Source organism: Saccharopolyspora endophytica, from assembly GCF_018070075.1.
Classification (GTDB): domain Bacteria; phylum Actinomycetota; class Actinomycetes; order Mycobacteriales; family Pseudonocardiaceae; genus Saccharopolyspora; species Saccharopolyspora endophytica.
In genome coordinates this window covers 1-55,969 of the sequence record NZ_JAGPXE010000019.1, presented here as the reverse complement: position 1 = coordinate 55,969, position 55,969 = coordinate 1, and the positions used below count along the sequence as shown (strand labels likewise).

Sequence of the window (55,969 nt, the reverse complement as noted above, 5' to 3'; positions counted from 1 at the left end):
AACTCGCCAGGCCGCACCATGCGAAGAGTCCTGACCGAGATCCGAACGACGACACGGCTACCCACCCGGCTGCCCAGAAATCCGCGCCTGCACTGACCGGGCGCAACGGTCATCGATCATGGGCGGCTCGGGCAGAGCGGGCTGATTTCCGGAGAGCATAGGGCATGCCTATGGCCTCTGCTGCATTTTCGTCTTTGATTCCACCGCTTTTCCGGACGTAGCGTGACATCACTCGACGCGGTGTTCCCGATGAAATCCACGCGAACCCGGATTCGTCGAGTCAATTTCACTCATGAGAGGTCCGTCGGCATGACTGCGTTCGACAGTGGAATTCAGGAGTTCAAGGGCAAGCGGGCTCTGGTCACGGGTGGTTCTCGCGGGATCGGGGAAGCCGTCGTGCGCGGTCTCCTCGACGCCGGAGCGCAGGTGGTCACGACCGCACGGACGGCCACCAGAGGACCGGACGGGGCCACGCTCATCACCGCCGACCTGCGCACCCGCGCGGGCGCGCAGCAGCTCGCGGACGCGGCGCTGGACGTGCTGGGCGGAGTGGACGTGCTGGTCGACAACGTCGGCGGGGCGCAGCCGCACGAGGACGCCACGGCCATCCCCGACGAGGAGTGGCAGGACGCGCTGGACCTGAACTTCCTCGCCGCGGTGCGCCTGGACGCCCTGCTCGTGCCGGGGATGCGGGAGCGGCGTTCGGGGTCGATCGTGCACATCTCCTCGGCGGCGATCTACAGCCCGCCACCGCAGTTCCTGCACTACGCGGCCGCGAAGATGGCGTTGGAGACCTACAGCCGCGGGCTCGCCTCGGACCTGGCTCCGCACGGGGTCCGCGTCAACACCGTCACTCCCGGGCGAGTCGCCACTCCCGGTGGCGAGCAGACGCGGCAGCAGTGGGCGCGGCTGGAGCCGGGGCAGGACGGTGCGGCGGTTCCGCTGGGTCGCGACGGAAAGCCCGAGGACATCGCGAACGCGGTTCTCTTCTTCGCCTCGGACCGCGCGAATTGGGTCACCGGGAGCAAGTTGATCGCCGACGGCGGCGAATTCCACCGCGGCTGAGAACGGAGGGGAAGAACGTGGTCGACTACTCGAGAGCCAGGAGGAAGCCGACCGGATCAAGACCCAGGTGATGGCCGACAACCCGATGGCTCGGTTCGGCAGGCCCGAGGAGATCGCCAGGGCCGCCGCGTTCCTGGCCTTCGACGCCACGTTCACCACCGGCGTGGAGCTCCCGGTCGACGGCGGGCTCACCCAGCTCTGAGCAGCGGGGTCGCGGAGTGCCAGGTCTCCTGGCGGAGGAGGTCGAGCAGGGCCGACTCCGCCGGGCCCGGGGTGGGGCGCAGCACCGCGATGACGGGCTGCGCGACCACCGGCGAGGCCGGGCGGATCAGGTGCTCGTATCCGTCGGGCACCGCCGAGGCGGGCACGAGCGCGACGCCCAGGCCGTGGGCGGCCCAGCGGACGGCCGTCGCGGTCTGGCTCACGCGGGCCGCTGTGGTCGGGGTCAGGTCGTTGTCGCGCAGGACGCCGTGCAGGACGCCGTCGAGAGCGCTGTCGCGGTCGAACCGCAGCCACGGATCGCCCGCCAGGTCCTGGAGATCGACCTCGTCTGCGGCGAGCAGCGGATGCTCTTCACCGAGCACCACCACGAACTCCTCGTCACCGAGGTGGTGCGCGCGCTCGGGGCTCCGCTCGCACGCCGCCATCAGCGAGAGGTCCAGGGAACCGCGCCGGCACAACCGCTCCAGCTCGGCGGAATTCGGTTCCTCGAAGACCGTGACCTCCACGCGCGGGAACCGCCGCGCCAGCGCTCCCAGCGCGCTGGGCAGCTGCCGCGTGCCGAAGCCCAGTTGCGCGGCGACCACCAGCTCGCCCACGAGCTCCTCGCCACCTGCTCGCGCCGTGGCCCTCGCGCGCCGCGCTGCGACCACGGCGACCTCGGCCTCCCGCAGGAACGCCCGACCGGCCGTGGTCGGCACCAGGCCGCTCGGGGTGCGGGCGAACAGCGTCACGCCGAGCTCGCGCTCCAACCCCCGGATCTGCTGCGACACCGATGGCTGGGCGACGCGCAACGACTCGGCGGCAGCCGTCACCGACCCCTCCTCGGCAACGGCCAAGGCGTACTCGAACTGACGAAGACTCATCGACTTCCCCTCACACGACCCCCACCAGACCTGAACACCCCGCACCCACCCCCTGTTCCCGGAAAACCGCCGCAATCGGAGGACGGATTACTGCCGTATTCGGGAACCGGATTACGGCCGTAATCGGTGTCCGGAGTGCTGTAGAGGCCGGTGGACGGGTCGCGGCCGGGGTGGGTGGACGGATTACGGCGGTAATCGGGTGCCGGATTGCGGCGGTATTCCGGGTTGGGGTGTCTCCGGGTGGGGCGGAGGTGGGGTTCTTCGGTGGGGACTTCTTCGGTTGTGGGTGGAGGGGAGTGGTAGGGGGTGACCGACTTTTGACGTACGGGACGGCCCCTAGGGGTGCTCGGGGACTGTTTCCGGGGTGAGACCTGAGGTTTCGGTTCCGCTTCCTCCGTAGCGTCCTCAGTGGAAATGATCATGCCGTCCTCCCTGGCGGACCGGTGTGGTCGGTCTACTGGAGGGAGTTCCATGCACGCCAAGGCGGATGAGTACCGGGGTGGCCTCGCGGCGTTGTCGGTGAACGCGTCGCTGGACGAGGTGCTCGAACAGGCCGAACGGCACGACGCGGCGGCGACCACGCCGGGTGAACGCGCGGGTGCGCTGCTGGCCATCGCCGAGGCGTGCAGGCGGCTGGGCAGGGTGGAGCGCGCTGAACGCGCCTGGCGCGCCAGCTACCGCACCGCGCGGGACGCCGTCGACCAGGACGCGATGGCCTGGGCGCTGTGGAGCGGTGGCACCCTCGCCCGGCAGCGGGGTCGCTACGTGCTGGCGCACCGCCTGCTGACCCGCGCGGTCGAGGCCGCCGAGCGCGGCACCGATCCCATGGCGCGGGGGTACGCGCTGGCCGGGCTCGCCGAAACCGGCCGCGTGCAGGGGGATTTCGCCGGAACGTTGCGGCTCCACGAGCAGCTGCTGGCTGAAGCTAGGGAGGTCGGTCAGCCGAGGCACGTCGTGTGGGCGCTGGAGGGGATCGCGCAGATCCACCGGCACGGGGGCGACCACGACACCGCCCTGGCCCTGTTCACCGAGGCCTGCCAGATCGCCACCGACGGCGACGACCAGCGGGGACGCGCCTGGGCGCTGCGCGGCATCGCCGACCTCACGTCGCTGCGCGGCGAACCCGCCGAGGCCCTGGACCTGCTGGCCGACGCCGAACGCACGTGCCGGGACATGCGCTTGGAAGCGGCCCTGGCCTACAACCACAAGATGCGCGGCAACGTTCTCTACCGCGCGGGCCGCTACGCCGAGGCCGAGCGCGTCTACCGCGACACCGTCGAGGAGTTCACCCGCATCTCCGAGCCACGAGGCGAAGCCCTGGCGCGGCTCGGACTGGTGAAGAGCCAAGCCCGCCAAGGTGCCTCGCCGGAGAAGGTCGACGCCGACCTGCGCGATCTGCAGGCCCGGTTCACCGAGAGCGGTCTGCGCCACGCGGCCGACATGGCCCGGGCCGCCCGCGAGGAACTGCTCGGTTAGGGACGCGACGGGCACCGCCGGGCCGTAAGGTCGCCGGGTGGGTTCTGGGACGATTCCGGTGACGCCGGTGCTCGGTGCCGTGGTCGTGCTGCTGCTGGTCGCGGCCGCCGCGGTGGTGCGCCTGGGCGGGTTCGCCCGGCACTGGGCCGTGATCACCGCAGGGCTGCGCGGTGCGGCGCAGCTGCTGCTGGTGTCGCTGATCATCACCTCCGTGGTGCGCTGGTCGTGGCTGGTGGTGGCGTTCATCGTGGTGATGTTCGCGATCGCGGCGCGCACGGCGGGACGGCGCATCACCGGCAACCGGACGTGGTGGTGGGCGGCCGTGCCCATCGCCGCCGGTGTCGCGCCGGTCGCCGGACTGCTGCTGGTGTCTCGGGCGGTGCCGCTGACCGGGTTGGTGCTGATCCCGCTGATCGGCCAGCTGATCGGGGGAGCGCTGACCGCCACGGCGCTGGCCGGTCGTCGACTTCTCGACGAGCTGGCGCAGCGCCGCGGGGAGGTGGAGGCGGCGTTGTCGCTGGGTCTGTCCGAACGCGACGCGCGGCTCGAAATCGCCCGTCCCGTGGCCGGAACCGCGCTGGTTCCCGCGCTCGACCAGACCCGCACCGTGGGCATGGTGACCCTGCCGGGCGCGTTCGTCGGCATGCTGCTGGGCGGTGCCGGCCCGCTCCAGGCCGGGGCCGTGCAGCTGTTCGTGCTGGTCGGGCTGCTGGCGGTGGAGGCGGTGGCGATCGCGGCCGTGCTGGAGATCGTCGCGCGCGGTCTGGTCACCCGCCCGGCCGCGCACCAGGCGTGACCTGGTCAGCGCCTGGGAGCGGGCAGGACCAACGCCGAGTGCTCCGGCCTTCCGGTCGCGGGTGGCATCTCGGCGAGCGCGCGCAGGCCCGCGTTGCGCTTCTCCAGCGCTTCCCGGGTGGTGGGGAACAGGGCTGCGTCGCCTTCGCCGACGAGGGCTTGGTTGAGCTCGACGAACTCGCGGGTGCCGGCCTCGTAGGCGGCGAAGGCCTCGGTGTGGTCGGTGTGGGCGGCCAGCGCGTCGGCGAGCATGTAGGCGCTGACCAGCGCGATGCTGGAACCCTGGCCGGTCAGGAAGGACGGGGCGTGGGCCGCGTCGCCGACCAGGGCGACCCGGCCGCGCGACCACGCGGGCAGGTGGATCTGGCTGACCGTGTCGAAGAACAGGTCGTCGGCTTCGCGCATCGCCTTGACCAGGTTCGGGATCTCCCAGCCCTCCCCGGCGAACGCGTCGGCCACCAGCTCTCGCTGCGCGTCGGGATCGCGCAGCAGCTCCAGCGGGGGCTGCGGGCGGGCGATGTTGAGGAAGCCGTGCAGCTCGTCGCTGTCCCGGACGCCGTAGAGCGCCGCCGCCTTGCCTGGCGTGTTCCACATGATGCCCTCGTGGGAGAGCCCGAAGGTGTTGGGCGTGGTGAACCCGGCGAAGCAGAACCCCAGGTAGCGGTGGAACTGGAGCTCGGGCCCGAAGATGAGCTCGCGGGTCCGGGAGTGCAGCCCGTCGGCGCCCACCACGAGGTCGAACTCCCGCTGCGCACCGCTGCGGAAGGTGACGCGCACGCCGTCCCCATGCTCGTCGAGCACGTCGATGGAGTCGTGGAACACGAACTCCACGTCGTCGCGAACGGCTTCGTAGAGCACCTGGGTCAGGTCGCCGCGGCGGACCTCCAGGTCCTGCCCGTCGACGCCGCCCACGACGTGCTGGGGGTGCACGGAGGCCGCGACGGATCCGTCGGCGTCGAGGAACGTCAGCCGCTGCGTCTTGATGTCGGCCTGCCGCAGCTGCGGCAGGATTCCCATCCGGCGGGCGACTTCCAGGGCGGTTCCGCGCACGTCGATCGGATACCCGCCGTTGCGCACCGATGCGGCCTTCTCGACGACGGTCACGTCGAACCCGTTGCGGTGCAACCAGAACGCGACCGCCGGGCCCGCGATGCTCGCACCTGAAACCAGAACTCGCACGTCTTCCTCCTTCACTTGATGGATTTCTGCCGACGGGTCAGGACGACGGCGGTCACCGTGGACAGCCCGAACGCGACGGCGGCGATCGTGAGGTAGCTGAAGACCCCCAGTCCCGAGTTGACGGTTCCGCCACCTGCGGGCAGGGCCGTGGAGTGCAGGACCGCCGATCCCACGAAGTTGAGCACCACCGAGCCGACCGCGACCATGACCATGACCAGGCTCGACACCGTTGCCTGCTGGCTCGCGGGAGCGAGGCTTCCCGCCACGTTGAACCCCGAGGTGCCGAGCGCGCCGACGGTGAACCCGAGCAGCAGCGCGAACACGAGGGCGGCCGGGAAGGACGCGACACCGGCGAACATGCCGAGGGTGCCGACGGTTCCGAGACCCACGGCCCCGGCCAGCGTCACCACCGGGCCGAAGCGCCCGGCCAGCGCCCCCGCGAGCGGGCCGCCGATCATGACGCCGATGGCGGGCGCGGCCAGCAGCATCGCCAGCGACCCCTGCCCGCCGAGGCCGTAGCCGAGCCCCTGGCTCAGCGGGACCTCGCCGACGAGCGGCAGCAGCTGCAGCATGCTCTGGTACGAGCCGGTGGACAGCACGATGATGAGCAGCGTGAGCAGCAGCGGACCGCCCAGCCGGCGCACGTCGATCAGCGGTTCCGGGGTGCGGCCGGAGGCGATCCACCACCGGGCCAGTGCCGCTGCGCCGGCGATCAACAGGGCGATCGGCCCGATCTCCAGCCAGCCGATCTCGGACCCGAGGCTGATGTAGCTGAGCACGCCGATCAGTCCGCCGCCGAGCAGCGCGGCTCCGCCGAAGTCGATCCGGCCGGGCGTGGTGACCGGGGATTCGGACACGACTCCGCGCACCATCAGCGCCATCGCCGCCGCCACCGCGGCCGAGATGACGAAGATGATCTGAAAGCCGTTCTCAGCGGCCAGTTTCTCGGCCGCGAAGCGCGAACCGATGTTGAGCACGGCCGATCCCGAGGTCACGATGCCGACCACGACCATGGACAGGCGCGGTGCGCAGACGTCGCGCACGATCGCGACGGTCAGGAACAGCGCGGCCACGGCCGAGCCCTGCATGAGCCTGCCGATCACGAAGATCCACACGTTGGGCGCCACCGCGCACACCAGCGCGCCCGCGCAGCTGATCAGCAGCGTCAGCACCAGGATCCGACGCTTGCCGTGCACGTCGGCGCTCTTGCCGAGCAGGGGAGCCCACATCGCTCCGGCCAGCATCGCGCTGGCGTTGAGCCACGCGGCCTGGTCGGTGCCGAAGTGGTCGAGCATCTCCGGCAGCACGATCAGGGGTGCTGAGATGGCCGTGTCGACCATGAAGTTGACCAGGACCAGCACCGCCACCAGGCCTATGAGTCGCCCGTTCCACCTGGTGTGCAGTGCGGCTTCGGCGCCGTCTACGGCTTGCATGAACCGCTCCTCGCGTTCGGTGTGCGCTTGCCCCGGTGAAAACTACACTACACGGTGTAGTGTGAATTGGCTGAGAATAGGATGTGAACCATGGCGACACCCAGGACGGCCCCGCAGTCACCCGGCCGGCGCAAGCGGACCGAGATGAAGCGCGCGGCCATCCTGGACGCGGCCGAGGAGCTGTTCGTCTCCGAAGGCTTCGAGGTCACCAGCGTCGACGCGATCGCGACCCGCGCCGAGGTCTCCAAGCGCACGGTCTACGACCACTTCGGCGACAAGCGCGCCCTGTTCCAAGGGGTCCTGGAGCGCTCCGGCGACGTCCTGCTGACCACCATCCGCGCGGCCATCGACGAGGAGCTCACCGAAGACCGGGACCTGCGCGAAGCACTGCACGCCTTCGCGCAGCGGGTCACCACCGAGACCTTCCCGTCCTCGGTCTACGTCAACTTCCGCCGCCTCAACGCCCAGGCGCCACCGGCTCCGCGACTGCCCGACGGGCTCGACGACGAGCCGGAACGCTCCCTGGAGCAGCGCTTCACCCGCTACGCCGACAGGGGAGACCTGCACGTCCCCGACCCGCGCCGCGCGGTCCAGCACTTCATCGCCCTGACCATGCGCCTGGCCCTCGACGTCATCGACGAGGACCCGGATCTGGCCCGCAACACCGGAGAGCTCCACGCCCTCATCGCCGACGGGGTCGACGCCTTCCTCCGCGCCTACCGCTGATCGTTCCGGGAATGTCCCGGTGGTGGGGCGGTGTTATCCCGGCAACGGCTTGAGGCGGGGAGGTCGAGATGGCTGAGCACGGAGCTCCCGAATCGTCCGACGCGGGGGCGATGGATGCCTATTCGCGCACCGTGAGCTCGGTGGCCGCGGAGATCACGCCCAGCGTGGCCAGCCTGCGCACCCGCGGAGCGTGGGGCGAGGCCAAGGGGTCGGCGGTGGTGTTCACCGCGGACGGTTTCATGCTGACCAACGCGCACGTCCTCGGCGGTTCGCGCGGCGGGACCGCTTACTTCGCCGACGGCACCAGCGCCGAGATGTCCTTGGTGGGCGCCGATCCGCTGTCGGACCTGGCGGTCGTCCGCGCGGACGGGCAGACGCCGAAACCGGTGGAGCTCGGCGACAGCGACGAGCTCGTCGTGGGCCAGCTGGTGGTGGCGGTGGGCAATCCGCTCGGCCTGACCGGCTCGGTCACGGCAGGCGTCGTCAGCGGCCTCGGACGGTCGATGCCCTCGGGTGGCGGTCACGCCGCTCGCATGATCGAGGACGTCATCCAGACCGACGCCGCGCTCAACCCCGGCAACTCGGGCGGTGCCCTCGCCGACGCACGAGGCGTCGTGGTCGGGATCAACACGGCCGTGGCCGGGATCGGCGTGGGGCTGGCGATTCCGATCAACTCGACGACCCGCCGGATCATCTACTCGCTGATGCGCACCGGGCGGGTTCGCCGCGCCTACCTCGGCCTGGTCACCACGCCCGCGCCGCTGCCGGAGGAGCTGGCGCGGCGGATCGACCAGCGCACCGGTCTGCGGGTCGTCGACGTCGTGCGCCGCAGCCCGGCCGACCGCGCCGGCCTCCACCCCGGCGACCTCGTGCTGACCGCCGCGGGCGAGCCGGTCCGCAACGCCCAGGGGCTGCAACGGCTCATGTTCGCCGAAGCCATCGGCAAGCCGCTGCAGATCACCGTCACCCGCAACGGCGCGATGGTCGACGTCATCGCAGAACCCACCGAGCTCCAGGACGCGGCGGCCTGACCGGAGGATAGGTTCGCCGGATCGGTCCGAGCTGTGGAGGTGAGGCGTCGATGGGGACTGCCGTTCCGGAGGAGCACCGCGCCGACGCGGAGCTGTTGTGGGACTACCACGACATGGGTCACGAGCTGCGGCGTTGCGACGTCGGAGTCGGGCTGGGCAGCCACGATCTCGGCGTCGCCGACCACATCGTCGAGCTCTACGGAAGCGGGTGGTTCCCGCTGGTCGTGTTCACCGGCGCCAACGCCCCGACGACCGTCGAGCGCTTCCCGCGCGGCGAGGCCGTGCACTACCGCGAGCACGCGATCGGGCGCGGCGTTCCGGGCGCGGCGATCGTCGTCGAGCCGAAAGCCACCAACACCGCCGAGAACATCGAGTTCACCCGCCAGGCCCTCGCCGGCCGGGAGACCGAGTCCCTGCTGCTGGTGTCCAAGCCGTACCAGCAGCGACGCGCCTTCGCCACGGCGAAGAAGGTCTGGCCCGAGGCGGACATCGTCTGCAGCTCGCAGCGCACCCCGCTGGACGACTACGTCCGCGCCATCGGTGACGCCGACCGCGTCATCGACATGCTCGTCGGCGACACCCAGCGCATCACCCTCTACGCCGAGCGCGGCTTCGCCGTTCCGCAAGACGTGCCCGCCGAGGTCGAAGCGGCCTATCAGCGCCTGCTGGCCGCCGGGTACACCCGCCGCCTCGTCCGGGACTGATCGCGCGAACCTCCGGTGGTGGAGTTCGTGCCGCAGTCGACCGGGCGCGGCCCATCCGCAACCGACAGGCCACCTCGGCGTCCGCTAGCGCTGCTCGGATAGCGCGCATGCGTGCATCTCGGACATTCTTCCTGACCGCCCAGACCGCTCTCGCGCTCTTCGTGCCGATCAGCGCCCACGCGGAACCGGTGGCGGGCCCCACCGACGGGGTGCAGCCGTTGGAGAGAGCCCACGCTCACAACGACTACGAGCACCCGCGGCCGCTGTTCGACGCGCTCGCGCACGGTTTCCGGAGCGTCGAGGCCGATGTCTGGCTGGTGAACGGCGAGCTGTGCATCGGCCACGACGCGCCCGACTGCAGCCGCACCCTGGAGTCGCTCTACCTCGAACCCCTGGCCGAGATCGCCGGTGCCAACGGCGGCGAGATCTACGACGGTGCCACCGAGCCGCTGCGCCTCTACGTCGACGTCAAGGACGGCGGCCAGGCGGTGTGGGACGTGCTCGCCGACCAGCTCGACGACCGCCCCCAGCTGGTCAGCTCGTGGGCGAACGACCGCGAGACCACCCGCGCCGTCGAGGTCGTCGTCTCCGGCCAGCTGGCCAACCAGACCTTCGACGACCCGGTCCGCTGGGCGTCCGGAGACGGCCGCATCGCCACTCCGCCGCCGGCCGATGCCACCAGCGCCGACCTCGTGGTCCTCTCCGAGAACTGGACCCGCCTGTTCACCTGGCAGGGCATCGGACCCATGCCGGAGCACGAGCGGCAGAAGCTGCACGAGCTCGTCGATCGCGCCCACGCCGAGGGCCACGAGGTGCGCTTCTGGGCCACCCCGGACATCGAACCCGGCGCCCGGGAAGCGGTCTGGCGCGAACTCGTCGACGCCGACGTCGACCAGATCAACACCGATCACCTCACCGCGCTCGAGGAGTTCCTGAAGTCCTACGACCCCGCCGAGCAGAACTCGTGACCCCACCGCCATGATCCAGCAGGACTTGGCGGCGGGTTGATCGGTTCCGCCGTCAGCGGAACGGGCTTCCCGGGTGGCTGGACGGTGTCAGGATTGGCGCATGGCGGACGTCGTTGAGTTCAGGCCCAGGCGCGAGACCGAGCCCGAGCCGCTGTGGCGCGAGGAGCTCGGCCGCAGCCTGCGCGCCATCAGGGAAGACCGGGGTGACCGGCTCGTCGACGTCGCCGAGCGAGCCGGTGTCTCACCCCAGTACCTCTCCGAGATCGAGCGGGGCCGCAAGGAACCCTCCAGCGAGATGATCGCCGCGGTCACCGGAGCGCTCGGCATCGACCTCGCCGATCTGCTCGGCAGCATCGCCGGGCAGGTCCGGCGCAGCCGGCCCGCGGCTCCCGCTCCCGTCGGTCGCCCGGCCGGCCCGCTGCTGATCGCGGCCTAACCCCGCTCCTCCAGGACGTGGTCGGCGAGGCCGTAGGCGACCGCCTCCGGCGCGTCGAAGACCCGGTCGCGGTCGGTGTCGTGGCGCAGCGTCGGCACCTCCTGGCCGGTGTGCCGAGACAGGATCTCCTCCAGCTGGGTGCGGACCCGGATCACCTCGTCCGCCTGCAGGATCAGGTCCGGGATGGTGCCGCGGCCCTGCGCGGCCGGCTGGTGCAGCACCACCCGCGTGTGCGGCAGCACGGCGCGACGGCCGGGTGCTCCTGCCGCGAGCAGCACCGCACTGGCCGCGACAGCTTGGCCCACGCAGGTCGTGGCGACCGGAGCCTTGATGTAGCGGACGGTGTCGTAGAGCGCGAGCATCGCGGACGGGTCACCGCCCTCGGAGTTGATGTAGAGGTTGATCTCCCGATCCGGGCTGTCGGCCTCCAGGTGCAGCAGCTGGGCGATCAGCGCGTTGGCGACACCGGAGTCGATGGGCGTGCCGAGGTAGACGATGCGTTCGGCGAGCAGGTGCGAGTAGACGTCCATGATCCGCTCGCCGTGGGAGCTGCGGGTGATGACGTTGGGGATGGTGTAGCTGGTCATGCCCGAACTCCCGTCTCCGCGCTGAGGCCCATGGGCGTCCGCATCGGCATCACCTGACCCAGACCGTCGACGATGTGGTCGACGAACCCGTACTCGCGGGCCTGCTCGCTGCTGAACCAGCGGTCGTGCAGCGAGTCGGCGAAGACCCGCTCGACGGGCTGCCCGGTGTCCTCGGCGATCAGGCCGAGCACCGTGTCCCGCGTGTAGCGCAGGTCATCGGCCTGCACCTCCACCTCGACGGCCGAACCGCTGATCCCGGCCGAACCCTGGTGCATCAGGATTCGCGCGTGCGGCAGAGCGAAGCGCTTGCCGGGAGTGCCCGCCGACAGCAGGAACTGGCCCGCGCTGCACGCGAGTCCGAGCGCGAGCGTGGACACGTCGCACGGCACGAGCCGCATCACGTCGCGGATCGCGAGCATCGCCGGCACCGAGCCGCCGGGGGAGTGGATCCACAGCGCGATGTCCTTGCCGGGATCGGAGTGGGCGAGGGACAGCATCTGCGTGATCAGCACCGTCCCGTTGTCGTCTTCGAGCGGACCGTCGAGCACCAGAACCCGCTGGTCGTAGAACCTCTCGCGAAGCCGGTGGTCGAACATCGGCTGCTTCTCATCGTTGGCCATGACCCGACCATGCCCCCGCCACCCCGCTCGCGAAGCCCCGCGCTGCCCTGAGCAGATCCGCCCTCAGCGGCGTGGTGAGCCGGGTTCCGGTGGTAGCAGCGCTGCGCGAGCGTGGGTGATGAAGGCGCTCTCCCAGCGGTGCAGGTCTTCCGCTGCGAAGCGGTCGTACCGGAGCTCGGCCGTCGGGCGGTGGTAGACGGTGTCGTCGGTGCGCCAGGCCGCGTGGCGCAAGGGGGTTTTGGTCGTCTTGTTGCTGGCGGTGAGGGGGATCTCGCCGGTGATGCGGACGAAGCGGGGGAGCCACTTGGTGCCCAGATCGGGCTGAGCGGCGAGGAAATCCGCGAAGGCCACCGGATCGAACTCGCCCCGGAGTTGGAGGGCGCACATGACCTGGTCGCCGGTGCGGGGGTCCGGCACCGGGTAGACCGCCACCGCTTCGACCGGCTCCCAGCGCTGGAGGATTCGTTCCACCGACGCCGCGGCGAAGTTCTCGCCGTCGACGCGGAGCCGGTCGGCGGTGCGCCCGGCGAAGTAGAAGAACCCGTCGGCGTCGCGGTAGGCGAGGTCGCCGGTCCAGAAGTCCTCGCCGCGCACGCGCTCGGCCTGGGCCTCGGGGTTGTTGTAGTAGCCCTCGAACGCGGCAGCCTGCCCGAGGGCGACGATCTGCCCGATGGCCTCCTCGGCGTTGCTCAACCGCCCGTGCTCGTCGAACACCCCGGGCGGGCATTCGGTTCCGGTGTCCTCCCGCAGCACCCGGACGTCGAGCCCGCCCACCGGCAGACCGAGCGAGTCCGGTGGGCTGTCGGCGGTCCGGTTGATCCGCAGCACGCCCTCGCTCATCCCGTACCCCTCGGAGACCCGGCAGCCGAAGCGCTCCGCGAACCGTTCGGCGTCGGCCGGTGAGGCTTCGGTACCGACGGCGAGCCGCAGCGTGCTGCGCCGGTCGGCATCGGTCTCCGGCCGCGCGAGGACGTAGGCGAGCGTGCGTCCCACGTAGTTGACGAAGGTGACGCCGTAGCGGTGGATGTCGCGCGCGAAGCCGGACGCGGAGAACTTCCGGGCCAGGCACACAGTCGACCCGACGTGCATCGCCGGTGCAAGGTTCATCATCGCCGAGTTGCCGTGGAACAACGGCATGCACAGGTACGACACCGAGTCCCGCGTGAGCTCGGTGCGCACGGCCAGCGACTCCGCGAGCGCACCCAACCGGCCCTGCGAGCAGATCACCGCCTTCGGCGCCCCGGTCGACCCGGAGCTGAACAGCAGCAACAACGTCCGGTCCGGTTCCGGTGAAACCGATGGCAGGTCAGCGCGTTCGGGAAGCAGGTTGAGGTCGCTGTCGACGTTGAAAACCGATGCTCCGTGGTCGATCCCGTCGAGCAGTCCCGCCAAGCGCGTCTCGGTGACGACGACCTCGCACTCGGTGTGCCGGATGTCGCGGGCGAGACCGGCGCCCCGCCGGGTCGGGTTGATGCCCACCACGACCACGCCCTCCAGCGCGGCGGCGACGATCCAGAACACGTGGTCGGGCACGTTCTCCAGCAGCAACCCGACGTGCCGAACACGTGCGTTGCGAAGCCATGCCGCGCGCCGCGCCCCTTCGGCGACGACCTGCGCCCACGTCCACGACCGCTCCTCGAAGCGCAGCCCGACCCGCTCGTCGCCGGCCCGCGAGCGCACGACCTCGGCGAACGTGCTCACCGCTCCTCACCGAGATCCCGGCCCCGGGTCTCGGAGATCAGCAGGACCGAGACGATCGAAATACCGACCGCACCCACGATGATGCAGCTCAACGGGAGGCTCGACCCGCCCGTGCCGGCCACCAGCGTCGCCGCGATCATCGGGGTGAAGCCTGCGCCGAGCAGGCTCGCCATCTGGTACCCCAGCGACACCCCGGTGTAGCGCACGCGGGTCCCGAACATCTCCGACAGCATCGGTGCCAGCGGCGCGTACATGAGGTTCTGGAAGATCTGCGCGACCACCAGCGCCGCGATCATCGCCGGCACGGTCCGCGCTTCCAGCAGGGCGTACATCGGGAACGCGAACAGCACCGCCCCGGACGCGCCGATCAGCAGCACCCGGCGTCGGCCGATGCGGTCGGAGAGGGCGGAGAAGATCGGGATCCCGATCAGGCCGGTCAGGCTGATCAGCAGGTGTGCGCGCATGATGTCCGGCAGGTCGTAGCCGAGCCCCTTGGCGTAGGCGACGCTGTGCGAGCCGATCAGCGCCGTCATCGCGAACGGCCCGATCCCCGCAGCGCACGCCAGCAGCACCGCGCGCGGACGCCGCAGCACCCGCAGCAGCGGCAACGACTCCCGCTCACCCGCCTTCGCCATCGCCTGCCGGAACAGCGGGCTCTCCACCACGCTCAACCGGACGTACAGGCCGATGATCAGCAGGATCGCGCTGGCCAGGAACGGGATCCGCCATCCCCAGGACACGAAGTCCTCCCGTGGCAGCAACGTCACCAGCGCGACGGCCCCGTTCGACAGCAGCGACCCCAGCGGCGAACCCGCCTGCATGACGCCGACCCACGCTCCGCGGCGACGCGCATCGGCGTGCTCGATGACCATCAGCGCCGCACCGCCGTACTCACCGCCCACCGCGATCCCCTGAACGCAGCGCAGCAGCACCAGCAGGACCGGGGCGGTCAACCCGATCGACGAGTACGTGGGCAGCACGCCGATGAGCACGCTCGCCACACCCATCAGCACCATGCTCATGACCAGCGCGGACTTGCGCCCGAGCTTGTCGCCGAAGTGCCCGAAGATCAACCCGCCGAGCGGCCGCGCGACGTACCCCGCGGCCAGCGTCCCGAACGCGGCGATGGTGGACACGGCGGGGTTGGACCCGGGGAAGTACAACGTCCCGAACACCAGCGCGGCCATCGTCGAGTAGAGCAGGAAGTCGTAGTACTCGATGACCGTGCCCAGCAGCCCGGACAACGCCACCTTCCGCACCTGGCGGCCGTCCACCGCCTCCGCAACAGGAACCGACCCCGGCATCGCCACTGACACCACTTCCTCCGCCGAACCAAGCGCTTGCTAGGCAAGCTACGACCCCGATCCCCCCAGGTCAAGAACGGCCCACCCCGCCCCGAGCTCCAAGCTCCGAACTCCAGTGGAAACCCGCCCCCCGAACTCCAGTGGAAACCCGCCCCCCGATTTCAGTGGAAGTCCGGCACCGGATTCCCCAGAGCCTCCGGGCCGTGGTTCCGACGTGCGCCCTGGTGCTGCCGTAGTGGGCAGGATTCGAATTTCGCGCGAAATTCGACCGGCAAAGTTTCGACTCGAATTTCGCGCGAAATTCGAAATTTCACGCCGTGAGCGAACGTTCGTCGGGGCGTGTTAGTCGGAGGTCCAGAGCTCGTCGAGCGGGAGTCGGCCGGTGGGGATCGCCGATCGGCCTGCCGGGGTCGGGGCGGGGTGCCCGAGCGCGATCCCGGTGCGGACCTGCCACGGGGCGGAGAAGCCCGCGAGGGCGGTGACCCGCTCGACGTTGTCCTCCGGGAAGAACGTCACCGGGCACGAGCCGAGCCCGAGCGCGTGCGCGGCCAGCATGATGTTCTGCGCCACCCGTCCGCAGTCGAACGCGGCGTCGCTCCAGCTGAGGTCGAGGGCGAGCAGCAGCACCACGGGCGCCGCCCGCAGGTGCGCCGCGTAAGCGCCGCAGCGACTCAGCTCCGCGCGCGTGTCCGGACTCCGCACGGTGTGGAACCGCCAGGGCTGGCGATTGCGCGCGGACCCCGTCCACCGCCCGGCCTCCAACACCGGCCGCAGCACGTCGTCGCCGACCGCGGCATCGGTGAACCACCGGGTGGCCCGCAACGACGCCAGCGCTCCGAGTGGATCTGCCATGCGGCCGACACTATCGGCCTGCGTCGCGGCTGGTGAGGCGAGTCGTCAGCACCCGCGCCCGGGCCTTTCGCCCCTGCCTGCTGGGAAGACCCACCGGCACCCTTCCGTACTGCAGCCGGACAACAGCCTGAGGGGGATTCGAACATGACCGCCGAACAGCCGTACTACCCGCGACCCGTGCCACCCGCGATGACGTCCCCAGCGCCCACCAACGGCATGTCGGTGGCCGCGCTGGTCCTGGGCATTCTCGGGATCGCGCCGCTGGCAGTGATCTTCGGTCACCTCGCCGCGCGCGACATCAGGAACAACCCGCCGCAGTCCGGGTACGGCATGGCGATCGCCGGGCTGGTGCTGGGGTACGTGGTCCTGGCGGTGTGGGCGATGGTCTTCCTCTTCTTCCTCGTCGTCATGATCGGAGCCTCGACCACCACCGCGTTGGGGGCGTAGCCGCGCGTTCTGGATCGGGGGATGGCCGGCCGGTGCTGGGGGAGGGGAAGGAGCACCGGCCGACCTGGAACCGGTCTCGGTGTGGGGTCCGGCCGAGCGGTTCCTGATTCAGGGGCGTTTCGTCATCCGTCTGCTGCCCTCGCTATCCGCAACGCCACTCGATAGCACTCCGGGCACGTCGCCCACAGCCATGCGAGCTCGGAGTTGTCCGCGACCAGGTCGACCTCGCCGCACAACGTTGTGACCGCGGTCCCGCTCGGATAGACCAACGCGCCTTCCGGCCGTCGGTCGGTGCTCGCATGTCGCGCTGAGTTCGCCGGAACCCAGTAGAACTTGTACATCGCAACCCCCAGGAAATTCGATGTCGATGCTGTCAAATCCAGAATCGACGTCTAGTAGCCACTGATCAATTACCTAATCGTGGGATGGATATACCAGGTAGACGGCCATACGATCTGTCTCGTGCCTGTAGACGTTAGTGCCGTGACGCCGCGAGCGCGGGCGCTCGCGGCAGCAATCCGAACGGTTCGGGAAGAATCCGGGATCAGCGGAAGAGAGCTGAGCAAGCGGCTCGGAATGAGCCACGGAACGATCTCGCACTGGGAGACCGGCCGAAGAGTGCCGGCGCCGGAGGACGTGGCATCGCTGCTGGCGGTCGCCGGGGTGACAGGGGAGGAGAGGCGGCGACTCGTCGACCTCGCCCGGCATGCCAGCGAGCCCAACTGGCTCGCTGTCGGCATTCCCGGTATTCCGCAGCAGCTCGCGGGAGTGGTGGAATGCGAACGAGCTGCTTCAACGGCTATTGAATGGTCGCCAATGGTGGTTCCCGGGCTGCTGCAGATTTCTGAATATGCTCGCGCAGCCTCGGTCGCAGCGGATCTGCCGGCGAACGAGGTCGAAACCCGAGCCATGGTGAGGGCGTCACGACGTGAGCTGCTCACCCGCAGGTCTCCGTTGCGGTTCCACGCTTTGATCGGTGAATACGCACTCCGCGACCAGATCGGCACCGCCGAAGTCATGGCCGATCAACTCGTGCACCTCCGAGATCTGGCCGGTCGTGAGAACGTGACGATTCAGGTGGTTCCATCCTTCGTCGGCTGGCATCCAGGGCTGGTCGGGCCGTTCATCCTGTACGAGTTCCCCGACTCCCCGGCGACGGTGCACTTCGAGCACTACAGCTCTGGTGCCTTCGTCGTCGATGTCGTTGATGTGCAGGAGTATCGACAAGCGATCGACGCGATCGGCAAGCTGGCTCTGAGCCCTGAAGCTAGTGCGGAGCTCATACGAAGTATCGCGGAGGAGAAGGGGAACGAGGGATGAGTGAGATCCAGGGTTGGCGGAAGTCCTCGCACAGCCACCCAAATGGGAACTGCGTGGAGGTTGGTCGCGTGGTCGGCTGGCGGAAGTCCAGCTTCAGTCACCCCAACGGCGACTGCGTCGAGGTGGGGGAGTTATCCGGTCACGCCGCGGTGCGTGATTCGAAGGCGCCGGGCGCGGGGTACTTCACCGCGACGCCGTTGCAGTGGGAGACGTTCCTCGATGCGGTGAAGGGCGACCGGTTCTCGCTCTGAGGGCGCCGCAGGCACGGTGGGCCGCAGTGCTACGGAGAGTATGGAAGTGAACACGGAAAGCCATTTCGCCTGAATCGGATCTTCCGGGCTGTGGGTGCCGGCCGGATTCGCCGTGAATCGTTGTGCGTGAGCACTCGACCTGGCGCGTCGTCCCGACTAGACAGACACCCAACACAAGGACGACGGAACAACGAGGTTCAGCCATGTCGGACTCCGTGCAGCACGCTGCGGGCGCTGGTCGCACCCGGGATGAGAAGCGGTTGCTCGCCAGCACGCTCGTCGGGACGACCATCGAGTGGTACGACTTCTTCATCTACGCGCAGGCGGCGAGCCTGGTGTTCGCGCCGCACTTCTTCAAGCCCCTGAGCGCCGACGCACCGGGGGTCGCCAGCCTGCTGTCGCTGGCGACCATCGGCATCAGCTTCCTGTTCCGGCCGCTCGGAGCGGTCGTCGCCGGGCGGTTCGGTGACCGGCTCGGGCGCAAGGCGATGCTGGTCATGACGCTGATCATGATGGGTGCGGCGACCGCGCTGATCGGGCTGCTGCCCACCTACGCCCAGATCGGGGTCGCGGCGCCGATCCTGCTCATCGTGCTGCGCGTCGTGCAGGGCTTCTCCGCAGGCGGGGAATGGGGTGGTGCGGCGCTGATGGCGGTCGAGCACGCCCCGCTCGGCAAGCGCGGCTACTTCGGCTCCTACCCGCAGACCGGCGTGCCGCTCGGGTTGATCCTGGCCACCGGGGTGCTGTGGGTGATCAGCTCGTCGACCAGCGAGGAGCAGTTCCTCGCCTGGGGCTGGCGGATTCCGTTCCTGGTGTCGGTCGTGCTCATCGTGTTCGGCTACCTGGTGCGCCGCCTGGTCGAGGAGAGCCCGGTGTTCCAGGAGATGCTGGATCGCAAGGCCCACTCCTCGGCGCCGCTGCAGGAGCTGTTCCGCAGCAACACCCGCAACGTCGTGCTGGCCGCGCTGATCTTCGTCGCCAACAACGCCGCCGGTTACCTGGTCATCGCCTACTTCCTCAGCTACGGCAAGACCCTTGGGCTGTCCCGGCCGACCGTGCTGCTGGCGACGATCGTCGGCGCCGTCGGGTGGCTGGTGTTCACCGTCTACTCCGGTGCTCTGTCCGACCGGATCGGGCGGGTGCGCACGTTCCAGATCGGCTACGCGGCCGTGTTCGTGTGGATGCTGCCGATGTTCCTCATGATGGGAACGGGCAGCGGCGTGCTGTTCGCGCTGGCCATCGTCGTGCTGTCGTTCGGCATCGGGCTGTCCTACGGGCCGATGTCGGCGATGTACGCCGAGATGTTCCCGGCCAAGGTGCGCTACTCCGGCGTGTCCATCGGCTACGCCTTCGGCGCCATCCTCGGCGGAGCGTTCGCGCCCACCATCGCCGAAGCGCTGACCCAGGCCACCGGCAGCGCCTACTCCGTCGGCGCGTACATCATGGTGCTCAGCGTCATCTCGATCATCGCCGTCACCATGGTCCGCGAACCCCGCGGAGCCGACCTGAACGCCTAGTCCCGTCCTCGGCGGTGCCGGGGGTGTCGAATTTCGCGCGAAATTCGAGCCCGAACTTCGGCACTCGAATTTCGCGCGAAATTCGACACCCCCGCACCCCGGGCTGTTCCTCGCCGTATCGTCGCCGTGCGGTGGTGATCGAGAACGGGGTGTGAACGTGAGCGCTGTGGCCGACGATGAGCGGGACATCGGCGAGGCCGCGCTGGAGGTTCTGCGTGCGGAGCTGGCGAGGGCGGATGCCGCGATCGCCCGCACCGACACGAAGGCGAGCGTGCTGCTCGCGGTCTTCGGGCCGATCGTGACGGTGGGTGCGGCGGCGGTCCAGCGGATCCCGCTGCCCGCGCCCGGGCGGATGGCGCTGTGGGGCGCGCTGGTGCTGATGCTGCTGGCCGTCCTGCTCCTGCTCGCCGTGGTGCGACCGCAGCTGCGCGGCAGCGGGTTCCACGACAGCAGGCGGATGACCGACGAGGAGATGACGGGCTTCGTCGAGCGCATCGTCGAGGACCCGCAGCGCTGGTACCGCCAGCAGCTGCTCACCATCTCCCGACTCGGCGCGACGAAGTTCCGCAGAGTCCGACTGGCAACCGCCCTCATCGGCACAGGCATGATCACAGCAGTCCTCGCCGTGGCCTCATCGCAGTGGTGACGCCACAGCGAGAGTCGGTCGCTCAGCTCACCGGGGTCTCGGTGTTGAGCGGAGGTGTCGACCTCGTTCGGCGGGTGAAGACCCAGAGGCGCAGCGCCAGGAATCTGCTGGTGCCGCCGAAGAGGGCCATCGCGACGACGGCCGTGGCCTCGGCCGTGCTCGACGGGGCTTCGACGGCGAGACCGAGCAGCCACAACGCGATCTGGTTCGACCCGCAGTAGTAGAGCATCACCGCGAAGGTCTGCAGGTGCATCCGCATCGGGTGCTCGTCGCGGTCGGAGAACACCCACCGCCGGTGCGCGATGCTGCTGGCGACCGTTGTGATCAGCACCGACAGGACGTTGGAGATCTCGGCGCTGAACGTGCCGCGCATCAGCACGTAGAGCACGACGTTGGCCAGCGTGGTCACGGCACCGACCGCGGTGAACATCGCGGCCTGGCCGACGACGTGGCCGCGGAACCCCCTCAGCGGCTCCGCGGCTCGCCTGCGGTGACCGCCCATGACCCGCCCTCCCTCGCCGCGCACCGTTCCGATCACCACGATAGGTGCGGGATGCGGGCGTTCCCGGTGAACGACCTGGGAACGAGCTGGGAACGTTGGGTCAGCGGTCGCCGTGCAGCCACTCGTCGTAGAAGGCGGGGAGGTCCGAGGCCTGGCCGCGGAACTGCGGGTCGCGCTTCTCGGTGAAGGCCGCGACGCCTTCCGCGCCGTCGCCGATGCTCGTGTAGAACATCGCCAGCGAATCGATCCGGTGCGCGTCGCGGGGGTGGTCGAGGGCGCTGTTGCGGCGCATCATCTGGCGGGTGAGCGCCGTGGCGACCGGCGACTTGCCCTTGGTCCAGGCGTCGGCGAGCTCCAGCGCGGCCTCCAGCAGGGATTCGGGCGCGTGGACGGCGTCGGCGAGCCCGGCCTCCGCAGCGGCCGCCGAGTCGAGGATCTCGGCGCGGTAGGCGAGGTCGAGCGCCTTCGGCATGCCGACGATGCGCGGCAGGAACCACGTCGACGCGGCCTCGGGCACGATGCCCAGCCGGCCGAAGACCAGGCCGAACCGCGCCTTGCTCGACATCAGGCGCGCGTCCATGGCCAGCGTCATCGTCGCGCCGATGCCCACGGCGGCGCCGTTGATGGCGGCGATGACCGGCTTGCGGCAGTCGTGGACGGCCAGCGTGACCCGGCCGCCGGTGTCGCGGATGCGGCGGAGCTCAGGGGCGGAGAGGTCCTGCATGTCGGCGAGCGCGGGCGACTGCGACTCGTCGAGGCCGAAGACGTTGCCCTCGCTGCTGAGGTCCATCCCCGCGCAGAACGCCCGCCCCGCGCCGGTCACGACGACCGCCCGGATGGAGTCATCGTCGTTGACCTGGACGAACGTCTCCTCCAGCTCGTCGGCCATGGTGGGGGTGAAGGCGTTGAGCTGGTCGGGGCGGTTGAGCGTGACGACGAGGACGCCGTCGGTGACGTCGTGGCTGATGGTGCTCAGTTGCACACTCGTCTCCTCGTGGTCGGGTCGTGGACCCTGCGCAGGCGGGATGGTTCACCGATGTTGACACAGCCGTGCGCGGAATCGACGTGGTCCTGATCACGAGAAGCGGTTCACTTGGACCGCGAGGCCTGAGCGGGTACCCGCTCCTCCTCGTCTTCCTCCTCGTCTTCCTCATCGGTCTCGTCTTCGGTCTCGTCTTCGTCTTCGAAGTCCTCGTCCGTCTCTTCGTCCTGGTCCGCCTTCTCCTCCTCGTCGAGCGCTTCCTCGTGGGTCTTGACGACCTCCTCGTCCCGGATCTCGCCGCGCCAGCCCTCGGCCTCGTCCTGGTCGAGGATCGTGCGGGTCATCATGTGCCGCTTGATGTGCTTGAAATCCGACCGCACGCGTCGACCTTGGGCGCGCCAGAGGTTGGCGGTCTTCTCGAAGAACCCCTGCGGGTAGTACTCGAGGACGAGCAGGATGCGCGTCATCGTCGGGGCGAGCTCGTGGAAGGTCACGGCGCCGTCGACGTAGCCCTTGGCCCCGGTCGACTTCCACACGATCCGCTCGTCCGGGACCTGCTCGATGATGGTGGATTCCCAGTCGCGGTGGGAGAAGAAGATCTGGGCCCGCCAGCTGATCTTCTCGTCGGACTCCTGCTCGACCTTCTCGACCTTCCTGGTGAAGCTGGGGAAGTCCTCGAACGTGGTCCACTGGTTGTAGGCGACGCGGAGCGGGATGCCGACGTCGAACTCCTCGATGATGTTGACGACCTTCGCGTCGCTGCTGCCGCCACCGCCACTGCCGCCTCCGCCGACGGCTTGCTTGACCTTGTCCTTCGCCCCGGCCACTCCGGCACCGAGCGCGGACTTCAGCGGAGACTTGCCCTCGGCGAGGTCCTTGGCGCCGGTGAGCGCTGCGGTCAGGCCGGAACCGCCGTTGTCGGCGACGCCGGTCAGCCTGTCGGTGAGGCCGGTGACCTTGCCGGTGACCGAGCCGACCGCCCGGGAGACCACCGCTTCGAGGAGTTCCTGCCCGGCGTCCTTGAGGCGGTCGAGCGGGAGCTCGTCCGCCAGGCTCTTGTCGCGCTGATCGGTCTCAGCCATCGTTCCCACCTGACCTGCGGTTCGATCCGCTGGACGACGCCGCCGAGGTCTTCTTCCTCGGGGTGGCCGCACGCGGGGCGGAGGGCTTGCGCGGTGCGCGAGTGCGCTGGTTCGACTCGCTCACCTGGTCGTCCTCGGTCTCCGAAGACGCCGATTCCTGCTCGTCCTCGGACTTCGACGAGGTCGATTCCTGGTCGTCCTCGGTCGAGGAGCGCTGTTGCGGAGCCTTCGGTTCCTCCGAGGAGGCCGATTCCTGTTCGTCTTCTTCGGATTCCGAGGATTCCGAGGAATCCGACTGCGGGGAGCGGAGTTTCGCGGCTCGTTCGGAGAGGTTGTCGCTCATGGACTCGATCTCGTTGCTCGCCGCGGCGATGGCCGCCGTCCTGGCCGCTTCGACGAGCCGGTCGCGGAGCGCGCCGCCGACTTCGCCGGAGGGGTCCACCGCTCCGCCGGCCTTCGCGAGCAGCTCCTTGGGATCGCCCATGCGGCGTCCGAGAACGACCCCGCCGACCATGAGCGCCAGTTTCATCCGGCGGCTGCGACCGAGGGCGTAGCCGAGCGCCACAGCCGTCGCCATCTGAGGTCCCTGCTTCATCCCGACCTCCTGCTGGAGCGATGAGATCCTCGGGCTGCGAAGTGCAGTCCGAGTCAGACGTACCCCCGGACGAATACGCGCACACATCGGCACCGCTGATCGTCCAGGTGCGAGCAGCCACGACGTTGGCGCTGGTCAACCCCATGATCGCGTGATGCGGCCAAGTCAGGTGCTCCCAACCGAACCTAGGAGCGCGCTGCCGCGGTTCGTAGAGTCGAAGTCCTCTTCTCCGCCGAGCCCCCCACGACCAAGGCTGGACGAGCGTGGACCGCGCCTGCCCACCACGCAGGAGTGAGGGGATTCGACGATGGCCGACAGGGACGAGCAGCAGGGCGAGGGCCAGTACGACGCCGAGCTGGTGGAAGCCGGCACCGAGGGCGAACGGGTGTCCGCGTCCGCTGGCGGGCGCAAGGACGAGTACCCGGACGTCTACCTCGACATCCCGATGGTCAAGGTCGACGAGATCAGCTTGGAGGTGGAGAACCTCCGCGCGCGGGTCTCCCTGCAAGCCGAGGTCCTCGACCTGCTCAAGCTCAACGTCGGTGTCGACGCCGAGCTCGGCCGCGTCGCGCTGCAGATCAAGGGTGTGGAAGCGCAGGCCCACCTCAACGTCCGCCTGGACAACGTCGCCAACGTCCTCGACCGGGTCCTGACGACGATCGACCGCAACCCCCAGATCCTGGAGAACCTCACCAAGAGCCTCGGACGCGCCGTGGAGGACGTCGGTGAAGGTGCCGGGTCCGCGGTGAAGGACGTCGGCGCGGGTGCCGGCGAGGCCGTCGAGGACGTGGGTGAAGGTGCGCGGTCGGCGGTCAAGGACGTCGGCTCCGGTGCCGGTAGTGCCGTGGAGAGCGTCGGCGAGGGCGCCGGGTCCGCGGTCGAGGAGGTCGGCGCTGGTGCTGGTGGTGCGGTGGAGAACGTGGGTGAGGGCGCGGGGTCCGCGGTGAAGGACGTCGGCTCCGGTGCCGGTGGTGCGGTTCAGAGCGTGGGTGAGGGCGCGGGCTCGGCGGCCGAGGAGGTCGGGTCGGGCGCCGGAAGCGCGGTCGAGAGCGTCGGCGAAGGCGCAGGTGAGGCTGCTGAGCAGGTCGGCAGTGGTGCTGGCGAAGCTGCTGAGCAGGTGGGGAGCGGAGCCGGTGAGGCTGCCGAGCAGGTCGGGAGCGGAGCCGGTGAGGCCGTCGAGGACGTCGGGAGCACCGCTGAAGAAGCCGGCAAGGGAGCGCGCGAGGTCGTCGGCGGCGGGAGTTCCGACGAGGAGGGCGAATCCGAGAAGCCACCGCCTCGAAAGCGCCGCGCGACAGGGGAATCCGAGCGCAGGACCCGTCGCACCAACCGAGACACCACATCGCGTCCGTCCAGAAGGGAACGACGCCGATGACCACCGAGGACGAACCGGACGTGACCTTCACGAGCACCGTGCGAGCCGACGAGATCACCTTCAGCGAGGTGCCCGACACCAGCGTCGACTTCCCCGGGGACGCCGATGACCGCTCCACCTCCGGAAGCGACCGCACCCACCTCCCGAGCCCGGTCCGACCGCACGTGACCTACCACGACATCCAGGTCGACTACCGCATCAAGGCATACCTGGACGAAGCGGACCGCACTGACCCCTGACCACTGCCCCGGGGGCCGTCCAGACGCGCGGTGGTCACCCACCTTCCCGGATCTCAGTGGAAATCCAGGTTCCGATTTCCACTGAAATTCGACGGAGGATCTCCACTGAAATCGGGAAACCCGGGTGGAGACGCGACCACTTGCACGGACACTCGATACCCCCTGCCCCGCACCGCCGGGTGTGGTTGCGGGGTTGTGGGGTGCTGCGTTGGTAGGGTCGCTGCCCGGTTGAGGTGGTCTTGCGGTTCTGGTGGGAGGCGGTTCGGTGGACGCGTCGGAGATCGGGATCGGGGAGGTCGGGTCGTTCGGGTGGCGGGTGTTCCACGAGCGGCATCCGGTGATGATCGAGCGGTTGTGCGCCGCGACCCCGTTCGGGCCGGACGTGCGGGAGGCGTTGTCCGCGTTGTTGCGGGAGTCGACCGGGGGCGTGGTCGAGCCGTTGGAGGACGACGCGCCGGATCACGGGGTGTGGGCGGGCTGGATCGCCGGCCAGGTCGGCCGGCCGTGGGCGGAGACCTCGTTCCTGTGGGCTGAGAGCTACTTCTTCCGGAAGCTGCTGGCCGCGACCGGGTTCTTCGCTCCGGGGCCTTGGCGGGGTGTGGACCCGTTCGCGCCGATGAAGCGGGCCGAGCTGCACAACGCGGCCACCGCCGAGACGCTCAAGGCCCTCGACGAGCTCCCGCACCTCGGCGACGCCGACCGGGACGCCGCCGTGGTCCAGGCCGCGGTGTGGGGCAACCAGGCCGACCTGGCGTTCCAGCTGTCCACCGACGCGAGCGGTGCCACCTCGGGACTGGTCGCGGGTTCGCCCGAGGAGTTCTGGTCGTTGTTCGGCGAGCCCGGGGTCGTCCACCTCGTCGCCGACAACTCGGCGGGTGAGCTCGCCGCCGACCTCGTGCTCATCGACCGGCTGCTCACCACCGGGCGTGCCGACCGGGTCGTCCTGCACGTCAAGCCCGGCCCCTACTACGTCTCCGACGCCACCCCGACCGATGTGCTGGAAGTCCTGCACCACCTGCGCGATCTGCCCGGTGAAGCGGGAGCGGTGGGCGAACGCGTCCAGAACGCGTTGCGCGAGGGCCGGATCGGGGTGCGGGCGCACCCGTTCTTCTGCGGGCCGAAGGAATTCGGTGCCATGCCGGAGGACCTGCGCGCCGAGCTCGCCTCGGCCGCGGTCACGATCTTCAAGGGCGACCTCAACTACCGACGACTCGTCGGAGACCGCCACTGGCAGCCGACCACGGCGTTCGACGACGTCGCGGTGCGACTGCCGGGTCCGGTGGTGAGCCTGCGGGTGCTGAAGTCCGAAGTCGTCGTGGGACTTCCCGCCGACGTCGTGGCTTCGCTGGACGCCTCAGGTGAGGCGTGGCGGACGCAGGGCTCCCACGCCCTCATCCAGAGCACACCGGTTACGTGATCTAGGTCACGTCGAAGCAACCTCCGTTCGTGTGAGCGCGAACCGATGTGCGCCGGGACCTCCGTTTTCCCTTCCGAAACCGGTGAGTCGCAGTAGCGTCGATCACGTGGCCGATGGGGGAAGTCGGTCAGATGCGTGCGACGACGAGGGGAATGCGCATGTCCGATTCCGCGACCGGCCCGTCTTTGAACCGGCGGTCCATGCTGCTCGGGACCGCCGGTGCACTGGGGATGGCGACCTTCCTGCCCGCGACCGGATGGGGCCGGGAACGGGCGTCTCAGCGGGAACACCCGCCGAACTGGCCTCCGATGGAGCCCTACGGAACCGCCGACACCCGCCTGGACCTGGAGCCCAGGGACGACAACTCCCGGATCCTCGACCTCGAACTCCGCCCTCGGGACGAGGAGCTGGGCCGGGTCTGGATTCGCGACACCTACGTCAACTGCTTCGTCGTCGACGGCCGGCCCGTCTACGTCGCCACCGGCACCACCCGGGTCCCCGGCCTGCCTGCCGCGTCGCCGTGGAACGACGGCATCTTCGTGTGGACCGCGGAATCCCTGGACGGGCCGTGGAAGCTGGTGGACACCACCGGAATCCGGCCCGACGCGGAGAAGGGCAAGGTGTGGTCGCCGGAGTTCGTCGGCGAGAACGAACCCGGGCGGACCGTGGTCGCGCCGTGGCAGCGCTACGCGGGCGAGGGCGCCGACAAGCGCGGCGACGTGTGGGCGCCGGAGGTGCACCACTTCCGCGGGTCCTGGTACGTCGTGGCGTGCATGGGCGACCACTCGCGCAAGGTCGGCTCGTTCATGCTCGTCAGCGACGGCGGCGTCGAAGGCCCGTACCGGGTCGTGGAGGGCAACCTCGACAAGCCCTTCGGCGAGCTCAACCCCGGTGCGCCCGACGGCGTCGACCCGAACGTCTACTACCACATCGACGGCGGCCTCTACGCCGAAGACGGCAAGGCCTGGCTGGTGCTGCACAACGACCTCTACGCCGAGTTCCAGGACGACATGGAGGACATCGTCCAGAAGACGAACCTCCCGAAGTTCCAGCAGACGCGCTACGAACCCGAGCCCTACCTCGAAGGCGCGCACGTGATCAAGCACGGCGGGAAGTACTTCCTCGTGCACGCGGCCTGGAACAAGACCACGGGAAGCGGCGACACCCTGCGGCACGCCTACACGCCCGACGGCGAGCGGGACCAGTACGACGCGATCATCGCGGTCTCGGACCACTTCGAAGGGCCCTACTCGAAGCGCTGGACCGGCGGCATCGGCGCGGGCCACAACAACCTGTTCGTCGACGCCGACGGGCAGCTGTGGGCCACGTTCTTCCGGAACCCGGTCGCGGGTCACTGGCACGAACCCGACAAGCTCCCGCACGCCGCCGTGGCGGGTGTGGTCCGCATGGAGTGGACCGGTCCCGAGGGCAACCGCGTCTACGTCCAGCGCCGGGACGCGTGACAGCTACGGCACCGAGACCTGACCTGCTTGGTCCACGTGCAGGGTCCAGACCGTCTTGTCCTTCGGGACGCGGTTGTTGGTGTCGCTGCCGAAGTCGATCTGGCCCGTCACCAGCCCGTACTTCGACGGCAGGTCTTCGTCGGTCTGGTGCTGGTTGGCGTTGATCTGACGCCACACGGTGCCGGCGGTGATCGGGATCGGGCCACCTCGGTCGAGCTGGTTGGCGGCCCTGAGCAGGACGCTCGCGGCGTCGTGGGCGAGCGCGGCGTGCCCGTCCAGGGACAGGTTCCCCTCCCTGGGCGGGCATTCGTCGGGAGGCATCGCCGGATCGTCCCCGGCGATGATGATGTTGAGCGTGCAGTAGAAGTCCAGCGCCGGGCCGACCACGGTGCGCCCGGAGTCGTTCGGGTCCGGCGTGCTCGGGGCCACCGCGAACGACTGGTAGTAGTACGGGATGCCGATCTTGGCGAAGCGCGCCGCCCGGTTGGCGACGTGGCTGGCCACGTCATCGCTGCCCAGGATCATGGGCGGGACGTCGGTCGGGCAGCCGCTGCCCACGCCGTCCAGGAACTCCCGGAACTCGGTGCCGCGCCCGGCGTAGTACACCAGCTCGTCCTGCGACGCCTTGCAGGTCTCCCGGCCGGCGGTGTGCGGGTCCTCGTTGAGCCACTGGACCGTCGCCCCGGGGTGGACGCGGCGGAACTCGTTCTCGACGTCGGTCCCGAGGTTGCGGCTGTAGGGGTCGACGCCGTCGCTGTAGATCTTGACCCCGGCGGTGCGGCCCTGCTCGCCCGCGAACTCGACGGCTCGCCGGGCCTGCGTGACGTTCTGCGGCGAGACCTGGAAGTACAGCGGTGAGCGGTCGGGGATGTGGTCGTAGGACAGCGTCGACGCGACCGTCGGAAGCCCTGCGGCACCGAGCCTTTCGATGACCTCGAAGGTCTCCTCGCGGCTGTAGTTGAGGCCGATCACGCCGATGATGCCGGGATCCCGCTTGGCGAGCTCGGCGATCTGCCGGTCGACGACCTCCACGCCGTGACCCATGTCCTTGCCGCCGTTGGCGATGAGCACCCGGGCCAGCGGCGTGTTGGGCTCGAAGTTCTGGTCGTACTGGGCCACCGCGATGCCGGCGAGCGTCTCGTGCTGGGCCGAGAGGTTGAACGCGCCCGCTCCCGGGGACAGATCGCCCAGGTAGACCAGCGTGAGGACCGGTCGGCCCGTTTCCGCGGCCTTGTCCAGCGCCAACTGGTTCTGCTGCGCGATCGTGTCACCGATGGCGCGCAGGCCGGTCAGGATCGGATCGGCCTCCTGCGCGGCCTGCTGGGTCTGGCCGGGTGGTGCGTCGTCGATGAACTCCGCGAGGAAGGTGCCGTCGGTGACGCCGACGCACTCGCCCGCCTCGTTCTCCATGCTGGTCAGCCCGGGTGCGGTGCCGAGCCAGTACCAGGGCGGCTGGAACAGGATGCCGCAGTGCGCGGTGCTGAACGCGGAGTACGCGTAGACCCCCACGCCCGCCAGCCCCAGCAGCAGTGCGACCGGCAGGGTTCGCCGCGACCACCACGGCGGGGGAGGCAGCGTGTACTTGTCGGCTGCGGCCAGATGTCGCCGGATCTCGCTCTTGCGGGAATCCCCGGTCGCCGCCGGGGGAATCTCGACCGGCAGGTACCAGGTCATGTCGGTGCGCGCCCGCCGCGCCTCGTCGAGCTTGTGCCGCCACGCGCGGTAACCCTGCTCGTCGGCCTCGTGCGCTTGCGACACGACGTCCTGGACGTTGTCCACCGTCGGCTCGACGGCGTGCGGCGGGACCAGCGAGCTCGTGGTGATCAGCAGCAGCGGATCGACCAGGCCGGTCTCGTTGCGGATGTCGTTGACCAGCTTGAGCAGCGCGTAGCCGCCGTTGGAGCGGGTGACGTTGTCCAGCAGCACCGTCGTGTAGGTCGTGCGCCACTTGCCGCGCAACCGCCAGGGGAAGCGGCGGTAGGAACGGCGCAGGTCCTCCAGCAGCGTGTTGATCAGGAACTTCGCGACCTGCTCGGGAACCTCCTTGTTCCACTCGTTCTCGGTGAGCCGCTCGGCGAACCCGAGGAAGTTCCCGGGTACTTCGGGTGCCAGGTAGCTCTGCCGCCGGAACCACCGGTAGCCGCCGATCAGCGGCAGCCGCCAGTGCATCTTGAGCTGGAACCACAGCCACGGCACCAGGGCGAGCACCTTGAGTACCGACCAGACCGTCCGGTCCGGGGCGTCGGCGGTGTTGGTGTTGATCAGCTCCGCGATCCGCTGCGCGGGGTCGCGCCGCCACAGCCGCTTGCGCAGCTCGGCTTCCCGCCTCGGGATCTCGGTTCCGGACAGGTCCTGCCGCATCAACCACAGCGCCAGGCTGAACCGGGGGAAGCGCATCCGACCGGCTTGGGCGTTGAGCGGGCCGTTGAGCTGCTCGGCGATGTCGGCGAGCAGGCCCCGGACGGTGTCGACCTCGGGCGGTGGCAGCGGTGTCTGCGCGGTGTGGTCGGCGTCCCTGGGATCGGCCGCGGCGGGCGCCAGGCGGATGTAGGCGTGCGGAACCCGGTGCGGTTCGGCGCTCTTGAGCCGTTCGCCGATCGCCGGCAGCAGGCCCTCCAGCTCCCGCGGCCTGACCAGGCACAGCATCGGCAGACCGCCGCCGCTGTCGCTGGTCCGCTCGTGCCGTCGCCCGTAGAGCGCGCGGATGAGTTCCAGGACCTGCACGACCCCGTGGAACAGCGGTAACGACGGCGGACCGTCGTCCTTCACCGAAGCGAGAGTTCTGCTCATAAAGCCCAATCCCCACATTGCGCACTAAGGCAGACGAAGAAGCGACGAGCGTAGCCGCGGTGGGGTGAGCGTGACAATGCGCCGATCCGGTCACGCCCGATCGCTCCCCGGGCGCGGTGCCCGGGGAGCGCGCGGGTCAGGAGTCCTTGCGGAAGTCCGCCGCCGTGGTCGCGTCGGTCAGGTGTGGCCAGCGCGGTTCTTCGCCCTTCGGCACGTCGCCGAGGATGGTGACCCGGCGGCCGACGCGGCGCTCGGTGTAGTCGTTGACCGCGTAGTGCTGCGTCGCCCTGTTGTCCCACATGGCGATCGCGCCGGGCTTCCAGCTGAACCGGCAGACGTTTTCCGGGCGTTCCGAGGAGCTGAACAGGTGGCCCAGCAGCGCGTCGCTCTCGGCGCGGCGCAGCTGCGGGATGCGCAGGGTGAACATGCGGTTGACGTACAGGGAGCGCCTGCCGGTGACCGGGTGAGCGCGGACCACCGGGTGCTCGGCCTCGAAGACGGTGCCGTTGGGGTGGGTGAAGGCGTGCACGGCCGTGAGCCCTTCGAGGAAGTCCCGCAGCGGTGCCGAGAGGTTCTCGTAGGCGAGGTGCTGGTTGCTCCACATCGTGTCGCCGCCGCGCGGCGGGCACTGCACGATCTGCAGGATGGAGGCGATCGGCGGGCTCGCCTGGAAGGTCACGTCGGTGTGCCAGACGTCGGCCTTCGCGCCCTGATCGGAGTCGAGGACGACGATCTCGTCGTGACCGTCCAGCTTGGGCAGGAACGGGTGCACCTCCAGCTCGCCGAGGAACCGGCCGAACGCCTTGTGCGCCTCGGGGGAGAGCTGTTCGGCCTCGGGGAAGAACAGCACGAGGTTCTCCACCAGCAGCGCGTGCAGCTGCGCGAAGGAGTCCTCGGTCAGCGACTCCAGGTCAAGTCCGCGCACCTCGGCGCCCAGCGCGCCGGAGGCGGGACGTACGTCGATGCTCGTCATGGGACGGTCACCTCAACTTCCGTTCGTGCTCAAGGGTTTTCGTGCAGGCTCGCGCCAACGCGTGCCGGTTTCCCCGGCGTGCGGACGTGTTCTCGCCGCTGTCGTTGACGCGGTGTTCGGCGGTCGGTAAGGATGAAAAGCACGGAGGCGGACGGGTCTTCAATCCGGAAGAAAGCAGAGATCCATGGATTCCGAGGAATCGCGCGAAACGAGTCTCGAACTCGCCAAGCTCATCGACCTGGCAACACCTTTCGCCATCCGCGTCGCGGTGACGCTGCGGCTGCCGGAGCTGATCGCCGGCGGCACGACCGAGATCGGCCCGCTCGCGACCGAATCCGGCGCGCACCGCGAATCCCTCGAACGGCTGCTGCGCCACCTCGTGAGCATCGGCCTGTTCGCCGAGACCGGCGAGGGCTCCTACGGGCTGACGCCGCTGTCGCGCCGGCTGCTGGCCGAGGACGGCACGTGGCTCAAGGACTGGCTGGTCCTGGACGGCCCGGGCGCCCGGATGGACATGGCCTTCAGCGGGATGCTGCACTCCGTCCGCACCGGCAACTCGGCCTACGGAACGGTTCACGGCACCCCGTTCTGGGACGATTACCAGCGCAACGACGACCTGCGGCGCTTCTTCGGCGACGTCATGGTCGCCTACGCGTGGCAGACCGGGCCGGTGCTGGCCGCGGAGTTCGACTGGGCGCCGGTGCGCAGCGTCATCGACGTCGGCGGCGGGCAGGGTGCGCTGCTGTCCGAGATCGTCCGCGCCAACCCGCACCTGGACGGCGAGGTCCTCGACCTGCCCGCGGTCGCCGCGGAGGCCGACGTGTTCCTGGCCGAGGCCGGGGTCGCGGAGCGGGCCAGGTTCGTCCCGGGCAGCTTCTTCGACGCGCTGCCGGAGGGCCGGGACGTCTACCTCGTCTCCCGCGTGCTGACGGACTGGAACGACGAGAACGCGGCCGCGATCCTGCGGCGCTGCGCCGAGGCCGCCGGTGACGGTCGCGTCGTCATCGTGGAGGTCCTCGCGGGCGACGCCCACGCCCAGCAGAACACCTCCTTCGACCTGCAGTCGCTGGTGCTGCTGGGAGGTCAGGAGCGCACGGTCGCCGACTTCGAGGTGCTGGCCGGCGAGGCGGGCCTGAAGGTGATCGAGACCCGGACCTGGCCGGGTGGCCTCGTCGTCGTGGAGTGCGGCAGGCCCTGAGGCCTGCGCGGCGCCGGTCCTCATGCCCATCGGGGCCGGCGCCGCGACCGCGGGTCGGGCAGCAGTCCGAGCTGGCAGAGCCGATCGAACGGCGACAGCGGGTGCAGGCCCAGACCGGACAGGTTGTGCATGACGGTGAAGCTGAGCCGCTGGTTGGCGCCGGTGTTGCGCAGCGCCCGACGTCCGATCGTGCGACCCACCCACGACAGGTCGGTGAGCATCCGCGCCGCGTTGTGGCTGATGGTGCCGATCTGGTTGATCTCGGGCAGGCGTCGGGACTCGTACTCGCGCAACGCGGTGTCCACATCGGACTCCGCAGCGAGGCAGGCGCTCAGGGCGCGCGCGTCGTAGATGGCGCTGTTCATGCCCTGCGCGGCCATCGGGTGCACCGAGTGCGCCGATTCGCCGACCAGCGCGATGCCCGGCGCCGACAGCCCGGAGGCCTCGAAGTGCGACACCGGGAGCGTCTGCCGGTCCGCCACGCACGTCCTCAGCTGGTCCCCGAAGTCCGCCAGGTCGGGCAGTTCGGCGATCAGCTCGTCGGTCCAGCGCAGCACCGCGTCGTGGCCCACGCCCCGGAACTCGTCCGGTTCGATCTGGACGTAGAGCCGGACCCGGTCGCCCGGCAGCGGGTAGCGCATCCGCAGCCCGCGCGAGGTGGTGTAGGCGACGACCTCGCGGGCGGCGTCGGGGACGTCGGGGATCTCCAGCGCGACGAGCCGGTGCGGGTAGTCCTGGCGGTCGGCCTCGATGCCCGCGGCCCGGCGCAACCGCGAGGACACCCCGTCGGCCGCCACCACCAGCGGTGCCCAGACCTCGCCCGAGCCCTTCAGCGCCACTCCCGCGATGCGCCCGGCGTCGTCGCGGACCACGTCCTGCACCGGGGTTGCCCGGCGGAGGTCGACGGTGTCGGGCAGGTGGTCGGCCAGAGCCATCAGGATCGACTCGTGGTCGGCCGACAGCAGCCAGTTCGAACCCTCCGGCAGCTGCGCGTAGTCCAGCGCCATCCGGCCCTTGGCCTCCACGGCGACCAGCGACGAGAGGCGCACCGCGCCGCGGTCTTCCAGGACCTCGCTGATGCCCCAGTCATCCAGGATCCGCAGCGCGCCGGGCTGCAGGACCTCGCCCTTCGGGATCCTGGGCACCGTCGGGCGCTTCTCGGCGACCACGACCCGCAGGCCCAGCGATCCGAGCGCGTGCGCGGCGGCCAGGCCGCCCACACCCGCCCCGCACACCACGACGTCCGCGCGCTCCGCGGCAGGGGAACTCATGTCGGCAGGGCCTCCTTCTCGGCGATCTCGTGGCGCGAGCGCATCGCCGCCTGCGTCCAGACGCTGAACACCAGCACCGGCAGCAGCAGCGCGACCACGGGGACAACGGGAACGGTGACGGCGAGGACCGCTGCGGCGAGCACCAGGCGTTCGGCGACCAGCACCTCGTGGGCCCGCAGAGCGCGGGCCTGGCTCAGCGTCGGCGCGAGCCGCAGCAGCGGCAGCACCGCGATCAGCCCGGCGCAGCCCGCCACCGCCAGCAGCACCGGGTACCCGGTCCGGTGCGGCAGCGCGAGAGCCAGCGCGGCGATGCCGATCGCCGAGACGTAGAGCAGCACCGACAGCCGGGCGGCGTAGCGCTGGCCGCGTTGGACCGGCACCGACCGGTACCCGGCCGCGCGGTCGCCGTCGACGTCGCGCATCGTGCCGACCAGGTTCGACGCCGTGTCGTGCAGCAGGAAGACCAGCGACAGCCCGAGCGCGGTCCACCCGGGCAGGGGAGCGGCCACCATCGCGCCGATGAGGAACGCCGTGGCCGTGATCAGACCGCGCACCAGGTTCCCCGACAGCCCCCGAGCCTTGCAGAACCGGCTGTAGGCGATCACGCCCGACAGCGCGACCGCGACCAGCGGCAGCGCCCGGAAGTTCGCCCAGGTCAGCAGGGCGGTCGCGGCGACGGCGAGACCGATCCCGCAGGCGAGAGCGGTGCCCGGTGCCAGCCGGCCCGACGGGATCGGCCGCTGCGGCTTGGCGACCCGGTCCAGCTCGCGGTCGAAGTAGTCGCCGAGGTAGTGCGCGGCGAGCCAGCCGAACGCCGTGCCGAACCCGGCGATGACGAACTCCGCGAGCCCGGCCTCACCGGTCACGCCCGCGCCCGCCACGCCCACCAGCACCGGGTAGCACAGCGTGTACGGGCGGAAGGTCTGCACGTGCGCCCAGAGGGTTCGGCGCGTGCGCGCCCAGCGGTCGCGCATGGCCTACCGGCTCCGGTCGATGGCCAGCTCGGCGATCCCGCGCATCTGCTCGACCGCCGCCGCACCCGGCAGACCGTCCAGGCTGTCCCGCGCCGCCGCGATCTCCTCGGCCGCGCGCCGCCTGCTCCGCTCCAACGCCCCGGTGGCGATCAGCAGCTCGCGCATCAGCGCGTGGGACTCCTCGGCGGGCAAGCGGCCCGACAGCGCCTCGGCGAACCGCTCCCTGCCCTCGTCGTCGGCGACCTCGTGGCCGACGAGCACCGGATGGGTGGGACGCAGGTTGGCGACATCGCTGGTGGCCGGCTTCCCGGTCGAATCACCCAGGTAGGGAAGGAGATCGTCGAAGATCTGGAACCCCACGCCCAGGTGCTCGGCGTAGCGCGTGACGGCGTCGGCGTGCTCGCCGGTGGCTCCGGCCAGCACCGCCCCGGCCCGGCAGGCGCCCCGGAACAGCGCGCCCGTCTTCAGCGCCGCCATCTCCAGGTAGTCGCTCACCGGACAGCTCAGGTCACCGGCCATCTCGGCCTCCCGGACCTGGCCGCGGCACACGTCGGAACCCGCCCCGGCCAGCACCCGCGCCGCTTCGAGCACCGCCGCGGGCGGTACGGCCGTGCACTCCGAGAGGGAGGTGACCATGTTCAGGATCAGGAAGTCACCGGTGACCAGCGCGTCGGCCATGCCGTACTCGGCGTGCACGGTGGGACGGCCACGGCGCAGCCGGTCGTCGTCGATGATGTCGTCGTGCACCAGGGTGGCCACGTGCAGGTACTCCACGGCCAGCGCGGCCGGGAGCAGCTGGGCGCTGTCACCGCCCGTGGCCTCGGCGGAGGTGAGCAGCAGCACGGGCCGCAGCATCTTGCCCGGCGCCAGCAGCGCGTGCCCGGCCATCTGCTCGGTGCGATCGGCGACCGCCGACCACCGCTTGCCCATCTCGCGGCTGAGCAGCTCCACCCATTCCGGCGAGCCGATTCCGGTGTCGTCGGTCATCTCACGCGCTACCCGTTTGCGGGGCGCCGGCCCTGTCACCGGCGAGGAAGCGCCGGGTCAGGTCCAGCACCAGATCGTTGGCCTCGGCGGTGCCGACGGTCACCCGGACGCCGGCGCCGTCGGCGAGAGTGCGCACCTGCACGCCGAACTCGTCGCAGAACCGCACGAACTCGTCGTTGGCCTCGCCGAAGCGCAGCCAGTGGAAGTTGCCGTGGCTTCGCGGGACGTCCAGGCCCAGCCCGGTGAACCCGGTGTGCACCCGGTCGCGCTGCGCGGCGACCTCCGCGCACTGCTCGCGCATGACGTCCTCGGCCCGCAGCGCGGCCAGCGCGGCGTCCTGCGCCACGGTGCTGACCCGGAAGAAGTACGAGCCCGGCGTGAGCGCGCTGACCACCGCCTCGTTGGCGACGAGGTAGCCGACCCGCAGCCCCAGCAGCCCGTGGGACTTGGAGAACGTGCGCACCACCGACACCCGGGGGTCCTCGGCGGCCAGATCGATGCCGCGGGCGATCGCGGACCGATCGGCGAAGTCCGCGTAGGCCTCGTCGATGAGAACCCGCACGCCCGAGGGGATCCGGTCGAGGAACGCGCGCACCTCGTCGTCCCCGAACACCGTGCCCGTCGGGTTGTTCGGGTTGCACAGCAGCACGATCTTGGTGCGGTCGGTGACGGCGTCGGCCATCGCGGCCAGGTCGTGGGCGTCATCGCGCAGCGGCACCGCGACCGGCGTCGCGCCTGCGCAGCGCACCAGCAGCGGGTACATCTCGAACGAGGGCCAGGCGTGGACGATCTCGCCGCCACCGGCGAAGGTCGTGAGGAACTGCTGGAGCAGCGCCCCCGAACCCGGGCCGACGAACACCTCGGTGGAGTCCAGCCCGACGTGCTCGGCGATGGTGCGCGTCAGCCCCGCCGACATCGCGTCGAGCGTCAGGTTGGCCCGGTCGGAGCTGTGCACGATGGCCTCGCGCACGCCGGGCAGGGGTGCCGCGAAGTTCTCGTTGAGGGACAACTGGTGCCGAATGGTGGGCACAGGCTGATCTCCGTTCCTGACGTGCGCACGCATTGTTCCGGCGAGCGCGCGGGCTCGACGCGGAAGTTGGAAGACCGGAATCAGGCGGAACGGACCGGCGGGTCCGAGTGCGTCCTTCTCTCGCCGATGGCCTGACGAGGACGATCTTCATTCCTCGTCCTCGCGCTTGTCAACGAATCGTCGCTGAGAAAAGGCTTATCAGAAACCCGTTCTCGGGAATACCGGGAAAATCCGAAGATCACGTCCGCGGGGTCGAGAACGGTTCACCGTGGGCGGGGCGAGAATTTACCGGCTATCCGGGAAATTGCCGGAATCTCGTGGAAATTCGTCGTGGCAGGTCTGCGGATATGGTCGAAACGCGATCTGCTCGCGTAGAGTCCGGCCAGCCGAAACGGTCCAGCGGGCAACGAATCTCATCAAGCGATCCGCAGCCGCGCATTCGGCGACATCCTTGAGGAGGAGGCCGTGCCCGGTTCGTGCGCGGTCGGACTGGAGGAATCCGCATGACGACGGTGCAGCCCGAGCCCGACGTCCTCGACCAGGCGATCAGCGAGGGCGCGGAGGCGCTGTTCCTCGCCCAGCGCGCCGACGGCGTGTTCGACTACTGCGAGGACAACCTGACCTCCACGCTGGGCACGGTCGGCGCGCTGTCCGCGCTGCACCACGCCGACCCGCGGGACAGCGCCGACCTGATCGAGGCCGGTGCCGGATGGCTGCGGCGCACCCAGAACGCCGACGGCGGCTGGGCGATGGTGCCGGGGCTGGACAGCGAAGCCGGGCCGACGGCGGTGAGCTCGGCGGTGCTGCACCTGGTGGACCCGGAGGGCAGCGCCGAGGCCGTGAGATCCGGTCAGCGCTGGATGGCCGACTTCGGTGGCCTGGACGCGATTCCGCACCCCGAGGTCGTCTCGTGGTGCCGCCAGTACTACGGCTTCGTCGGCTGGCTGTCGCACGAGGAGATGCGCCGGTTCCCGCTGGAAGTGGCGCTCGTCCCGAGCCTGTACCGCAAGCTGTTCGACCTGCGGATCCCGATGGCGTTCGCGCTGGGCCTGGCCCAGGCCAAGCACAAGCCGCTCAACCGCTTCCACCGCCTGCTGGCCAAGCTGGGAGAGGCCAACGCGCTCAAGGCGATCCGGCAGGTCCACGAGCACGAGGGCTCGACCGGTGCCTGGTGCGAGAACGCCTGGGTCACCGGACTGGTGTGCACCGGGCTGGCCCGCGCGGAGCTGGCGCCGGACCTCGTCGACGCCGCGGTGAAGTGGTTCCGCACGACCATGGACCCCGACGGGTGGTGGCAGACCGGCCCGCTCGACGCGGCGTGGACCATGTACGCCGCGCGCGGTCTCGCCGAAGCCGGCTACGCCGACGACCCGAGGCTGGCGGCGTCCACCGAGCTGTTCGTGCGGTTGCAGCAGCACCGGCCGTTCCTGGCCTTCGGCTGCCCGCCCGGCTACTGGGGCTGGGCCGGGACCGCGGGCTGGCCGTCGACGCTGGAGACCAGCGAGATCCTGTCCGTGCTGTGCCGGATGCCCGGTGACGCGCAGGCGAAGTCGATCGAGCTGGGTGTGGACTGGCTGACCCGGCTGCAGGACTCGCGCGGCTCGTGGGGGCTGTGCGTGCGCAACACCAAGGTCGCCAACAGCGGGCCGTGCCCGATGACCACCGTGCAGGCCGTCGACGCGCTGCTGGACTCCGGAATCCCGGCCGACGACCGCAGGGTTCGCCGCGCGCTGAGCTGGCTCGCCCAGGCCCAGCTGCCGGACGGCTCGTTCGAATCGGTCTGGTACCGCCACCACACGATGGCCACCGCCGCCGTGCTCGAAACCTTCTCCAAGGCGGGTCGCGCCGAGGAGGAACCGGCTCGGCGCGCGAAGGCGTGGCTTGAGCAGGCCCGCCACGCCGACGGCTCGTGGGGCGACGGGCACGGCGCGCCCGCCACCGTCGAGGAGACCGGCTGGGCGATCTCGGGGCTGCTCGCCGCCGGCGCCTCCCCGGAGTCGGTGCGCGACGGGCTGAACTGGCTGCTCGACCAGCGCGAACCCGGCGGCGGATGGCCTTCGGAGAGCGTCAACGAGTACGTCCGGCACGTCAGCCGCTACAGCAACCCGGCGCTGGCGCAGGGCATGGCGCTGCGCGCGCTCGGCCGCTACCGCGACGCCCTGCGCTGACCGCGGCACTTCACGGAATGGAGAACCCGATGACCGGTGCGACGCAGAAGGATTCCTTCACCGAGCAGTACTGGCAGGACCCGCACGCGGCCTTCGCCGAAGCGCGCCGGACCTGCCCCGTCCAGGAGGTCGACTTCGAGGGCGGGCGCAGCTGGCTGGTCACCCGCTACGACGAGGTGAAGGCCGGGCTCACCGACGAACGCCTGGCCAAGGACTGGCGCTCCAGCCTGCCCGCCGAGGAGCGCGCCTCCGCCCCGCCCGGGCTGCCCGCCCCGATGTCGCACATGCTGACCTCGCTCGACCCGCCGGAGCACACCCGGTTGCGCAGCCTGGTCACCCAGGCGTTCACCGCCCGCCGCATCGCCACGCTGCGCCCGCGCGTGGAATCCCTCGCCGAGGAACTGCTGGCGGAGCTGCCGCAGGACGAACCGGTCGACCTGGTGGCCCGCTTCGCGATCGTGCTGCCGATGGTGGTGATCAGCGAACTCCTGGGCGTCCCGGAGATCGACCGCGAGGAGTTCGCCCGACTGTCCACAGTGCTCATCGACGAGTGCCCGGACGACGAGCTCGCCCGAGCGTCCGCGCAGATGGCCACCTACCTGGAAGGTCTGGTCGCCGCCAAGCGTGCCGCGCCCGACGACGCCCTGCTGTCCGCGCTGATCTCCGCCTCCGACGAGGGCGACCGGCTCTCCGACCTGGAGATCGTCGCGATGGCCATGCTGCTGCTGATGGCGGGCCACGAGACGACCGCCGTGTTCATCACCAACAGCGTCCGGGCGCTGGTCGACGACGACTCCGCCCGCGCCCGCCTCGCCGACCCCGCGAAGGTGCCCTCGCTGGTCGAGGAGCTGCTGCGCTGGCTGTCACCGGCGCTCAACGCCTCGTTGCGCTTCGCCACCGAGGACGTGGAGATCGGCGGGGTGAAGATCGCCAGGGGCGAGTCGGTGACGCTGTCCACCGGCGCGGCCAACCGCGACCCGGACCGCTACCCGGATCCGGACGTCCTGGACCCCGACCGCGACACCGGCGGCCACGTCGCCTTCGGCCACGGCATCCACCGCTGCCTCGGCGCGGCCCTGGTGCGCTTGGAGGGCGAAGTCGCCCTGGAGGCCCTGTTCCGCCGCCACCCGAACCTGCGCGTCGTCGCCGACCCGTCCGAGCTCACCTACCGCCGCAGCGTCCACGTCCACGCCCCGCGCACCCTCCCGGTCGTCCTCACCCCGAAGGCGAGCTGATTGAGGCGACGACCACGTTGAGGCCCTGGGCGTGGAAGTGGGCTGAGGTCCCGGGGCTGACCGAGTCGTCGGTGACGAGGGTCCACTGCGGGCTCAACGGGGTGTGCGCGCGGAAGGGCCGCTGGCCGAGCTTGTCGGCGTGCACCAGGACGTAGACGTGGTCGGCTCGCTGCGCCATGAGTTCCTTGAGGCGGGTCTGCTCCAGATCCGCCTCGCAGATGCCGTGCTCGGCGGTGACGCCGTCGGCGCCCAGGAACGCGCGGTCGAACGTCCGGCGTTCCAGGGCGGCCTCGGTCAGCGGACCGACGAACCCCTGGCTGAGCTGCCGCAACGCCCCGCCCAGGCATTCGACGTGCAGATCTGCGTGGGCGAGCTCGTGAAGCACCGTGATCGCCGTGGTGACGACCACCAGGTCGCTGCGGTGCGACAGCTCGCGGGCGAGGGCCGTGGTGGTGCTGCCGGAGTCGAGCAGAACGGTTTCGCCGGACTGCACCTGATCGGCCGCCCAACGGGCGATGGCCTGCTTGGCTTCGGTCGCCTCGCCGTTGCGCTGCCGCAGTGACGCTTCGTGCGCCAGCGGCATCGCGCCGCCGTAGGTCCGGGCCAGCCTGCCTGCGGCCTGCAGCTGCGCGAGGTCTCGCCGGATCGTCGAAGCCGTCACTCCGAACGTGCTCGACAGTTCGTCGACGCTGGTCAAACCTGAGGAGCCGGCCAAGCGCAGGATCGCGGCCCTGCGCTCCCGTGCACCGTAGGACATCGCTTCGTCCCCCGTTCAGCTCACGCGCACAGGTTCGCGGCCTGGCGGATGGCTTCGACCATGCTTTCGCTGCTTGCCTTGCCGGTACCCGCGATGTCGAAGGCCGTGCCGTGGTCGACCGAGGTTCGGATGACGGGCAGGCCGACGGTGATGTTCACGCCGGTCTCGATGCCGAGCACCTTCACCGGCCCATGGCCCTGGTCGTGGTACATCGCGACGATGAGGTCGTACTCGCCACGCGTGGCGAGGAAGAACGCGGTGTCGGCGGGCAGCGGGCCCTGGGCGTCGATGCCGTCGGCGCGCAGCTTCTCCAGCGCGGGGACGATCTTCTCGTCCTCCTCGCCGTAGCCGAACAGGCCGTTCTCGCCGGCATGCGGGTTGATGCCGCAGACGCCGATGCGCGGGAACTCGATGCCCGAGTCGCGCAGCGTTCGGTCACCGCGGCGCACGGTGCGCTCGACGATGCCGGGCTCGATCGCGGCGACGGCGTCGATCAGCCCGATGTGGGTGGTCACGTGGATGACCTTCATCGCCGGGGTCGCCAGCATCATCGACACCTCGCCGGTGCCGGTGAGGTGCGCGAGCAGCTCGGTGTGGCCCGGGAAGACGTGCCCGGCGGCGTGCAGCGCCTCCTTGTTCAGGGGTGCGGTGCAGATGGCCTGCGCCGCACCGCTCGTCGCCAGCTCGCTCGCCACCCGGATGTAGTGGTAGGCGGCGTCACCGGCGACCGAGGACACCGCGCCCCACGGGAGGTCAGCGGGCAGCAGGCCGAGGTCGATGACGTTGATCCGGCCCGGGGTGAAGACCGCGTCGTCGACGGAGTCGACCGCGACCACCTCGGTGTCGACACCGAGAATGCGGGCGGCTTTCCGCAAGCGGCCGGCGTCGCCGATCACGATGGGACGGCACCGACCGGCGGTGGCCTCGTCGAGGAGCGCCCCGACGGTGACCTCGGGCCCGATTCCGGCCCCGTCGCCCATCGTCACGGCGATCACGGGTGTGGTGGAGGCACTGTTCACTTGGGCGACCTTTCGATTACAGCGGGACGGAGGTGTTCAACGATCCGGGCGAGGCTGTCGCTCTCGCCGAAGCTGCCGGGACGCGTCACCACGGACGTACCGGCGGGGGTGCGGCTGTGCACGGCACCGTGGTGGATCTGGCCGACCGGGACCAGCGTGCGCACGCCGAGCGCGTCGAGCACCAGCCGAGCGGTCTCACCGCCGGTGAGAACGACGTCGACCGGGCCGGGTTGGCGTTCGACGACACCCGCGGCAGTGGAAGCCAGCCCCCGGGCCAGTTTTCGCGACCACCCGGGTGCGACCGGCTCGGACGGGTCGATGCGCAGGGCGGTCGGTCCGCGTTCGAGTGCGACGAGCGCGCGGGAGAGAGCGGACTCGCTGATGCCCTGACCGACGAGGTCGGCGGTGCCGCAGGTCACGGTGCGCATTCCGCGCAGCTCGGCGACGCGCAACTGCCCGGCGGCCTCGGGTGAAGCCGTTCCGACCACGAGGAGCAGCGGGTTTCCCGTTGCTGTGATCGGAGTTTCGTCGGCGGGTGCTGGCGCGGTGCGCCCGATGGCCGCGGCCAGGCCACCTGAACCGGCCAGTCGAGCCCCATCCGGAGCTGCGGCCACCACGGCGTCGAGGTCGGCGTCCACCTCACCGTCGCAGATCGGAACCTCATCCGTGGCGATGCATTCGGCCAAGGCGGCGCGGAGCGATGCCGAGCGGACCGTCCCCAGCGGGATGGTGCGGCAGGGGAGCGGCGCGAGGGCCTCGGCGATGCTGCGCGGCGGAGACGCGCCCTCGACCTGCCACGCGGCCGAGCGGTGCAGCGGGACGCCGTGCAGGTGCGCGACACCGCCGACCACGGACCGGTGCAGAGCGGGCAGTGCGGGTGCGACGACCAGCGGTCGATCCGCGGCGGCGGTCAGCACCGCGCCGACGTTGCCGCGAAGCTGCGAATCGATCTTGACGAAAACGCCGCGGTCCCCCGCACCACGCAGGGCGGTGGAGGTGATCCGACCCGCCGTGGCGGCGGGGAGCGAGCGGATGTCGAGGTCCACCGCGACCACGGACTGCGCGTTGTGCGCAGTTGGGGAAGAGTCCTGCCGCGCGAGTTCGACCGTCGTGGACTGGCCGAGGGCTCGTAGGCACGCAGCTGTCTCCACGGCTCCGGACAGGTCGTCGGCCAGTGCGAGAAGTCCGTTTTCCAGCAATTCCGGCTCCTCGTCGTAGTTCAGCGCGGTGCTTGCGGCTTGTCCGGGGTCGGTCGTGCGACTTGGTGGCCACGCTAGCGGAATTGCGTGTTTCGCGCCATCGCTATTGCGCGAAACGCGCAGTCCTGCGATGGTGATCCACGCAACGAGGCCGGGTGGCCACCGCATTCCCCCGAGGAGTCCCCGCATGAACTTTTCGCATTTGGAGGTGCCTGGCGTCGAGGTGCCCATGTCGTCCCTCGTGCTCGGGACGATGACGTTCGGCGACACCGTCGATGCTGCCGGAGCGGCGAAGATGCTCGACACCGCGCTCGACGCGGGCATCACCGCGGTGGACACGGCCAACGGATACGCGGGCGGCGAGACCGAGCGCATCCTCGGTGAGCTCCTACCGGCTCGGCGCGACCGCATCTCGCTGGCCACCAAGGCGGGCATGCCGCACCCGGACGCGGGCGACCACTCGCCGCTGTCGCCCGAGGGCCTGCGGGCCAGCGTCGACGGGAGTCTCTCGCGGCTCGGCGCGGAGCGAATCGACCTGTTCTACCTGCACCAGCCCGACCGCGCGGCCTCGCTCGCCGACACGCTCACCACGGTCGCGAGCCTGGTCGACGAGGGGAAGATCGGTGCCCTCGGCGTCTCCAACTTCGCCGCCTGGCAGATCGCCGAGCTCAACCACGTCGCTGACGAGGTCGGCGCACCGCGCCCGGTCATCGCCCAGCAGCTGTACAACCTGCTGGCCCGTCGCGTCGAGGACGAGTACGTCGAGTTCGCCGACACGACAGGTCTGCTGACCGTGGTCTACAACCCGCTGGCCGGCGGACTGCTCACCGGCAGGCACAGCTTCGAGCGCGATCCCTCCTCGGGACGCTTCGCAGACTCGCGGCTCGCCGAGATGTACCGGAAGCGCTACTGGGACGAGCGGCTCTTCGGTGCGATCGAACGCCTCCACAGCGTCGCCGAGGACGCCGCGATCCCACTGGTGGAGCTCTCGCTTCGCTGGGTGCTCAGCAAATCGGCCACCTCGGCCGTGCTGCTCGGCGGCTCCAAGGTCGACCAGCTCGAATCCAACATCGCTGCGCTGGGGGCCGGACCGCTCCCGTCGGACGTGGTCGAGGCGTGCGACTCCGTCGGTGAGCTCCTGCGCGGTCCGATGCCCGCATACAACCGCTGAGATCGTCGCAAACGAAAGGAAAACCCTTGTCCGCAGCGGAATTCGCGCGCAAGCTGCGCGCCCGCGAGAGGGTCGTCGGGTACTGGGTCGTGCTCGACAACCCGATCGGCACCGAGCGCATCGCCCGGCTCGGCTACGACTACGTCGCCGTCGACGCCCAGCACGGCCTGCTCGGCTACTCCGGGCTGCTCAACGCCATGATGGCCATCGACGCCGGTGGTGGGTCCGTCGGTCTCACCCGGGTGGAAGCCAACGATCCCGCTGCCATCGGGCACGCCCTCGACGCGGGTTCGGGTGGGATCATCGTCCCGCTGGTCGACTCGGCCGAGGACGCCCGTGCGGCCGTGGCCGCCACGCGCTACCCGCCGCGCGGACGACGCTCCTACGGCCCGATGCGCTCGGGACTGCGGATCGGACCGCGCCCGGCTGATGCCGACGAGAGCACCGTGCTGCTGGCGATGATCGAAACCCCGCAAGGCCTCGCCAACCTCCGCGAGATCTGCGCGACCGAGGGGATCGACGGCGTCTACGTGGGCCCATCGGACCTGTGCTTGGCCGTCGGCGGAGCGTTCCCGGGCGACCCGGCCGTGGCCGAGGAATTCGAGCAGGCGGTGGCGGACATCAAGGACGCGGCAGCCGAAGCGGGAATCGCGGCCGGCATCCACACGCCCGATGGCGCGTCCGCTGCGCGCAGGCTGGAACAGGGCTACACGTTCGCCAGCGTCGCCTGCGATTTGGTGCACCTGGAACGGGTGGCGGGCGAGCACTTGGAGGCGGCGAAGTCATGACCGACCTGATCGTCGACGGCGTGCTCCGCGAAGTCGAGCCGAGCCGGTTCGAGGCCTACCTGAGCGCGGGCACCGCGCAATCGCACGCCGCCAACCTCATGCCGCTGGCCAGCGGCGAGCTAGGCTGCGCCTGGTTCGCCGGGACGCAGGAAGGGCTCTCCGACATCAACGTCTGGTTCGCCCGCCTCGATCGCGCGGGGCGCTGGAGCGAACCTGTCCAGGTTTCGGCCGACCCCGAGCGCTCCGAGCAGAATCCGGTCCTCTTCCCCGCGCCCGGTGGCGATCTCTGGTTGCTGTACACCGCGCAGCACTCCGGGGACCAGGACACCGCCGAGGTGCGCCTCGTCGTCTCCGCTGACGAGGGACGCAGCTGGAGTTCGCCGCGCACCCTCGTCCCCGCTTCGGACACCGGTGGTGTGTTCGTCCGGCAACCCGTTGTGGTGCTGGAATCCGGCCGCTGGCTGCTTCCGGTCTTCCACTGCGTGCGTCCGGAGACGGGCCGGTGGCGCGGAGACGAGGACACCAGCGCGGTGCTGGTCTCCGACGACCAGGGCGCCACTTGGTCGCACCACGAGGTCCCGGGCAGCACCGGGTGCGTGCACATGAACGTGGTGCCCCTGGCCGAGGGAGGACTGCTCGCGCTGTTCCGACGCCGTCAGGCCGACGCCATCTTCGCCAGCCGGTCCACCGACGGCATCGCCTGGAGCGAACCCGAACCGACCGAGCTGCCCAACAACAACTCATCGATCCAGATCACCGCACTGCGCGATGGGCGTCTCGCGCTGGCCTACAACCACAGCAGCGCCGCGGACGCCACCGAGCGCCGCGCCTCCCTCTACGACGAGATCGACGGCGACGCGATCACCGACCCAGCCGCGGCGGAGGACCGACCGCCCGGAACCGCGTTCTGGGGCGCCCCGCGCGCCCCGCTGACCGTGGCCCTGTCCGCCGACGGCGGGCGCAGCTGGCCGGTTCGCCGCGACGTGGAGGTCGGCGACGGCTACTGCCTGACCAACAACTCCCGCGACGGCCTCAACCGAGAGCTGTCCTACCCCTCGATCACCCAGACCGACGACGGCGACCTGCACGTCGCCTTCACCCACTTCCGCCGGGCCATCAAGCACGTTCGCGTGTCGCCCTCCTGGTTCGGCGGCTGAAACTCGGCCTTTGCAACGGAGCAACCATGGCTAGTGAAGTCAACGCGAATACCGCGGCGGTGAAGCACCCCGGACCCCCCGAGACCTGGTCCGGTTTCCTCAGGAGCATGGGGCCGGGCATCGTCGTGGTGATGTCCTGGCTGGGGACGGGCGATTTCATCAGTGCCTCGGTCTCCGGCTCCACCTTCGGCTACGCGCTGATCTGGACGCTGGTGGTCGCCACCTTCTCCCGGTACTTCATCGTCTCGGCGATGTCGAAGTACCAGCTGTGCAACTCGGTGGGCGACGAGACCATCCTGGACGGCTACGGCAGGGTGTGGAAGGGCTTCCCGATGTTCATCGGGGCCACCACCTGCGTGCTCGGGTTCGTCTACGTCTCCTTCCTGACCCTGGCCGCGGCGACCGCGCTCGACGCCCTATTTCGGCCGATCCTGCCGCTGGGCAGCTGGGGCATCCCGCTGTGGGCCGTGTTCACCACCGCCGTGGCCTACGCGCTGGCGGCACGGCGCAAGGGGCACTTCCGCGGGCTCGAGATCGTCGCCCAGATCACCATGGCAGTGCTCGTGGTCTGCTTCCTGCTGGCGTTGATCGGCACCGGCCTGGACGTGCCGAAGCTGTTCGGCGGGTTGCTGTTCGAGATGCCACCCGGTGAAGCCGGGTACATCACGGCGGCGAGCACAGCGGTCGGTCTCATCGGTGCTGTCGGCGGCTCGGCGGCCAACCTGCTCTACCCGTACCTGATGCACGAGAAGGGCTGGCGCGGACCCGGATATCTCAAGTTGCAGCGGCTGGACCTGCGCTTCGGCAGCTTCGTGATGTTCGGCCTGGTGCTGGCGGTGTGGGTGGTCGCGGCCGAGACCCTGCACGGGACCGGCGAAAGCGTGTCCTCCGCGGACGGGCTCGCGAGCATGATGGAGAAGGCGATCGGACCGGCCGGGCCGCCGATCATGTGGCTGGCGATCTTCTTCACCGTGTTCAACAACATCGTCACCCAGCCACGCGTGTTCGTGCGCATGTTCGTGGAGTCGTTGCACAAGTCCCGTCCCGATCGGTTGGAACGACTGCGCGCCCACCGCGACCTGGCCGGCGTGGCGGACAAGGAGGCGTTCTCCTACGACCCGTTGTTTTGGGCCATCCTCACGGTGATCATGACCGTGCCGATCGTGTTCTCGCTGCCCGGAATGCCCGGCATGGTGATCATCACCCTGCTCGGCAACTCGGTGAACGTGCTGACCGTGCCCATGATCATCGTCGGGCTCATCGTGATGACCACCAAGCGCTCCCTGATGACCGACGGTTACGCCAACAAGTGGTGGGAGACCACGATCCTCGCCCTCATCGGTGGGGTCGGGCTCTGGGCCACCTACGAGCTGTGCGCCAGCATCGCGGGCGCCCTCGCCGGCTGATCCCCACGTGCTTCGCGGTCCCGGGCAACGGGGTCCGGGACCGCGAAGCACGGTTCACGTGCGCGCGTGCCCAAGCGCGCAGGAGTCCCGACGACCATCGTTAACGCCGTGCACCGGATCTTTCGCGGATCAATCGGCCTGGCGCGAAGCGCTGAGCCGGTGACGTAGGAGGCCTGCGGGCTGGCGAGGAGGACGACGCCTGCGGCGAACGAGCAGCAGGTGCTGAACGCGGTCCGCGATCAGTTCTGGGACGCCGGTTGCGCCGCGACCTCGCTGGAGACCTGATGCGGGCCACCGGGCTCGGCAAGGGCAGCCTGTACGCGGCGTTCAGCGACAGCGCCAGCTCTTCCTCCGGGTGCTCCGCAGCTACAGCACCTGCGGGCTCGGTAACGCCGATCCGGGCCCCGCGAATCCGTCCCCGATTTCAGTGGAAATCCGACTCCGGAATTCCACTGAAATCGGGGTGCGCGTGCTCGCGGGGTGTCGGTTGCCGGAGTGATGCCGGGCACAGTCCGGGTTCGTGCGGGAATCGGAATGTGGGACGCAGCGGTGCTGTGACCTGCTGGTTCGCGGAATCTCGGGGTTTCGGGGCAGGTCGAGAAGAGGTGGTTATCGACCCATAGGTGTCGGTTCTTTGACTTCGGTTCGAGATCGGCATTAGCTGGCGGGAGTCGCGATTCCACAGTGGCGCAACGGTGCGCGAGGGATGAACAGGGGAACGGCCGCAGCATGAGTCGTAAGGAAGATCCGGTCGACGATCTGAAGGTGACCGCGCCGAAGACGTGGGCCACCGGGGCGCCGGCGGTCGGGCACGCGTTGCAGTACTCGCTCAGCCAGACCTCGCCGCGCCGGACCGCGCTGACGCTGCTGAACCTCAACCAGGGCAAGGGAATCGACTGCCCCGGCTGCGCGTGGCCCGACCCGGACCCGAAGCACCGGCCGATGAACGAGTACTGCGAGAACGGCGCCAAGCACGTCAACGACGAGGCGACCTCGCACCGCGTCACCCGCGAGTTCTTCCAGCAGTACTCCGTCGCCGAGCTCGCCGAGAAGTCCGACTACTGGCTCAACCAGCAGGGACGCCTGACCGAACCCGTGGTCAAGCGCTCCGACTCGGACTTCTACGAGCCGATCAGCTGGGACGACGCCCTCGACCTGCTCGCGGCGGAACTGCGCTCGCTCGACTCGCCGAACGAGGCCCTGTTCTACACCTCGGGGCGGGTCAGCAACGAAGCCGCGTTCCTGCTCCAGCTGTTCGCCCGCGCCTACGGCACCAACAACCTGCCGGACTGCAGCAACATGTGCCACGAGTCCAGCGGCTCGGCCATGCAGGAGACGCTCGGAGTCGGCAAGGGCACCGTCAGCCTCGACGACCTGCACCACTCCGACCTGATCTTCGTCATCGGCCAGAACCCGGGCACCAACCACCCGCGGATGCTCACCGCGCTGGAACGCGCCAAGCACAACGGCGGCGAGGTCGTCGCGGTCAACCCGCTGCCCGAGGCCGGGCTGATGCGGTTCAAGAACCCGCAGAAGGTCCGCGGCGTGCTCGGCCGGGGCACCGCCATCGCCGACCAGTTCCTGCAGATCCGCCCCGGCGGTGACCTCGCGCTGTTCAAGGCGCTGAACCTGCTGCTGCTCGAAGCCGAGGACGCCGCCCCCGGCACCGTCCTGGACCACGAGTTCCTCCGCGCCCACACCACGGGCTTCGAGGAGTTCGCCCGCCAGGCGCGGGAGCTGTCCTGGGACGAGGTGCACGCCGCGACCGGGCTCACCCGCGCCGAGATCGAGCAGGTGCGCGACCGCGTCCTGGCCAGCAACAGCGTCATCGCCTGCTGGGCCATGGGGCTGACCCAGCAGAAGCACGGCGTCGCCACCATCCGCGAGATCGTCAACTTCCTGATGCTGCGCGGCAACCTCGGCAAGCCCGGTGCCGGTGCGTGCCCGGTGCGCGGGCACAGCAACGTCCAGGGCGACCGCACCATGGGCATCTGGGAACGCGTCCCGCAGTCCTTCCTGGACTCCCTCGAAGCGGAATTCGGCTTCACGCCGCCGAAGGAGCACGGCTGGGACTCGGTGGACTCCATCCGGGCCATGCTCGACGGACGCGCGCGGCTCTTCCTCGGCGTGGCGGGCAACTTCGTCCGCGCCTCGCCGGACAGCGAGGTGACCGAGAAGGCGATGCGCCAGTGCCGGCTGACCGCGCACATCTCCACCAAGCTCAACCGCTCCCACACCGTGTGCGGCGAAACCGCGCTGATCCTGCCCACTCTGGGTCGCAGCGACCGGGACGTGCAGAACGGCGTGGAGCAGTTCGTCACCGTCGAGGACTCGATGAGCATGGTGCACGCGTCCTTCGGCCGACTCGAACCCGCTTCGGAGGCGCTGCTCAGCGAGGTCGCGATCCTGTCCCGGCTGGCCCGCCGGACGTTGGAGGAGGACCCGGCCATCCCGTGGGAGGAGTTCGAGGCGAACTACGACGCGATCCGCGACCGGATCTCCCGCGTCGTTCCCGACTTCGAGGACTTCAACCGGCGAGTGGCCGACCCGGCCGGCTTCCTGCTGCCGAACCCGGTCAACAGCGGTGATTTCCGCACGCCGAGCGGCAAGGCGGTGTTCAGCTCCAACGAGTTCGAGTGGCTCTCGGCGCCCGACGGGTACCTGGTCCTGCAATCGCTGCGCTCGCACGACCAGTGGAACACCATCCCGTACGCCAACGACGACCGCTACCGCGGCATCCACGACGCCCGCCGCGTCGTGATGGTCAACCCCGCGGACCTCGAGGAGCTCGGCATCGCCGACCGCTCCGCAGTGGACATCGTCAGCGTGTGGCACGACGGGGTCGAGCGGCGGGCCGCGAACTTCCGCGTGGTCGGCTACCCGGCGGCGCGGGGGTCGGCCGCCGCGTACTACCCGGAGACCAACGTGCTCGTCCCGCTCGACAGCGTCGCCGACGTCAGCAACACGCCGACCTCCAAGGGCGTCATCGTCCGCCTGGAACCCGTCGCCGAGCAGCGCTGACGCTCGCGAAGGGCCGCACGCACCGCGCGCGGCCCTTCGCGATGGGGTCACATCCTGGTGGAGCCGTCCTTGATGGCCTCCCGGATCCGGAAGTAGGTGCCGCAGCGGCACACGTTGCGGATCTCCTCGATGTCGGCGTCGGTGATCTCCCGGCCCTTCGCCTGGGCCTGCTTCACCTTGGCCACCGCCGCCATGATCTGGCCCGGCTGGCAGTAGCCGCACTGCACGACGTCGTGGTCGAGCCACGCCTCCTGCATGGGGTGCAGCTCCTCGCCGACGGTGTCCGGCAGGCCCTCGATCGTGGTGATCTCATCGGAGGCTTCGACGTCCTTGACCTGCACCGAGCAGGGGTTGAACGCCTTGCCGTTGATGTGGCTGGTGCAGGCCTTGCAGACGTTGATCCCGCACCCGTACTTCGGACCCGTGACGCCGAGCAGGTCGCGGATGACCCACAGCAGCCGCACGTCGTCCTCGACGTCCACCGTGATCTGCTTGCCGTTCAGCTTGAAGGTGTGCTCGGGCATTCTGCCTCCTCAGTAGGTGTGGTCCAGGCCGTTGGTCGGCGACGGCGGCAACGGCGGGACGTGCGGGTAGGGCTCGAACGCGAGCGGGTCGTTGTGGTTGATCGGGAAGTACGTCGGGGTCTTGCCGGTGGCCGCGCGGTAGGCGCAGGCGGTGGCCGCGAACGCGGGAGCGACGCCCATCTCGCCGCCACCGGAGGGCATCTCGCTCTCCTCGGCGGGCAGGATCACCGGCGTGAACTCGAACGGCAGGTTCCACTGCCGGCAGTAGAAGAAGTTGTCCCAGCTGGCCTCGGCGATGCGGCCCTCGTTGAGGTGGACGCTGGCGGTCAGCGCCTGCGCGAGACCGTCGATGAAGCCGCCCTGCATCATGGCTTCGAGCCCGAGCGGGTTGACCACGATGTGCCCGGGGATCGTGACGAGCACGCCCCGCGTCACCCTCGGTCCGGTGACCCCGTCGCGGACCGGCCGGTTGACCGTCTCCGGGCGGCAGTCGATCTCCACGAAGCAGGCCATCGTGTTCTTGTACTCGTGGTGCAGCGCGATCCCGTGGCCGACGCCGTCCGGCGTGGGCTGCCCCCACCCGCCGACCTCAGCGGCCTTGTCCAGGACCTTCAGCAGGTTCTCGTTCTTGACGTACTTGCGCCGGAAGTCGTACGGGTTCATGCCCATCGTCTCGGCGAGCTCGTCGACGAACAGCTCCCTCGTGGTCGCCACGTCCGGCGAGTACACGTTGCGCGTGCTGCCGGTGTTGAAACCGCCGCGCTTCTGGTTGTTGGCCGGGCTCTGGTGCGTCTCGGTCAGCAGCGTCTTGGTGACGCCGAAGTTGTACAGCGACGGCGTGGTCAGCGTGAAGATGACCTCGGAGATCGAGTACCCTCCCAGCGGCAGGCGGCTCGCCGTGGACGTCAGCGCTTCGCCGAAGCCGTGGCTGAAGTCGGTGCGCACACCGGCGAGGTGCTGCTCCAGGCTGATCACGTCGTTGGTGAACGACGCCCGGATCGTGCCCACCGACATCGGGTGGACGCGGCCCTGCCTGCAGTCGTCGGCGCGGTGCCACATGAGCTTGACCGGCTTGCCGAGCTTCTGGGAGATCTCGGCGGCCTCGGACGCGGCGTCGTGGAACAGGCAGCGGCCGAACGAACCGCCACCGGGCACCACGTGCACCGTCACCTGGGGCTGCGCGAGCCCGAGCTCTTGGGCGATGGCCGCCTGCGCGACGATCGGGACCTTCACCGTCGACCAGATCTCGGCCCGGTCGGGCCGGACGTCGGCGATCGCGGAGTTGACGCCCAGCGCGCTGCCGTTGACGAAGCCGAAGGTGTACTGGCGCTCCAAGGTCTGGGTGGCCGGCGTCGGCGGGATCACCGGGGGCGGTGTCGCGGCCTTGAGCTTCTGCTCGACGGTCGCGTCGGACTCGTCGTCGACCGGTCCCGGTCCCCACGACACGTCCAGCGCGTTGACCGCGTCGATGCACTGGCCGAAGGTCTCGCCGCGCACGGCGACACCGCTGCTGATCTGCACGACGTCGGTGACGCCCGGCATCGTGCGCACCTGGTCGATGTTGTTCACCGCGCGCACGGTGCCGTTGATCGTCGGCGGGCGGCAGACCATCGTCGGCTTCGCGCCGGGGACCTGGAGGTCGGTGGTGAACTTCTTGCGCCCGGTGACCGCCTCCAGCGCGTCGATGCGCCTGGTCGGCTTGCCGACGACCTTGAACTCCGACTCGGGCTTGAGGTCCACCTGGACCTCGGTGGTCGTGTCGCTGGCGGCCTTGTGCACGAGGTCGCCGTAGGGGATGGCGTTGCCCGCCGCCGAGGTGATCGTCCCGAGCTTGGCGGTGAGCAGGTCCGCCTGCTCGCCGAGGACGTGGCTCGCGGCCTCCAGCAGCCGGCCCTTGGCGATCGCGGCCGCGGTGCGCACCGGCCAGTACAGCGCGCTGATCGAGGCCGAACCACCGGTGAGCTGGTTGAACACCAGCTCGGGCCGGGCGTCGGCGAGGGTGATGTGCACCTTTTCCAGGGGTAACTCGAGCTCCTCGGCGATGAGCATCGCGATCGCCGTGCTCAGGCCCTGACCGACCTCGGTGCGGTGGAGCGCGAAGGTGGCCGAGCCGTCCTCGTTGAGCTGGATGGAGATGAGGTTCGCGGTGGGGCGCGCGGCGTAGACCAGTCCGTCGGTGAGGTCGACGTGGTCGGCGACCTGCGGGGTCGGTGGAACGCCCGCGCCGGTCGCGGCGGCTGCCGCGGGGCCGAGGAGGGATCCGCCGCCGAGCTCGGCGGCGGCCACCAGCGTGGGCGCCGCCAGCAGGTATCCCAGGAAGCGGCGCCTGCTGGGGCTGGTGGCGCCGGGTGCGGTGGTGTCCGTGCGACTGGAGCGCATGGGGCTCAACCTTTCGACGGGCTTGTCAGTTCGGAAGCGTCGCGAGGTTCGGGAAACTCGGTGTCGCGGTGGTATTTCCGCCTGGTGCGTACTCGTCGCTGCGAGTCGGTTGGCGAGTCATGTTGCAGGACCGGATTCCGCTTCCAATACCCCCGAGATGGGGTGATCGGGAGGTCACGGACAGTGCCGAGGAGGCGGAACCGGATCACCGGAGGTCAGGGGTACGGGGCTGTGACCGGCGTCATGATTTCGTTACGCGAAGTGCTCGAACAACCACCCGTATGGATGCCCCCGTAAGTGGGTAGGCGGGGCGTGTTGTGCGCGGAGGGAATCGTTTCAGCGGCCGAATGGCGGGTATAGTCGTGCAACTCAGTGCCACTACGGGGTGGGTGTCTTCGGCGCGGAACCGGAACGCGTCGATCAGCCGATGGAGGACGGACACTATGGCCGGCAGCGGAAACGGCAACGGCGCCGTGACGCGGAGACCTGACGACCGGACGAACGGCGAAGCGCGTCTGCGGCCCGACGATCGCGACGCGCTGCGCGCTGAACTGCGCTCGGTGTCGTCCGAATCGGACTTCCCGGTCGCCTTCGGCGGCGAGGTCACCAGCTCCAGCGTCCGGCTCACCGAGTGCTTCGGCACCTTGACCACGCGCCTGCGCGACCTGGAGGTGCACGAGGGCAGGGGAGTCGGCGGCCAGGCGCTGGCGTTCGGCAGGCCCATCGGCGTCGTCGACTACGGAGCCGCCCGGCACATCACCCACGACTACGACGGCCCGGTCATGGCCGAACGGCTGTCGGCGGTGCTCGCGGTCCCCGTGCGGGTGCGCGGGAAGTGCCGCGCCGTCCTCTACGGAGCGATCCGCCAGCGGGTCGCCGTCGGTGACCGGGCGCGGGATTCGCTGGTCGCGGCCGGGCGGCGCCTGGCCGCCGAACTGGCGGTCCGCGACGAGGTCGACCGGCGGATGTCGATGGCCGAGGCGGTCGCGGCCACCCGGCGCCCCGACGTCGCCGACGTGGCCGACCTGGAAGAGCTGCGGTCGGTGCACTCCGAGCTGTGCGCGATCGCCGGGTCGGTGGAGGACGCGAACCTGCGGACCCGGATGTACGAGGTCGCGCAGCGCCTCACCGACCTGCGGTCGGGCGAGACCGCGCCGGCACCGCAGCTCCGGTTGTCCCGGCGGGAGATCGACGTCCTCTCGCAGGTGGCGCTCGGCTGCACCAACGTCGAAGTGGCGGAACGGCTTTCGCTCGCGCCCGAGACGGTGAAGGCGTACTTGCGCGCGGCGATGCGCAGGCTCGGGGCGCGCACCCGGCACGAGGCCGTCGTGCGCGCGCGATCCGCCTGGCTGCTGCCGTGACACCCGGGCCTACCCCAATTCGGGTGTAACGCGGGCACGTTGCCGGTCCCTACTGTGTGCGGTCACGAACACACGCCACCTGCCGGGAGGAAAACGTGCCTGCGGTCGAGCTGTCCTACGCGTCCGGGGTTTCGGACGTGCCGTTGCTGGGCGACACCATCGGGGAGAACCTCGAACGCACGGCCGCCCGCTTCCCCGACCAGGACGCGCTGGTGGAGGTGTCCACGGGTCGTCGCTGGACCTATCAGGAGTTCCTGGCGGAGGTCGACGTCGTCGCGGCCGGTCTGCTCGAAGCGGGCGTCGTCAAGGGCGACCGGGTCGGGATCTGGGGTCCCAACCGCGCCGAGTGGACGCTGACCCAGTACGCGACGGCGCGGATCGGCGCGATCCTGGTCAACATCAACCCCGCGTACCGGTCGCACGAGCTGGAGTTCGTGCTCAACCAGGCCGGGGTTCGGATGCTGGTGTCGGCCAAGTCGTTCAAGAGCTCGGACTACGTGGCCATCGTGGAGGAGGTGCGCGGCAGGTGCGCGGCCCTGGACGAGGTCGTGTACTTCGACGACCCGAGCTGGCAGCGGTTGCTGGATGCGGGGCGCCTGGCCGATCGTGAGCGCGTCCGATCGGTGCAGTCGACGTTGTCGGCGGATGATGCGATCAACATTCAGTACACGTCGGGGACGACGGGTTTTCCGAAGGGTGCGACGTTGTCGCATCACAACATCCTGAACAACGGTTTTTTCGTGGGGGAGTTGTGCGGGTATTC

At 69.9% G+C, this 55,969-nt stretch carries 52 protein-coding genes; 28 read left to right on the top strand and 24 right to left on the bottom strand.

Features of this window, described 5'->3' with window-relative positions; all coding sequences use genetic code 11:
• The first annotated feature begins 309 nt into the window (after positions 1-309).
• Both KBO27_RS31265 and KBO27_RS31260 read left to right on the top strand, forming a co-directional pair.
• On the top strand, positions 310-1,065 hold the full coding sequence (locus KBO27_RS31265) for an oxidoreductase (protein WP_210973460.1): 756 nt from the start codon (positions 310-312) through the stop codon (positions 1,063-1,065).
• 70 nt (positions 1,066-1,135) lie between these two features.
• A complete protein-coding gene (locus tag KBO27_RS31260; RefSeq protein ID WP_210973459.1) occupies positions 1,136-1,267 on the top strand; it encodes an SDR family oxidoreductase in 132 nt (43 codons plus the stop codon).
• Here the strand turns inward: KBO27_RS31260 and KBO27_RS31255 are convergent.
• Positions 1,254-2,150 carry a LysR family transcriptional regulator gene (locus KBO27_RS31255; protein ID WP_210973458.1) on the bottom strand — a complete coding sequence of 299 codons (897 nt, stop codon included), beginning with the start codon at positions 2,148-2,150 and terminating at the stop codon, positions 1,254-1,256. The two genes, KBO27_RS31260 and KBO27_RS31255, sit on opposite strands and share 14 nt — an antisense overlap.
• Positions 2,151-2,621: 471 nt before the next feature.
• On the opposite strand from KBO27_RS31255, the gene KBO27_RS31250 reads away from it, so the two are divergent.
• Both KBO27_RS31250 and KBO27_RS31245 read left to right on the top strand, forming a co-directional pair.
• Positions 2,622-3,626, top strand: a complete 1,005-nt coding sequence (locus KBO27_RS31250) for a tetratricopeptide repeat protein (protein ID WP_210973457.1) — start codon at positions 2,622-2,624, stop codon at positions 3,624-3,626.
• A gap of 37 nt (positions 3,627-3,663) precedes the next feature.
• On the top strand, positions 3,664-4,422 hold the full coding sequence (locus KBO27_RS31245; RefSeq protein WP_210973456.1) for an ABC transporter permease: 759 nt from the start codon (positions 3,664-3,666) through the stop codon (positions 4,420-4,422).
• Between the two features lie 5 nt (positions 4,423-4,427).
• Here KBO27_RS31245 and KBO27_RS31240 read toward each other — a convergent pair whose 3' ends face one another.
• The gene (locus KBO27_RS31240) at positions 4,428-5,600 is read right to left on the bottom strand and encodes an FAD-dependent monooxygenase (RefSeq protein ID WP_307870721.1); all 1,173 of its coding nucleotides are present in this window, start codon (positions 5,598-5,600) and stop codon (positions 4,428-4,430) included.
• A gap of 11 nt (positions 5,601-5,611) precedes the next feature.
• A complete protein-coding gene (locus tag KBO27_RS31235; RefSeq protein ID WP_210973454.1) occupies positions 5,612-7,033 on the bottom strand; it encodes an MFS transporter in 1,422 nt (473 codons plus the stop codon).
• A gap of 90 nt (positions 7,034-7,123) precedes the next feature.
• Here KBO27_RS31235 and KBO27_RS31230 point away from each other — a divergent pair, with 90 nt between their 5' ends.
• The 5 genes from KBO27_RS31230 to KBO27_RS31210 all read left to right on the top strand — a co-directional run bounded on the left by KBO27_RS31230 (position 7,124) and on the right by KBO27_RS31210 (position 10,898).
• Complete coding sequence (locus KBO27_RS31230; protein WP_210973453.1) at positions 7,124-7,759, top strand: TetR/AcrR family transcriptional regulator; 636 nt, start codon at positions 7,124-7,126, stop codon at positions 7,757-7,759.
• Positions 7,760-7,827: 68 nt separating this feature from the next.
• Positions 7,828-8,790: a S1C family serine protease gene (locus tag KBO27_RS31225; protein WP_210973452.1), complete on the top strand. Its 963-nt coding sequence runs from the start codon at positions 7,828-7,830 to the stop codon at positions 8,788-8,790.
• Positions 8,791-8,840: 50 nt separating this feature from the next.
• Positions 8,841-9,494 carry a YdcF family protein gene (locus KBO27_RS31220; RefSeq protein ID WP_210973451.1) on the top strand — a complete coding sequence of 218 codons (654 nt, stop codon included), beginning with the start codon at positions 8,841-8,843 and terminating at the stop codon, positions 9,492-9,494.
• 107 nt (positions 9,495-9,601) lie between these two features.
• Entirely contained in the window at positions 9,602-10,462 is an 861-nt protein-coding gene (locus KBO27_RS31215) for a PI-PLC domain-containing protein (RefSeq protein WP_210973450.1), read from the top strand.
• A 100-nt stretch (positions 10,463-10,562) separates the two neighbouring features.
• The gene (locus KBO27_RS31210) at positions 10,563-10,898 is read left to right on the top strand and encodes a helix-turn-helix domain-containing protein (protein WP_210973449.1); all 336 of its coding nucleotides are present in this window, start codon (positions 10,563-10,565) and stop codon (positions 10,896-10,898) included.
• Here KBO27_RS31210 and KBO27_RS31205 read toward each other — a convergent pair.
• From KBO27_RS31205 to KBO27_RS31185, 5 genes are all read right to left on the bottom strand, one after another.
• Positions 10,895-11,485, bottom strand: a complete 591-nt coding sequence (locus KBO27_RS31205; RefSeq protein WP_210973448.1) for a ClpP family protease — start codon at positions 11,483-11,485, stop codon at positions 10,895-10,897. The genes KBO27_RS31210 and KBO27_RS31205 overlap by 4 nt on opposite strands.
• The gene (locus KBO27_RS31200; protein WP_210973447.1) at positions 11,482-12,105 is read right to left on the bottom strand and encodes a ClpP family protease; all 624 of its coding nucleotides are present in this window, start codon (positions 12,103-12,105) and stop codon (positions 11,482-11,484) included. The genes KBO27_RS31205 and KBO27_RS31200 overlap by 4 nt, the downstream gene beginning before the upstream one ends.
• A gap of 63 nt (positions 12,106-12,168) precedes the next feature.
• Positions 12,169-13,806, bottom strand: a complete 1,638-nt coding sequence (locus KBO27_RS31195; RefSeq protein WP_210973446.1) for an AMP-binding protein — start codon at positions 13,804-13,806, stop codon at positions 12,169-12,171.
• Positions 13,803-15,122 carry an MFS transporter gene (locus KBO27_RS31190; protein ID WP_307870720.1) on the bottom strand — a complete coding sequence of 440 codons (1,320 nt, stop codon included), beginning with the start codon at positions 15,120-15,122 and terminating at the stop codon, positions 13,803-13,805. The genes KBO27_RS31195 and KBO27_RS31190 overlap by 4 nt, the downstream gene beginning before the upstream one ends.
• A gap of 330 nt (positions 15,123-15,452) precedes the next feature.
• Positions 15,453-15,962, bottom strand: a complete 510-nt coding sequence (locus tag KBO27_RS31185) for a nitroreductase family protein (protein WP_210973445.1) — start codon at positions 15,960-15,962, stop codon at positions 15,453-15,455.
• 144 nt (positions 15,963-16,106) lie between these two features.
• On the opposite strand from KBO27_RS31185, the gene KBO27_RS31180 reads away from it, so the two are divergent.
• Positions 16,107-16,409 (top strand): DUF4190 domain-containing protein, encoded by a 303-nt coding sequence (locus KBO27_RS31180; protein ID WP_210973444.1) that lies wholly within the window; start codon positions 16,107-16,109, stop codon positions 16,407-16,409.
• 122 nt (positions 16,410-16,531) lie between these two features.
• On the opposite strand, the gene KBO27_RS31175 is transcribed toward KBO27_RS31180, so the two are convergent.
• Positions 16,532-16,750, bottom strand: a complete 219-nt coding sequence (locus tag KBO27_RS31175) for an HC3 family zinc finger protein (RefSeq protein WP_210973443.1) — start codon at positions 16,748-16,750, stop codon at positions 16,532-16,534.
• A gap of 121 nt (positions 16,751-16,871) precedes the next feature.
• Here KBO27_RS31175 and KBO27_RS31170 point away from each other — a divergent pair, with 121 nt between their 5' ends.
• From KBO27_RS31170 to KBO27_RS31155, 4 genes are all read left to right on the top strand, one after another.
• Positions 16,872-17,729 (top strand): helix-turn-helix domain-containing protein, encoded by an 858-nt coding sequence (locus KBO27_RS31170; RefSeq protein WP_210973442.1) that lies wholly within the window; start codon positions 16,872-16,874, stop codon positions 17,727-17,729.
• Positions 17,726-17,980 (top strand): DUF397 domain-containing protein, encoded by a 255-nt coding sequence (locus KBO27_RS31165; RefSeq protein ID WP_210973441.1) that lies wholly within the window; start codon positions 17,726-17,728, stop codon positions 17,978-17,980. Before KBO27_RS31170 ends, KBO27_RS31165 begins: the two co-directional genes overlap by 4 nt.
• 203 nt (positions 17,981-18,183) lie before the next feature.
• Positions 18,184-19,497: an MFS transporter gene (locus KBO27_RS31160; RefSeq protein WP_210973440.1), complete on the top strand. Its 1,314-nt coding sequence runs from the start codon at positions 18,184-18,186 to the stop codon at positions 19,495-19,497.
• 157 nt (positions 19,498-19,654) lie between these two features.
• Positions 19,655-20,143 carry a Pycsar system effector family protein gene (locus tag KBO27_RS31155; protein WP_307870719.1) on the top strand — a complete coding sequence of 163 codons (489 nt, stop codon included), beginning with the start codon at positions 19,655-19,657 and terminating at the stop codon, positions 20,141-20,143.
• A gap of 22 nt (positions 20,144-20,165) precedes the next feature.
• On the opposite strand, the gene KBO27_RS31150 is transcribed toward KBO27_RS31155, so the two are convergent.
• From KBO27_RS31150 to KBO27_RS31135, 4 genes are all read right to left on the bottom strand, one after another.
• Positions 20,166-20,669: a GtrA family protein gene (locus KBO27_RS31150; protein WP_210973438.1), complete on the bottom strand. Its 504-nt coding sequence runs from the start codon at positions 20,667-20,669 to the stop codon at positions 20,166-20,168.
• 76 nt (positions 20,670-20,745) lie between these two features.
• Positions 20,746-21,627, bottom strand: coding sequence for a crotonase/enoyl-CoA hydratase family protein (locus KBO27_RS31145; protein WP_210973437.1), 882 nt, complete (start codon positions 21,625-21,627; stop codon positions 20,746-20,748).
• A 107-nt stretch (positions 21,628-21,734) separates the two neighbouring features.
• Complete coding sequence (locus KBO27_RS31140; RefSeq protein ID WP_210973436.1) at positions 21,735-22,709, bottom strand: SRPBCC family protein; 975 nt, start codon at positions 22,707-22,709, stop codon at positions 21,735-21,737.
• Positions 22,702-23,304 (bottom strand): hypothetical protein, encoded by a 603-nt coding sequence (locus tag KBO27_RS31135; protein WP_210973435.1) that lies wholly within the window; start codon positions 23,302-23,304, stop codon positions 22,702-22,704. The genes KBO27_RS31140 and KBO27_RS31135 overlap by 8 nt, the downstream gene beginning before the upstream one ends.
• A 307-nt stretch (positions 23,305-23,611) precedes the next feature.
• Here KBO27_RS31135 and KBO27_RS31130 point away from each other — a divergent pair, with 307 nt between their 5' ends.
• From KBO27_RS31130 to KBO27_RS31115, 4 genes are all read left to right on the top strand, one after another.
• A complete protein-coding gene (locus tag KBO27_RS31130) occupies positions 23,612-24,679 on the top strand; it encodes a TrbL/VirB6 family protein (protein ID WP_210973434.1) in 1,068 nt (355 codons plus the stop codon).
• Positions 24,676-24,918 carry a hypothetical protein gene (locus KBO27_RS31125; protein WP_210973433.1) on the top strand — a complete coding sequence of 81 codons (243 nt, stop codon included), beginning with the start codon at positions 24,676-24,678 and terminating at the stop codon, positions 24,916-24,918. Before KBO27_RS31130 ends, KBO27_RS31125 begins: the two co-directional genes overlap by 4 nt.
• Positions 24,919-25,183: 265 nt before the next feature.
• Positions 25,184-26,335: a damage-control phosphatase ARMT1 family protein gene (locus KBO27_RS31120; RefSeq protein WP_210973432.1), complete on the top strand. Its 1,152-nt coding sequence runs from the start codon at positions 25,184-25,186 to the stop codon at positions 26,333-26,335.
• A 158-nt stretch (positions 26,336-26,493) separates the two neighbouring features.
• Positions 26,494-27,798, top strand: coding sequence for a family 43 glycosylhydrolase (locus KBO27_RS31115; RefSeq protein WP_210973431.1), 1,305 nt, complete (start codon positions 26,494-26,496; stop codon positions 27,796-27,798).
• Between the two features lie 3 nt (positions 27,799-27,801).
• Here KBO27_RS31115 and KBO27_RS31110 read toward each other — a convergent pair whose 3' ends face one another.
• Together KBO27_RS31110 and KBO27_RS31105 are read right to left on the bottom strand one after the other, a co-directional pair.
• Positions 27,802-30,588, bottom strand: coding sequence for an ABC transporter substrate-binding protein (locus KBO27_RS31110; RefSeq protein WP_210973430.1), 2,787 nt, complete (start codon positions 30,586-30,588; stop codon positions 27,802-27,804).
• A 136-nt stretch (positions 30,589-30,724) separates the two neighbouring features.
• Positions 30,725-31,561 (bottom strand): TauD/TfdA dioxygenase family protein, encoded by an 837-nt coding sequence (locus KBO27_RS31105; RefSeq protein ID WP_210973429.1) that lies wholly within the window; start codon positions 31,559-31,561, stop codon positions 30,725-30,727.
• A 184-nt stretch (positions 31,562-31,745) separates the two neighbouring features.
• Between KBO27_RS31105 and KBO27_RS31100 the strand changes: the two genes are divergently transcribed.
• Positions 31,746-32,759, top strand: coding sequence for a methyltransferase (locus KBO27_RS31100; protein ID WP_210973428.1), 1,014 nt, complete (start codon positions 31,746-31,748; stop codon positions 32,757-32,759).
• Positions 32,760-32,779: 20 nt separating this feature from the next.
• Here the strand turns inward: KBO27_RS31100 and KBO27_RS31095 are convergent, their stop codons facing one another.
• The 4 genes from KBO27_RS31095 to KBO27_RS31080 are packed head-to-tail and all read right to left on the bottom strand — an operon-like array spanning position 32,780 to position 37,021.
• Positions 32,780-34,030: an FAD-dependent oxidoreductase gene (locus tag KBO27_RS31095; protein ID WP_210973427.1), complete on the bottom strand. Its 1,251-nt coding sequence runs from the start codon at positions 34,028-34,030 to the stop codon at positions 32,780-32,782.
• The gene (locus KBO27_RS31090) at positions 34,027-35,004 is read right to left on the bottom strand and encodes a UbiA family prenyltransferase (RefSeq protein WP_246538601.1); all 978 of its coding nucleotides are present in this window, start codon (positions 35,002-35,004) and stop codon (positions 34,027-34,029) included. The genes KBO27_RS31095 and KBO27_RS31090 overlap by 4 nt, the downstream gene beginning before the upstream one ends.
• A gap of 3 nt (positions 35,005-35,007) precedes the next feature.
• Entirely contained in the window at positions 35,008-35,991 is a 984-nt protein-coding gene (locus KBO27_RS31085) for a polyprenyl synthetase family protein (RefSeq protein ID WP_210973426.1), read from the bottom strand.
• 1 nt (position 35,992) lies between these two features.
• On the bottom strand, positions 35,993-37,021 hold the full coding sequence (locus tag KBO27_RS31080) for an aminotransferase class I/II-fold pyridoxal phosphate-dependent enzyme (protein WP_307870718.1): 1,029 nt from the start codon (positions 37,019-37,021) through the stop codon (positions 35,993-35,995).
• A 503-nt stretch (positions 37,022-37,524) separates the two neighbouring features.
• Between KBO27_RS31080 and KBO27_RS31075 the strand changes: the two genes are divergently transcribed.
• Both KBO27_RS31075 and KBO27_RS31070 read left to right on the top strand, forming a co-directional pair.
• Complete coding sequence (locus KBO27_RS31075; RefSeq protein WP_210973424.1) at positions 37,525-39,189, top strand: prenyltransferase/squalene oxidase repeat-containing protein; 1,665 nt, start codon at positions 37,525-37,527, stop codon at positions 39,187-39,189.
• 29 nt (positions 39,190-39,218) lie between these two features.
• Positions 39,219-40,424 carry a cytochrome P450 family protein gene (locus tag KBO27_RS31070; protein WP_246538599.1) on the top strand — a complete coding sequence of 402 codons (1,206 nt, stop codon included), beginning with the start codon at positions 39,219-39,221 and terminating at the stop codon, positions 40,422-40,424.
• Here KBO27_RS31070 and KBO27_RS31065 read toward each other — a convergent pair.
• The 3 genes from KBO27_RS31065 to KBO27_RS31055 are packed head-to-tail and all read right to left on the bottom strand — an operon-like array spanning position 40,405 to position 43,399.
• Positions 40,405-41,181, bottom strand: coding sequence for a DeoR/GlpR family DNA-binding transcription regulator (locus KBO27_RS31065; RefSeq protein ID WP_210973422.1), 777 nt, complete (start codon positions 41,179-41,181; stop codon positions 40,405-40,407). The genes KBO27_RS31070 and KBO27_RS31065 overlap by 20 nt on opposite strands.
• A gap of 20 nt (positions 41,182-41,201) precedes the next feature.
• Positions 41,202-42,200 (bottom strand): 4-hydroxythreonine-4-phosphate dehydrogenase PdxA, encoded by a 999-nt coding sequence (pdxA, locus tag KBO27_RS31060; protein WP_307870717.1) that lies wholly within the window; start codon positions 42,198-42,200, stop codon positions 41,202-41,204.
• Positions 42,197-43,399: a four-carbon acid sugar kinase family protein gene (locus KBO27_RS31055; RefSeq protein WP_210973421.1), complete on the bottom strand. Its 1,203-nt coding sequence runs from the start codon at positions 43,397-43,399 to the stop codon at positions 42,197-42,199. Before KBO27_RS31055 ends, pdxA begins: the two co-directional genes overlap by 4 nt.
• A 187-nt stretch (positions 43,400-43,586) precedes the next feature.
• Here KBO27_RS31055 and KBO27_RS31050 point away from each other — a divergent pair, with 187 nt between their 5' ends.
• From KBO27_RS31050 to KBO27_RS31030, 5 genes are all read left to right on the top strand, one after another.
• Positions 43,587-44,570, top strand: coding sequence for an aldo/keto reductase (locus tag KBO27_RS31050; protein ID WP_210973420.1), 984 nt, complete (start codon positions 43,587-43,589; stop codon positions 44,568-44,570).
• A gap of 26 nt (positions 44,571-44,596) precedes the next feature.
• The gene (locus KBO27_RS31045; protein ID WP_210973419.1) at positions 44,597-45,358 is read left to right on the top strand and encodes an HpcH/HpaI aldolase family protein; all 762 of its coding nucleotides are present in this window, start codon (positions 44,597-44,599) and stop codon (positions 45,356-45,358) included.
• The gene (locus KBO27_RS31040) at positions 45,355-46,515 is read left to right on the top strand and encodes a sialidase family protein (RefSeq protein WP_210973418.1); all 1,161 of its coding nucleotides are present in this window, start codon (positions 45,355-45,357) and stop codon (positions 46,513-46,515) included. Before KBO27_RS31045 ends, KBO27_RS31040 begins: the two co-directional genes overlap by 4 nt.
• 26 nt (positions 46,516-46,541) lie before the next feature.
• Positions 46,542-47,921 (top strand): Nramp family divalent metal transporter, encoded by a 1,380-nt coding sequence (locus tag KBO27_RS31035; protein WP_210973417.1) that lies wholly within the window; start codon positions 46,542-46,544, stop codon positions 47,919-47,921.
• 729 nt (positions 47,922-48,650) lie between these two features.
• On the top strand, positions 48,651-50,942 hold the full coding sequence (locus tag KBO27_RS31030) for an FdhF/YdeP family oxidoreductase (RefSeq protein ID WP_210973416.1): 2,292 nt from the start codon (positions 48,651-48,653) through the stop codon (positions 50,940-50,942).
• A 47-nt stretch (positions 50,943-50,989) separates the two neighbouring features.
• Here KBO27_RS31030 and KBO27_RS31025 read toward each other — a convergent pair whose 3' ends face one another.
• The gene (locus tag KBO27_RS31025; RefSeq protein WP_132677935.1) at positions 50,990-51,466 is read right to left on the bottom strand and encodes a (2Fe-2S)-binding protein; all 477 of its coding nucleotides are present in this window, start codon (positions 51,464-51,466) and stop codon (positions 50,990-50,992) included.
• Positions 51,467-51,475: 9 nt separating this feature from the next.
• Positions 51,476-53,845, bottom strand: coding sequence for a molybdopterin cofactor-binding domain-containing protein (locus KBO27_RS31020; protein ID WP_210973415.1), 2,370 nt, complete (start codon positions 53,843-53,845; stop codon positions 51,476-51,478).
• Between the two features lie 443 nt (positions 53,846-54,288).
• Between KBO27_RS31020 and KBO27_RS31015 the strand changes: the two genes are divergently transcribed.
• Positions 54,289-55,206 (top strand): response regulator transcription factor, encoded by a 918-nt coding sequence (locus KBO27_RS31015; protein ID WP_210973414.1) that lies wholly within the window; start codon positions 54,289-54,291, stop codon positions 55,204-55,206.
• 95 nt (positions 55,207-55,301) lie between these two features.
• On the top strand, positions 55,302-55,969 hold a 668-nt coding region (locus KBO27_RS31010), incomplete at its 3' end, for an AMP-binding protein (RefSeq protein ID WP_210973413.1).

What these genes read in the sequence shown, in the direction of transcription:
- KBO27_RS31140 (WP_210973436.1), bottom strand. Translation starts at nt 22,709, where the DNA reads ATGGCTGAGACCGATCAGCGCGACAAGAGCCTGGCGGACGAGCTCCCG.
- KBO27_RS31100 (WP_210973428.1), top strand. Translation starts at nt 31,746, where the DNA reads ATGGATTCCGAGGAATCGCGCGAAACGAGTCTCGAACTCGCCAAGCTC.
- KBO27_RS31050 (WP_210973420.1), top strand. Translation starts at nt 43,587, where the DNA reads ATGAACTTTTCGCATTTGGAGGTGCCTGGCGTCGAGGTGCCCATGTCG.
- KBO27_RS31075 (WP_210973424.1), top strand. Translation starts at nt 37,525, where the DNA reads ATGACGACGGTGCAGCCCGAGCCCGACGTCCTCGACCAGGCGATCAGC.
- KBO27_RS31185 (WP_210973445.1), bottom strand. Translation starts at nt 15,962, where the DNA reads ATGGCAGATCCACTCGGAGCGCTGGCGTCGTTGCGGGCCACCCGGTGG.
- KBO27_RS31250 (WP_210973457.1), top strand. Translation starts at nt 2,622, where the DNA reads ATGCACGCCAAGGCGGATGAGTACCGGGGTGGCCTCGCGGCGTTGTCG.
- KBO27_RS31175 (WP_210973443.1), bottom strand. Translation starts at nt 16,750, where the DNA reads ATGTACAAGTTCTACTGGGTTCCGGCGAACTCAGCGCGACATGCGAGC.
- KBO27_RS31210 (WP_210973449.1), top strand. Translation starts at nt 10,563, where the DNA reads ATGGCGGACGTCGTTGAGTTCAGGCCCAGGCGCGAGACCGAGCCCGAG.
- KBO27_RS31255 (WP_210973458.1), bottom strand. Translation starts at nt 2,150, where the DNA reads ATGAGTCTTCGTCAGTTCGAGTACGCCTTGGCCGTTGCCGAGGAGGGG.
- KBO27_RS31135 (WP_210973435.1), bottom strand. Translation starts at nt 23,304, where the DNA reads ATGAAGCAGGGACCTCAGATGGCGACGGCTGTGGCGCTCGGCTACGCC.
- KBO27_RS31025 (WP_132677935.1), bottom strand. Translation starts at nt 51,466, where the DNA reads ATGCCCGAGCACACCTTCAAGCTGAACGGCAAGCAGATCACGGTGGAC.
- KBO27_RS31115 (WP_210973431.1), top strand. Translation starts at nt 26,494, where the DNA reads ATGTCCGATTCCGCGACCGGCCCGTCTTTGAACCGGCGGTCCATGCTG.
- KBO27_RS31030 (WP_210973416.1), top strand. Translation starts at nt 48,651, where the DNA reads ATGAGTCGTAAGGAAGATCCGGTCGACGATCTGAAGGTGACCGCGCCG.
- KBO27_RS31220 (WP_210973451.1), top strand. Translation starts at nt 8,841, where the DNA reads ATGGGGACTGCCGTTCCGGAGGAGCACCGCGCCGACGCGGAGCTGTTG.
- KBO27_RS31125 (WP_210973433.1), top strand. Translation starts at nt 24,676, where the DNA reads ATGACCACCGAGGACGAACCGGACGTGACCTTCACGAGCACCGTGCGA.
- KBO27_RS31085 (WP_210973426.1), bottom strand. Translation starts at nt 35,991, where the DNA reads ATGACCGACGACACCGGAATCGGCTCGCCGGAATGGGTGGAGCTGCTC.
- KBO27_RS31035 (WP_210973417.1), top strand. Translation starts at nt 46,542, where the DNA reads ATGGCTAGTGAAGTCAACGCGAATACCGCGGCGGTGAAGCACCCCGGA.
- KBO27_RS31230 (WP_210973453.1), top strand. Translation starts at nt 7,124, where the DNA reads ATGGCGACACCCAGGACGGCCCCGCAGTCACCCGGCCGGCGCAAGCGG.
- KBO27_RS31040 (WP_210973418.1), top strand. Translation starts at nt 45,355, where the DNA reads ATGACCGACCTGATCGTCGACGGCGTGCTCCGCGAAGTCGAGCCGAGC.
- KBO27_RS31225 (WP_210973452.1), top strand. Translation starts at nt 7,828, where the DNA reads ATGGCTGAGCACGGAGCTCCCGAATCGTCCGACGCGGGGGCGATGGAT.
- KBO27_RS31070 (WP_246538599.1), top strand. Translation starts at nt 39,219, where the DNA reads ATGACCGGTGCGACGCAGAAGGATTCCTTCACCGAGCAGTACTGGCAG.
- KBO27_RS31160 (WP_210973440.1), top strand. Translation starts at nt 18,184, where the DNA reads ATGTCGGACTCCGTGCAGCACGCTGCGGGCGCTGGTCGCACCCGGGAT.
- KBO27_RS31260 (WP_210973459.1), top strand. Translation starts at nt 1,136, where the DNA reads ATGGCCGACAACCCGATGGCTCGGTTCGGCAGGCCCGAGGAGATCGCC.
- KBO27_RS31200 (WP_210973447.1), bottom strand. Translation starts at nt 12,105, where the DNA reads ATGGCCAACGATGAGAAGCAGCCGATGTTCGACCACCGGCTTCGCGAG.
- KBO27_RS31015 (WP_210973414.1), top strand. Translation starts at nt 54,289, where the DNA reads ATGGCCGGCAGCGGAAACGGCAACGGCGCCGTGACGCGGAGACCTGAC.
- KBO27_RS31090 (WP_246538601.1), bottom strand. Translation starts at nt 35,004, where the DNA reads ATGCGCGACCGCTGGGCGCGCACGCGCCGAACCCTCTGGGCGCACGTG.
- KBO27_RS31130 (WP_210973434.1), top strand. Translation starts at nt 23,612, where the DNA reads ATGGCCGACAGGGACGAGCAGCAGGGCGAGGGCCAGTACGACGCCGAG.
- KBO27_RS31105 (WP_210973429.1), bottom strand. Translation starts at nt 31,561, where the DNA reads ATGACGAGCATCGACGTACGTCCCGCCTCCGGCGCGCTGGGCGCCGAG.
- KBO27_RS31265 (WP_210973460.1), top strand. Translation starts at nt 310, where the DNA reads ATGACTGCGTTCGACAGTGGAATTCAGGAGTTCAAGGGCAAGCGGGCT.
- KBO27_RS31235 (WP_210973454.1), bottom strand. Translation starts at nt 7,033, where the DNA reads ATGCAAGCCGTAGACGGCGCCGAAGCCGCACTGCACACCAGGTGGAAC.
- KBO27_RS31165 (WP_210973441.1), top strand. Translation starts at nt 17,726, where the DNA reads ATGAGTGAGATCCAGGGTTGGCGGAAGTCCTCGCACAGCCACCCAAAT.
- KBO27_RS31020 (WP_210973415.1), bottom strand. Translation starts at nt 53,845, where the DNA reads ATGCGCTCCAGTCGCACGGACACCACCGCACCCGGCGCCACCAGCCCC.
- KBO27_RS31180 (WP_210973444.1), top strand. Translation starts at nt 16,107, where the DNA reads ATGACCGCCGAACAGCCGTACTACCCGCGACCCGTGCCACCCGCGATG.
- KBO27_RS31215 (WP_210973450.1), top strand. Translation starts at nt 9,602, where the DNA reads ATGCGTGCATCTCGGACATTCTTCCTGACCGCCCAGACCGCTCTCGCG.
- KBO27_RS31065 (WP_210973422.1), bottom strand. Translation starts at nt 41,181, where the DNA reads ATGTCCTACGGTGCACGGGAGCGCAGGGCCGCGATCCTGCGCTTGGCC.
- KBO27_RS31095 (WP_210973427.1), bottom strand. Translation starts at nt 34,030, where the DNA reads ATGAGTTCCCCTGCCGCGGAGCGCGCGGACGTCGTGGTGTGCGGGGCG.
- KBO27_RS31205 (WP_210973448.1), bottom strand. Translation starts at nt 11,485, where the DNA reads ATGACCAGCTACACCATCCCCAACGTCATCACCCGCAGCTCCCACGGC.
- KBO27_RS31110 (WP_210973430.1), bottom strand. Translation starts at nt 30,588, where the DNA reads ATGAGCAGAACTCTCGCTTCGGTGAAGGACGACGGTCCGCCGTCGTTA.